Origin of the sequence: Streptosporangium sp. NPDC000509, assembly GCF_042898365.1 — a bacterium.
Lineage (GTDB): Bacteria > Actinomycetota > Actinomycetes > Streptosporangiales > Streptosporangiaceae > Streptosporangium.
Window position 1 is genome coordinate 283114 of the sequence record NZ_JBIAYX010000002.1, and the last position, 55000, is coordinate 338113.

Here is a 55000-nt window from a genome sequence, read left to right on the forward strand (position 1 = left end):
TGCGCGGAGAGGACGTCTTGACGGCCGAACGGCCGGCAGGCGAGTCCCCGCGCGTCTGACGACTTAGGACGTCACACCATCGGTGATCCTGCGCGCCTTACCCGGAAGCCGCAGGGTCACCGTGGAGTCGTGTGAGCCACGACACGGACGATGACCTCCCCCGTCACCGGCCCACCCGCTCCACGACCTTCCTCCACCCGAACCCGCCCGGCCTCGAACGACGCCCCGCGCGGCCCCCGAGCCTCTAGGTCTCCTGCTCGGCCTTGAACGCCAGGAACTCCCGCTCCAGCTCGTCGTTCTCCTCCAGCCATCGACGCCGCCGCTCGGACAGCTCCTCCTCGGTGAGCGACTCGGCGAGCCATCGGTCGTAGTCGGGATCTCCCGGAGAGACCTCCACATAGGCGTTGCCGATCAGACGCCCGTCATCGCCGACCAGGGTCTGCGGCACCCGCAGGGTCCCGTCGGCGAGCCTGACGACGTACATCCCAGATCACCTAGATTCCGTAGCGCCGGTTGAAGAACAACATGACGTTGAGCGCCATCCGTGTGTCGCCGCCCAGCATGTCGACCAGCGCGGGGCGCTGCCGGGAGACGATCGCGGCGAAGGCGTCGGCGAAGAACTCCTTGCGGCCCAGGTCTCCCGGCTGGAGATGGAACGCCGAGGCGAGCGCGGGAACGCACTGGTCGTAGAGGGCGGCGAACTCCGGGGAGTCGGACACCCAGCCGCCGCCGGGGGCGTCCACGTCGTCCAGGGCGTGCCCGACCTCGTGCATCATCACGTCGGGGGTGGGCGAGGGCCGGTCTCCCACCACGATCTTGCGGTCGCCGTACGCCCCCGCGCAGATGTCCCACGTCGCCCGGCCCGAGGGGAGCGGCGCGCCGCGCAGGTATCCCATGTCGTCCAGCTCCGGCACCCCGCCCGCGCCGACGTAGATGCCGTCGAGCCCGTCGGCCAGCTTGTCCTTCAACACGTCGGGCAGCCTCGCGAGGCTCTCCACCGCCCGTACGGCCTCGGGGGGCGGCGCCTCCCACCGCGAGTCCCACTGGCGGTGCAGAATGCGCTCCAGACGCCCGCAGTGGCGCAGGCCGTCCCCCAGGTCGGGGGTGTCGGGAGAGTTGGGCTGGGCCCGGGGACTCTCGTCGAGCTCGAAGTCTCTCCAGGTGTACTGCGGGCGGTCGGCCACCGGGGCCGTGACCGTCCCGACCCGGCGCTCCGCCCCGCGGGGAACCTCACGCGGAGCCTCCCGCACGGCACTCTCCGCACGCGTGGCCGGACCTCGCTGCCACCACCGCCGTCGATGGCGGCCCTTGTCGCCCGAATGTGCCATCACACCCCCTGGGGAAGTGGCAACGGCTCCTACGGTAAGGGGTGGGAGCCTTGCCAGTCATCCGTAACGTGGTGCCGGACCGCAGCAGGTCTCATGATGGCTTACAGTTCGGGCATGCCCCTGCTTGGTCTGGCGATACTCGCCTTCTGGCTTTACTGCCTGTTCGACGTCATCACCACGCCGGACAAGGAATCCAGGAACCTCCCCAAGCTCCTCTGGGTGCTCATCGTGGTGCTGATGCCGGTGGCGGGGGGTGTCTTCTGGCTGTTGCTCGGTCGGCCGACCGGCCCCAGACCGCCTCGCTTCCTCCATGTCGAGGACAGGCCGTCGCGCCCCGAGGCCCCGAAGGGCCCCGACGACGACCCCGACTTCCTCAAGGATCTCGACCGCCGCCTGCGCGACGACGACTGAGAGCGCGCCGGAATCGACCTTTATGCGTGACCGATACGGTCGTTAAGGTTGGCCGAATTCCCGCGCGAACCTCGGTGCGAGGATCGGCGGGAAATTCGGCGTGGGAATTCGGCCGGAAATCCCAATGGAAGAATTCAGCCCGAGGAAATCTCGGTGTCGAGAATCAGCCGGGCATCTCGGCGTAGGAGTGCAGCCCTCCGATGAAAATGTTCACCCCGACCAGGTTGAACAGCAGGCAGGCGAAGGCGATGAGCTGCACGATCGTGGCCGCCTTTCCCTTCCAGCCCGCGGTGGCCCTGGCGTGCAGGTAGGCGGCGTAGACGATCCAGGTGATGAACGCCCAGATCTCCTTGGGGTCCCAGCCCCAGTAACGGCCCCACGCCTTGTCGGCCCAGAGCGCCCCGGCGATGACGGCGAAGGTCCAGATCGGGAAGCCGATCACGATGGCCCGGTGCGCGACCCGCTCCAGGTCCTGCCGGGACGGCAGCCGGACCGAGGTGTCCTTCCTGACCAGATAGAGGATGCCGCAGACTCCCGCCACGATGAACAGCCCGCTCGCGACGATCGCCGCCGACACATGGATCACGAGCCAGTACGAGTTCAGCGCGGGCACCACGGGACCGGCCTGCACGTGCAGGTACCGTACGGCGAAACCGAGCCCCAGCGCGGCCGCGACCGTGACGAACGCACCGAGGAAGCGGATCGGGTAGCGGAGCTGCATGAACAGGAACGCGCTCACCGCCGCGAAGCACATCGCGACGACGAACTCGTACATGTTGCCCCACGGCCACCGGTCCACGGCCAGGCCACGGGTGAGAATGGAGGCGAGGTTGGCGGCCCAGCCGAGCCAGCTCAGCCCGACGCCCACCGACCCTGCCCACACCACCCAGGCGGGCGGCGCCTTGACCGCGGGATCGCCCTCGGCGGGGGCCGCGTCGGCCGGCTCGCTCCCGCCGACACCCGCCAGGACGGGCCGGTCCACGCGGGCCGACGCCCTCGCCGGTCGGCCGAAGGCCAGGTCGAAGGCATAAGCGATCATTGCGAAGACGTAGAACAGCACCGTCGCCAAGATGAGCTGGTCGCTCAGCGTGGCGAGGCCGACGTCGACCTCAGCGGACATCCTTCACTCCTGAATCGGGAACTCCTGGGTTCAAAACGGAGACGATCTCGGTGAACTCCTCGCTGAAATCGCCGCCCTCGGTGCGCGTGAGGCCGCCCGCCTCGACCTTGCGGTCCCCGTGGATCCGCACCCATATCCTGCGGCGGCGGACGGTCAGGGTCAGCACGAGGCCGGCGACACAGAGGATCGAGGCCACGAGCGCGGGCATCCGGCCCGGGTCGTGGGTGATCTGCAGGGCGATCCACTCCCGCACGCCGGTGAACTCGATCGAGCCCGCGCCGTTCGGCAATGTGAGCTTCTCGCCGAGCGCCAGCGGGTCTGCCTTCATGACCAGCGGCTTCATCTTCTTCAGGCTCGCCGGGTCGAGCTCGTAGACCGACTGCGGCCGGCCGTCCTTCAGCCCCAGGTCACCGGCGAACGCGCCGTACACCTGGGCGGTGGGGTTCGCGGCGCCGGGGAAGACCGAGATCCACTCCGAGCCCATCGGGACGGTCGTCGGCAGGAAGCCGACGAGGACGCCGAGCTGCTCCGGCCGCGCGTCCGGGACCTTGATCACGCATTCGGAGGTGAAGGTGGCGGGCTGGACCACCAGGCAGGGCACCGGTCCGTCGAAGGCGACCTCGCCCTCACCGTCGGTGATCTTGAAGGTCGGCGCGTAGCCGTGGTCGATCAGGTAGCTCAGCGTGCCGTTGACGTCCAGCGGCTCGTTCACCTTCAGCACGTAGTCGCGCGGAGCCGCGCCCGGGGCGTCCTCGACCTTGAGCCTGGCCTCGTAGTCGAGGGCCTGCCCCCTCTTCTCGCCCTGCGCGATGTAGGTCGCCTGGAAGTCGTCGACGGTGAAGGAGAACGGCTCCAGCGACTCGGCGTTCACCTGGGTGCCCGGCATGTAGCGGTCGTAGGCCGCGACCGTGTTCGCGAACCCCTCGCCCTCCACGACCAGCACGTTGCCCCGGTAGCCGTACAGCGACCCCATCCCGACCGCGACCAGCAGGCCGAGCAGGGCCACGTGGAACAGCAGGTTGCCGGTCTCGCGCAGGTAGCCCTTCTCCCCGGCGACCCAGCCGGGCCCGGTGGTCACCCGGAACCGCCTGGCGCGCAGCCTCGCGGCGGCCTCCTCGACGGTGAGATCCGCCTCGAAGGAGGCGTGCTGGGGCAGCCTGCCCAGGTTGCGCGGCGCCGCGGGCGGCTTCCTGCGCAGCTCCCGCAGGTGGGTCGCGGTGCGGGGGAGCACGCAGCCGATCAGGGACACGAACAGCAGAAGGTAGATCGCGGCGAACCAGGGCGCCCTGAAGACGTCGAACAGCCAGAACCTGTCCAGCCACTCGGCGAGCCCGGGGCTGTCGTCGAAGTACTGGGCGACCATGGCGTCGGAGACCCCGCGCTGCGGCCAGATCGAGCCGGGAATGGTGCCCAGGGCGAACAGGAACAGCAGGATCAGCGCGGTCCGCATCGAGGTGAGCGTCCGCCAGAACCAGCGCGCCCACCCCACGACCCCGAGACCCGCGGGCCGCCGCGCCTCGTTCACCGTTCGCTCCCCCGTCTTCGGGTCGACCGACACCATCAGATCACCGGCTCGAATCCGCCGACCCAGCCCTGCGTCATCGCGACGAGCTGCCCCCACAAGCCGGTGACGAGCAGCACGCCGACGACGACCAGCATGACGCCGCCCGCCCGCGTGATCAGCCGCGAGTGCCGCCGTACCGCCTTGAACGTCCTCAACGCCCTGCTGTACGCCAGTCCGGCCGCCACGAACGGCAGGCCGAGGCCGAGCGCGTACGCGAAGGCGAGCAGCGCGCCGCGACCGGCGCTGCCCTCGTTCAGGCCGAGGGTGAGCACGACCCCGAGGGTGGGGCCGATGCAGGGGGTCCAGCCCAGCCCGAACACCAGGCCGAGCAGAGGCGCCCCGGCCAGCCCCGCGGCCGGGACCCGGTGGATGCGGAAATCGCGCTGCAGACCCGGGATCACCCCCATGAAGGCGAGACCGAGCACGATCGTGAAGACGCCGAGCACCCGCGTGATGATCCCCGCGTTGGTGAACAGGACCGCGCCGAGGCCGCCGAAGAGCGCTCCCCCGGCCACGAACACGACCGCGAAACCCAGGACGAACAGCACGATGCCCGCCACCATGCGCCCCCGCCTGGGGTCGGCGCTCATGCCCGTCACGTACGACAGGTAGCCGGGAACCAGCGGCAGCACGCACGGCGACATGAACGACACCAGCCCGGCCGCGACCGCGATCGGCAGCGCCAGCGCCAGCGAGCCACCGGCGACGGTGCCCACGAGGTCGGCGCTCACGACGACCCCGAGCGGTTATCTCTCATCGCCGACCTTGGTCACCGCGTCGAGAAGGTCGTTGTACTTCACCGCGCCGAGTGCCCTGGCGGCGATCCGGCCCTGCCGGTCGATGATCAGGGTCGACGGGATGGCCGCGGGCGGCACCGTCCCCTGGAAGGAGAGGGCGACCTTGCCCGGCTGGTCGAAGATGCTCGGGTAACCCGGCTCGTGGCTGCGTTCGAAAGCCAGGGCGTCGGCCTTGCGGTCCTTGAAGTCGACGCCGAGGAACTCCACACCCTCGGCCTTCTTCTTGGCGTGGATGTCCTTGAGCACCGGCGCCTCGGCCCGGCAGGGCGCGCACCAGGAGGCCCAGAAGTTGAGCACCACGACCTTGCCCTTGTGCGCCGCGAGGCTCGCGGTGCCCCCGTCGAGGGTCTCCCCCTCCACCTGCGGGGCGACCTTGCGGTCCTCGGCCTGGAACAGAGTGATCTTTCCGTCACCGGCCACGAAACGGGTGTCACCGCTCTGCGGCTGCGCCCCCTGGTTTCCGGCGCATCCGGCCACGGCGATCAGCAGCGCGACGGCGGCGAAGGATTGTGCGCGCATGGGTGACGGAGACTCCCTGTACTACAACCGGTAGAGCAATCACTGTACCGGCGGAGTCAGGCGCCCGGCACAGTGGGGCGTTTGACGAGCGCCGCCGCGGGCTCGCTGTATCCGACGCTGATCAGACGGTTTCCCTCGAAGGAGAAGCTCGTGAGGCTGGCGAGGCCGCACTGCCTGCGACGCGGGTCGTGCGGCAGGCGCCTGCCCTCGGCCGCGAGCCTGATCGTCCAGATCGGGAGCTGGTGGCTGACCATGATCGCCTCATGGCCGCGGGCCGCGTCACGGGCGGTGTCGATCGCGGCCCTCATCCGGCTGACCATATGGATGTAGCGCTCCCCCCAGGAGGGGCGGAGCGGGTTCCACAGGTAGCGGTAGAAGCGCGGATTACGGAAGCTGCCGACGGAGAGGCCCTCGAAGATGTTCTCGGCCTCGATGAGCCGCTCGTCGATCGTGACATCCAGGTGGAAGGTCGCGGCGAGCGGGGCCGCCGTCTCCTGCGCGCGCTCCAGCGGCGAGGAGAACAGCGCGGTGACGTCACGTCCGGCGACCGCCTTCGCCACCGTCTCGGCCATCTGGATGCCGTTGTCGGAGAGGTGGTAGTCGGGAAGCCTGCCGTACAGGACGTTCGCGGGATTGTGCACCTCACCGTGGCGCAGGAGGTGAACGACGGTGGTCTCAGCCATGGTGTTCGCCAGCCTACCGACAGGTACGGGGTAGTGGCCTGGCAGGTGGGTCACTCGGGTCGGACGAGGCAGGATAAGGTCCCCCCGTGAGCCCCCTCGCGCTCGCCCTCGTCCTCTCCTCCGCCGTCGCCCACGCCTGCTGGAACCTCATGAGCAAGCAGGCGGCCGACGCCGACGGTGTCGTCTTCGTCTGGATGGTCGCCGCCGCCTCCACCCTCCTCTGGACCCCGGTCGCGGCGGGCTACCTGCTCCTCGGCGGCACCGGCCCCTCCTGGGCCGATCTCGCGGTGATCGCCGCCAGCACCACGCTGCACCTGGGCTACTTCATGCTGCTCCAGCGCGGCTACCGGCACGGCGACCTCTCCATGGTCTACCCGATCGCCCGGGGCACCGGGCCGATGCTGGCCAGCCTGGTCGCCGTCCTCTTCCTGGGCGAACGGCCGGGCCCGGTCGGCGTCGCGGGAATCCTGCTGGTCGGGGTGGGCGTCTTCCTGCTCGGCGCGGCGCACGGACCCAGCCGCCAGGACCTGGGCGGGATCGGGTACGGACTCGCCACGGGACTGTTCATCGCGGCGTACACCGTCTGGGACAAGCAGGTCGTCAGCGCCTTCGCGGTCGCGCCGATCCTGCTCAACTACGGCGGCGACCTCGGCCGCGCCCTGGTCCTCACCTCGCCGGTGCTCGCCCCCCGCCGCAGGGGCCTGATCCTGCCCGTCTGGCGAGAGCACAAGACGCGGGTGCTGGGCGCGGCGGTGCTGATGCCGCTCTCCTACCTCCTCGCGCTGACCGCGTACACGTTCTCGCCGATCAGCGCGGTGGCCCCGGTACGCGAGGTCAGCGTGCTCGTGGCGGTGCTGCTCGGCGGCAGGCTGCTCGCCGAGGGCGACCTGACCCGGCGGCTGCTCGCGGCCTGCGTCATCGTCGGCGGCGTGGTGACGATCGCCCTCGGCTGACAGTGAGGATGGAAGTGAACGCCCCGATCGACCTGGCGTCGCTCACCCACCGGCCGGAATCGTCGCCGACTCGACGGGCTCGGACACAGGCCCGCGAAATTCGACCGAGACGGCCTTCAGCGCCTCCACCGCGGCGCGGATGGCCGGCCTGCGGGCGGCGTCACTGCGCCAGAGCGCGTAGATCCTGCGCGTCGGACGCGACCGGATCGGGACGACCCGCACCCCCTCCGGGACGAAGTCGCGGCCCAGCCGGGGGATGATCGCGCACCCCTGCTCCGCCGCGACCAGGGCCATCTGGGTCGGATACTCGTCAGCCATGCAGGCGATGTCCGGCTCCAGCTCGGCCGAGCGCAGCGTGTAGACCAGCCAGTCGTGGCAGACCGTACCGGGTGAGGAGCTGATCCACTGCTCCCCCGACATCTCGGCGAGCTCGATCTCGGGACGCCCCGCCAGCGGATGCGACGCGGGCAGGATCACGTCGGCGATGTCGTCGAAGAGCGTGGCCCGGGACAACCCCTCGGGGATCGCCATCGGACGGTTCATCCAGTCCTGGACCACCGCGAGGTCGAGCTCGCCCCTCGCCACCTCACGGATCTGCCGCGCCGGCTCGCGTTCCATGAGCTGCAGGCGCAGGTCGGGGTGGCGCGAGTGCAACAGCGCGAGCGCGGCGGGCATCAGGCCCCTCGCCGCCGTGGGGAAGGCGCCGATGCCCAGCCGCCCCACGACCTCGCCGCGCAGCGCCTCGAAATCGGCCTCCGCCATCTCGACCAGCGCGAGGATGCGCTCGGCGTGGTCGGCGAGCAACCCGGCCGCGTCGGTCAGCCGCACCCCGCGCCCGTGACGCTCCAGCAGGGGCGCCCCCGTCTCCCGCTCCAGCTTGGCCAGCTGCTGGGAGACCGCCGACGGAGTCACCATGAGCGCCTCGGCCGCGGCCCCCACCGAACCGTAGACGGAAACCGCGTGCAGCGCCTTGAGCCGGTTGAGATCCAACACGTAAGCAACTCTAAACGACACAAGCAAGAAGGTCTCGCTTGTGCTGAAATGTCGGTGGAAACGACGATTGCTGCATGCGTACCCGGCACCTCCTGCTCGCCATCACCCTCACCGCCCTGTGGGGCTTCAACTTCGTGGTCATGGAGGCCGGGCTCCGCCACTTCCCCCCGCTGCTCTACGTGGCGCTGCGCTTCCTGCTCGCCGCTTTCCCCGCCGTACTGCTCGTCGGCGGACCCGGAGTGCCCTGGCGGAAGGTGCTCGTGGCCGGGGCCACGCTCGGCATCGGCCAGTACGCCCTGCTGCTGACCGGCATGCGGGCGGGCATGCCCGCCGGGCTCACCTCACTCGTCGTCCAGGTCCAGGCGATCTTCACCGCGATCCTGGCGGTCGCCCTACTGGGCGAACGGCTCACCCGGCGACGGATCATCGGCATGGCGGTCGCGTTCGCCGGTCTGGCGCTGATCGCCACCGACCTGGGCACCGGCGGCCCCATCGGCGCGTTCCTGCTGGTCGTCGGCGCGGCGTTCTTCTGGGGCATCGGCAACATCGCGGTCAGGAACGCCGCACCCCCCAACTCGTTCCGCTTCATGGTCTGGATCAGCGCGGTCGCGGCCCTGCCCATGACGGCCCTGTCCCTGCTGGTCGAGGGCGTCCCCCACCTGGAGTTCTCCGTGGAGGGCAGCCTCTCCCTCCTCTACGTCTCGCTGATCTCCACCCTCGGCGGCTTCGGCATCTGGGGCTTCCTGCTCCAGCGCTACGACGCCTCGGTGGTCGCCCCCTCCGCCCTGCTCGTCCCGGTCTTCGGCATGTCCTCCGCCGCCCTGTTCACCGGCGAGTCGATCTCCCTCACCAAACTCCTCGCCGCCACCCTGATCATCTCCGGCGTCCTCTACTCCAGCACCCGCACCCGTAGTACCCCCGCCCTGACCGAGACGACACCGGAGGCGGAAAGAGTCTGACGTCCCACAGGGCCAAAAGCTACGGTGCCCCCCATGGACACCGACCTCGACCGCCCGCCCTCCCCGCCCCCGGGAGGCTGGACCGCCGACGACCTCGACCGTCTCACCAGGTAGGCGTCCGCCTCACCCCAACCTGTCGAACACACCCTCTTTGACCCCACCGATAAAGGCCCGCCACCCACCAGGGGAGAAGACCAGCACCGGCCCACCGATGTCCTTACTGTCCCGAACAGCCACGACCCCGACCAGATTGCGCGCCACCTCGACACACGCTCCACCATTGCCATTACTACGCGAACTCTTGCGCCACTCTGCGTGAGACAAGTCCACAGGCTGGTTCTCCACCGTCCCGCACTCCGTTTTCTCTCGAATCGGTTGTCACTTCCCAAGTTCGCCCGCCACCTGCGTGATGAGCTCTTTCGAGGAGTCGGCGGACAGGGCAGCAGCACGCAAGTAGTCAAACATCAGCGTATACCGCTCCACTTCAGATTGCTTTTCCAGATAAATCGTTCCGGTTGGGTATTCGATGTAGACCACATCAGGGTCATTTGGGCCGAACCGGAGCACATGGAACCCTCCACCCATCGCCGGATGCGCGCCAGCCGAAAACGGTAGGACTTGGAGAGTCACATGCGGCAGCGTGGCCACTTGGACCAGGTGTTCGAGTTGGGTGCGCATGACCTGGGCACCGCCGACCGGACGCCGGATGGCTGCTTCGTTAACGATCGCCCACAGGTGCGGCGGTTCGTCGTTTGCCAGCAGTTTCTGGCGTGCGACGCGCACCACCACTCGTTGATCCACTTCTTCTTCCGAGGCTCTGATCTGTGCGGCACGATGCACTGCACGTATGTAGTCCTCGGTCTGCAGCAGCCCCGGCACGAACTCGGACTCATAAAGGTGCAGGGCTGAGGCTTCCGACTCCAGGCCGACGTAGACCTCGAACCATTCGGGGACAGCTTGCCCGTAGGCATGCCACCAGCCACGTTGCCGAGCTTCCCGAGCCAAGGTGAGTAGCGCATCGCGCTCCCCGGGCTCGATCTCGTAGACGGCGAGCAAGGCGCGCACATCACTGGGTTGCACCGCCCGCCGTCCGGTCTCGAAACGGCTCAACTTGGTGGCGTGCCAGTCAAGCTGTTCGGCTACTTGATCGATGGTTAGCCCCTTTTCCTCTCGAATGCGGCGTAGTTCGGCGGCAAGTCGCCGCCGCCTGACTGTGGGGCTGTATGCCTGACGAGCCACTACTGAATCCTCACCATCAATACAAAACGGTCATTTCTGCACAACAATCTCTTTTGCGATAGTTGCTCGATGGCAGTTGCCAAAAAGCAACTACGGGAACACACTTGCAATGGTTCCACGGCCCGACGTTTCTGGCGTCGAACTTCGACCACTTAGAGCAACGATTTGATGACGGACTGCGAATCAGGACGTCACCCCTTGCCCACAAGCAGTCCACGACACCGAAGCTCGCACGGCGCCCACAAGCCGTACGACCGAAAGGACGGATAGTGAAATGAAGCAATGTGGTTCACAAGAGCAGTTCGTTCATCTGGTGCGGCTGGGCTGGGACCTGCGGGGTCTGGGCCTGGGCACCTCGCTGGTGCTGCCCCACAGGGGACAGCCGATCCTGGAGGTCATGTCCGAAAACGAGACCCGCGTCCGCATCACCGCCGTACGCCGTGCCCGCGGCTGGGTGTTCGTCTGGCGGCCCTGGTGGGCCAGGGCGTGGCGGCCCGGCGAAGCGATCTGCGCCGAGGCCGACAACGCGGCCGACGTCATCGTCTCGGCGGCGATCGCGTGATCGCGCCCTACCAGGCCCCCTGCCGATACGAACGCCAGCGAACGGCCTCGCAGCGCTGGTCTGTCCTCCGCCCCCTGGGCCACGCCGAGTTCGCCGCGACCCCCCACTCGGTCGCGACCGTCCGCGCCTGGGCACGACACCTCCTGTACGCAAGGATCACCGACGCCGCCCTCGACGACGTGGTGTTGCTGCTCAGCGAGGTCGTGACCAACTCCGTCGTCCACTCCGACTCCGGACACACCCCCACAGGATCGGTGACCGTCTGCCTCGGCCTGGGAGGCAACATGGTGCACGCCGAGGTGATCGACGACGGCTCGGCGACCAGCCTGCCCTTCGTCCGCGCGACCGACCTCGACAGCGACGGCGGACGCGGCCTGCTCCTGGTCGAGGCCATGGCCACCGCCTGGGGCACCCACCACGACCCCGAAGCGGGCACCGCCGTCTGGTTCCGCCTTCCCTCCCACGAAACCAACAGCCCTAACGAAGCCGGCAACGCCGGCACCCCCGGCTCCTCATCCAACTAACCCACCCGGCCGAAGCCCTCTCGTACGAGACCTACCCCTCCCTTCGGTCACAGTGGCCGTCCGTCACGATGTGGCCCATCAAAGGGCCACACCTATCCCTGCGCGAAGCCGTGATGTCCGTGACCAGCAACGACAACGCGCAGCACGCCAACCGTCAGCGAACCACGCCGAGCCCGATGGAGTCACGGCGAGCCCTCTGCGCTCCTTTCCGCACCGGCGCTTCAGCTACGGCGACGCCCCCCGTACGCCCCCGTACGGATTGCTTCAGCGTCCCAGCGCACACTGGGCGGCCCGTAAGAAAGCGACTACGGCCCGCACCACCTACGGCGAGACGGGCCGTGTGCGGAGGTGGGCGGGTGCTCCGGGCGGCTTATAAAAATCCGCAACCAACGCGCCCGCCAGGCCGGAGGCCTGACCCACCAGACGACCACCAACGACGGCCGCCCGGAGCACCCGCCCACCGGAGCGCGCACGCACCGAAGCAGCACGCACCGAAGCGCGAACACACCGAAGCCTTCACCAGAACACGAGCACACCGAACACACCCGGCTTGATACTCAGCACCCTGCCCAACTGCTCGCGCGAACCCCCAAGCCTCAGACCCCCCAGGCGTCAGCGGTGCAAGCGGAAGAAGGCGCGAATGTCCTCGGTGAGCAGGTCGGGAGTCTCCATCGCCGGGAAGTGGCCACCCCTCCCGAACTCCGACCAGTGCTCGATCAACCCCCCAGGGTCCATCACGCTCCGGATCGTCGTATCAGCGGCGAACACCGCGACACCCGTAGGCGGTCCCTGCCGCCCACCGGCGTGATCGCCCCCCTGCTGAGCGGCCATTTCGCGATACACCTGCATCCCCTCGTAAACGGCGTGCGCCGAGGAGGCGCCCGCGCCCGTGAACCAGAAGAGGCTGACGCAGGTGAGCAGCTGGTCGCGGCCGACCGCGTCCTCCGGAAGTTTCGCCGCCGGGTCGGTCCACTCGGCGAACTTCTCCGCGATCCAGGCGAGCTGCCCCACCGGCGAGTCATTCAGGGAGTAGGCGAGCGTCTGCGGGCGGGTCGCCTGCATGTGCAGATAGCCGAACCCGTCGGCCTGGGACGCGTTGAACCGCTCGGCACGTGCCCTGTCGGCCTCCGACAGGCCGCCGAGTTCGATCGGAGGGCCGAACGGCATCGCCGCCGTCGTCCCGGTCAGGTGTGTGCCGACCACCCGCCCCGCGTCGATCATGGCGAGTATCCCCGCCACCCCCGAGCCCGCGTCGGTCCCCTGGACCGCGTAGCGGCCGTAGTCCAGGCGGCTCATCAGCTCCGCCCATGCCTGGGCGACGCGGAAGAGGTTCCCCCATCCCTGCTCTTTCACGGGCGTCGAGAACCCGTACCCCGGCAACGAGGGGATCACGACGTGGAAGGCGTCGGCCGGGTCACCGCCGTGCGTGCGAGGGTCGGTCAGCGGGCCGATCACCTCCAGGAACTCGTACGGCGAGCTGGGCCAGCCGTGAGTGAGGATCAGCGGCAGCGCGTCCGGCTCGGGGGAACGGACGTGCAGGAAGTGGATGTCCTGGCCGCTGATGTCGGTGACGAACTGCGGGAACGCGTTCAGCCTCTCCTCCTGGACGCGCCAGTCGAAACCATCACCCCAATAAGCGACGAGGCCCTTCAGGTAATCCAGCGGAACGCCCCGGCTCCAGCCGGTGCCGGGCACCTCCCGAGGCCAGCGGGTTCGAGCGAGCCGGTCACCGAGGTCGTCGAGGTCGGCCTGGGGGATGTCGATGCGGAACGGGCGGATCCCCGTGTCGTTGCTCATGCCAGAACCGTAGGCGCCAATGCGGAAAGGTTCGTTCCGCATTGTCGGGCAGGATGAGAAACATGTTGGAGACGTCGGCCCGCCTGCTCCGCCTGCTCTCACTGCTGCAGAGTCCACGGGACTGGACCGGCCCGCAGCTCGCGGAACGCCTCGGAGTGACCACCCGCACCGTACGCAACGACGTCGAGCGATTACGCCACCTGGGCTATCCCGTGCACGCCACCCCAGGCGCGGCGGGTGGCTACCGGCTCGGAGCCGGGGCCGCCCTGCCGCCGCTGCTGCTCGACGACGAGGAGGCGGTCGCCGTCGCGGTGGGCCTGCGTACGGCTGCCGGAGGCACGGTCGCCGGGATCGAGGAGACGTCGCTGCGTGCCCTCGCCAAGCTGGAACAGGTCCTGCCCTCCCGGTTGCGACGTCGCGTGGACGCCCTGCAGACCGCCGTGGTGGCCGTCCAGAACAGTGGCCCCACCGTGGACGCCGAGGTGCTCAGCATCCTGGCGGGGGCGTGCCGCGACCGTGAGAGCCTGCGGTTCGACTACACCGGCCACGACGGCACGGTGACGCGGCGGCTGACCGAGCCGTACCGGCTGGTCCACATGAGCCGCCGCTGGTATCTCGTCGCCTGGGACGTCGAGCGGCGCGACTGGCGCACGTTCCGCGCCGACCGGATCCGGCCGCGCACCCCGACCGGTCCGCGCTTCGCCCCCAGGGAGCCGCCCGGCGGCGACGTCGTCGCCTACGTACAACGCGGTGTGGGGGCGGCACTGTGGCGATACCGGGCACGGGTGCGGCTGCACGCCCCGGCCGAGGCCGTCGCCGAGCGGCTACCGCCCTCCGTGCTGCTGGAGGCCGTCGACGAGAACACGTGCGTGATCGAGGCCGGGGCCGACACCCTCCAGATGCTCACCCTCTATCTGGGCATGCTCGACGTGGACTTCGACGTCCTCGACTCCCCGGAGTTCGCCGCCCACCTCGACACTCTGATCAACCGGTACAGCCGAGCGACACGCGACCTGTAACCAGAACGGCTCAGACGGCCTGCGCTGCGGCCTTAGCGGCAGCGGGAAGCGCCTCGGCGATACGGGAAAGAGCCTCATCATCATGGGCGGAGGACAAAAACCACGCCTCGTACGCCGAAGGCGGCAGGTAGACCCCCTGCTCCAGCATCGAGTGGAAGAACGCCCGGTAGGCGGCGGTGTCCTGCTTCTGGGCGATGTCGAAATCGGTGACCCGCTCGTCGGTGAAGAAGACGGAGAACAGGCTCCCGGCCCGCTGCAGGCGGTGCGGCACCCCGGCCGCCGACAGAGCGTCGGCGGCGGCGCGGCCGATGACCAGCGCGGCGGCGTCGACCCGGTCGTAGACCCCCTCGTCGCAGGCGCGCAGGGTGGCGAGGCCGGCGACGCAGGCGAGCGGGTTTCCCGACAGGGTGCCCGCCTGGTAGACCGGCCCCTCGGGGGCCAGGTGCGCCATCACGTCCGCGCGCCCGCCGAACGCGGCGGCGGGCAGCCCCCCGCCCATGACCTTGCCGAAGGTCATGAGGTCGGCCTCGACCGGGTCGAGTCCGTACCAGCCGGACTCCGACACCCGGAACCCGGTGAGCACCTCGTCGACGATGAGCAGGGCGCCGTACGCGGTGCACAGCTCGCGCAGCGTGGCGTTGAACCCGTCGAGCGGCGGGACGACGCCCATGTTGGCCGGACACGCCTCGGTGATCACGCACGCGATCTCGGCGCCGAAGGTCTGGAACGCCTCGGTGACCGCCTCGACCGAGTTGTACGGCAGCACCACGGTGTCGGCAGCAGAAGCACCGGTCACCCCCGGAGTATCGGGCAAACCGAAGGTCACCACGCCGGAGCCGGCCGAGGCGAGAAGGGCATCTACATGACCGTGGTAGCAACCCGCGAACTTCACGATCTTGGACCGGCCGGTGAACCCGCGGGCCAGCCGCACCGCGGACATGGTGGCCTCGGTACCGGAGCTGACCAGGCGGACCTTCTCCACCGGCTCGACGCGGGCGACGATCTCCTCGGCGAGCTCGACCTCGCCGGGCGTCGCCGTACCGAACGAGGTGCCGTCGCGCAGCGCCTCCTGAAGGGCCTCGATCACGGCGGGGTGCCGGTGGCCGAGGATCATCGGCCCCCACGAGCAGACAAGGTCGACGTAGCGGTTGCCGTCGACGTCGACGATGTAGGGACCCTGCCCCGAGGTTATGAAGCGCGGTGTCCCGCCGACGGCGCCGAAGGCTCGGACCGGGGAGTTGACGCCTCCGGGGACGATCTCACGTGCGCGGGCGAACAGGGCCTCGGAGTTCTCAGTACGGCTCACGCCCTCCAGGGTAGTAGTCACCGAAGGACCCCCGGAAAAAGCGTCACTCGCAGGTGTCGGCGAGCCAGTCGAGGACGCGCAGCGGGTCGGGCAGCGGGCGTCCGTCGGGCGGGCGCAGCCACGAGCCGGACCCACCGGTCGGCAGGAGCGAGGGCGGGGCGAGGACGTAGCTGTCGCGGCAGTGCCAGCGCAGGCCGGGCATCTCCTCGATGGTGGAAGGCCCGAAGTCCAGAGCGCAGGTCCACCACTCGTCCTCGTCGTCGGAGGCGTTCCTGGTGGCCACATAGAACAGGGCCCGGTCGCCGTTGACGGCGACCGGGCCCGAGGCGACTCCGGCGGAGTCCATGTTCGCGAGGGTGGTGCGCCCCGCGGCGAGCGGTACGTCGAAGACGTCGAACACCCGTCCCGTGGGGAGGATCACGTTCGCCTCCGGCTCGTACCGCCACCAGTTGGTGAGCAGGGCCGGGTCGGTGGTGGCCTGCATCTGCCAGGCCCGCGAGAGCGGATGTGCCCCCGGGTCGGGACAGCCGATCCTGTCGCAGGAACAGGAACGCGAACCGCCCTTCAGCGGCTTCGCGCCGGGACAGCTCGCCCAGCCCAGGGCGGCGTACTCCAGCACAAAGTTGATCATCTGCTTCGGATGGCCATGCCGTCTACTTCGACGAACCATCGGTACCCCGACCATCGTGTCCTCCGTCGTCCGCGCATCCCGCGTGCACCCCGGATGCGGTCGACCTGTCCACACTCTGGTCAGTCGGAACGTCGAATATCCAGGGTTTACGCCACCTGGGACACATCCGCACCGGTTATCGCACTCTAACGCACCCGCATCTCCATCAAGCGGCGAACCTCCAGTTCTCGGCACGCGCCGCCGGTCTCACCTCAGCTTCCCCGCCACCTCGGTGGCCCAGTAGGTGAGGATCATGTCGGCCCCCGCCCTGCGGATCGCGACCAGCGACTCCATGATCACCCGGTCCCGGTCGACCCAGCCGTTCGCCGCCGCGGCCTCGACCATCGCGTACTCGCCGCTGACCTGGTACGCCGCCACCGGCACGTCCACGGCGTCGCGCACCTGGCGCAGGATGTCGAGGTAGGCCAGCGCGGGCTTCACCATCACGGCGTCGGCGCCCTCGTCGAGGTCCAGCCTCACCTCGCGCAGCGCCTCACCGACCGGTCCCGCCGCGTCCTGCTGGTAGGCGTTGCGGTCACCGAACTGAGGAGCGCACTCGGCCGCCTCGCGGAACGGGCCGTAGAACGCCGAGGCGTACTTCGCCGAGTACGCCAGGATCGGGACCTGCTCGAAGCCGTCGCCGTCCAGGGCCGCCCTGATCGCCGCGACCTGGCCGTCCATCATGCCGCTCGGCGCGATGACCTGCGATCCGGCCCGCGCCTGGGCCACCGCGGCGGACGCGTAGCGCTCCAGGGTGGCGTCGTTGTCGACCTCACCCTCGGGGGTCAGGATGCCGCAGTGCCCGTGGTCGGTGAACTCGTCCAGGCAGGTGTCGGTCATCACGACCAGCGCGTCGCCCACGTCGGTGAGCAGGTCGGCGACGGCACGCTGGACGATTCCCTCCGGGTCGTCGGCCGCCGAGCCCCGGCCGTCCTTCACCTCGGGGATGCCGAACAGGATCAGCCCGCCGACCCCGGCCTCGGCGGCCTCGTGGGCGGCCTTGCGCAGCGAGTCGCGGGTGTGCTGGAACACCCCGGGCATCGAGCCGATCGGATTCGGCTCGGTGATGCCCTCCTTCACGAACATCGGCAGCACGAGCTCCGCCGGGTGCAGCCGGGTCCCGGCCACCATCCGGCGCATCGACGCCGTACGACGGAGCCTGCGCGGACGCGCGACAGGGAACTGAGCCGTCATGGTGCTTCCCCTCCCCCCGGCCGGTAACGGAATCGCGGGCCGGAGGATCTCGGTTGTGTGTTCCTGACTCACCACTCGACGCGGCACCGATCATGCCGCCGACCACAACGCCGATCATGAGACCGGCCGCAACGCCGATCATGAAACCGATCGCGTTGTCACCGCAACGCCGATCACGGCCCGCGACGCTCGCCAGGGGCCGTCGAACGCGGCCGGCCCGCCCGTCGTGCGCGGGCGGCGACCACTTTCAAGGTTACTTCGCGCGGCGCCGGGCTCCCCGCCGGGTCTGCGAGGGCCTGCGGGGGGTGTCCCCCGCCATGACCGCGGCCTGCCGCTGCTTGGCACCATACTCGGCGAGCGCCGCCGCGAGGGCGGAAGCCGCAGGTTTGTCGGCCATGACGTCGACGCGGAGCCCGAACTCCTCGGCGGTTTTGGCGGTCTGCGGGCCGATCACGGCGATGACCGTGACGTTGTGCGGCTTGCCCGCGATGCCCACGAGGTTGCGGACGGTGCTCGACGAGGTGAACAGCACCGCGTCGAACCCGCCGCCCTTGATGGACTCGCGGGTCGGGGCAGGCGGCGGCGCGGCACGGACGGTCCGGTAGGCGGTCACGTCGTCGCACTCCCAGCCGAGCTCGGTGAGCCCCGCCACGAGCGTCTCGGTCGCGATGTCGGCGCGGGGCAGCAGCACCCGGTTGATCGGGTCGAGCATCGAGTCGTACGGCGGCCACTCGGCGAGCAGGCCCTCCGACGACTGCTCGCCGGTCGGCGTCAGATCCGGTTTGACGCCGAAGCTCACCAGCGCCCGCGCGGTGCTCTCGCCCACGGCCGCGACCTTGAGCCCGGCGAACGCGCGGGCGTCCAGGCCGTACTCCTCGAACTTCTCACGCACGGCCTTGACCGCGTTCGCGCTGGTGAACGCCACCCACTCGTAGCGTCCGGTGACCAGGCCCTTGATCGCGCGGTCCATCTGCTGCGGGGTGCGCGGCGGCTCGACGGAGATCGTGGGGACCTCCTCGGGCACCGCGCCGTACGACTGCAGCTGCTCGACCAGGCCGGCCGACTGCTCCTTGGTCCTGGGGACGAGCACCCGCCAGCCGAACAGCGGCTTGGTCTCGAACCACGACAGCCGGTCGCGCATGCCGACGGCCTCGCCGACCACGATCAGCGCGGGCTCGGCCATCCCGGCGTGCTTGAGATCGGGTGCGAGCCTGCCCAGCGTGGTCACCACGGTGTGCTGCTCGGTCGTGGTGCCCGCGCTGCTCACCGCCACGGGCGTCGAGTCGGGGCGGCCCGCCGCGATCAGCGCCTTTCCGATCGGAACGGCCTCGGCCACGCCGTTGTAGATCACCAGAGTGCTCGATCCGGTGGCGTACGCGGCCCAGTCGTCGATCTGGGTCGCGTCCACGACCCGGAACTCGGGCACCGAGACCGCGGCGGGGATCCCCGCGTAGGTGAGCACCGCCGTCGCCGGCGGCACACCGGGCACGATCTCGAACTCCACGTCCGCCTTGGCGCAGGCCGCGACCTCCTCGGTGATCGAGGAGAAGAACATCGGATCGCCCGCGCACAGCCGTACGACGCAGCTCCCGCCCTTGGCCGCCTTGACGACCTTCAGCGAGACGGCGCCGTCCTCGGCCGCGTCGACGACGTCGACGCCCTCACGGCAGTGGCGCAACAGCGGGCCGTACGCCTCCCGGTCGAGAATGACGACGTCCGCCTTGGAAAGCAGGTCGGCGCCGCGCAGCGTGAGCAGGCCCTCATCACCGGGACCGGCCCCGACGAAGGCGACGAACCCGGACGGGCGCTCGAAGGTGGTACTTCCGGAGCTCAATGTGCTCGCTCCCCTATCAACGTGCCGGCCCCCTCCGCGATCATCTCGGCCGCGAGGTCGCGACCGAGATCCATGGGCGTGGAAGAGCTTCCGGCGGTGGACTTGCGCACCGCTCGCCTGCCGTCGACGGCGACGACAGCGGCGGTCAGGATCAGATCGTGCCCGTTCTCGGCCGCGTACGCGCCCACCGGGGCGGCGCACCCCGCCTCCAGGGCGTTGAGCACCGCGCGCTCGGCGGTGACCGCCGCGCGGGTGCGCGCGTCGTCGAGCACGCTCAGCAACTCGGCCAGGTCGGCCCGGTCGGAGCGGCACTCCACGGCCAGCGCCCCCTGCCCGGGGGCGGGCAGCATCTCCTCGACCTCGAAGATCTGTGAGATCTCGGCGTCGCGGCCCAGCCGGCCGAGCCCGGCGGCGGCGAGCACGACGCCCTGCAGCTCGCCGGAGGTCACCTTGCCGATGCGGGTGTCGGCGTTACCGCGGATGGGCACGTAATCAAGATCAGGACGAATCACCCGAAGCTGGGCGATCCGCCGCGGTGATCCCGTGCCGATCGCCGCGCCGGGCGGCAGGTCGGCCAGTTTGGCGACGCTCACCAGGGCGTCCCTGTGGTCGTCGCGCGGCGGGATCGCCGCGATGACCACGCGCGGGTCGGGCGTGGTGGGCAGGTCCTTCAGGGAGTGCACCGCGAAGTCGATCGCACCCTCGATCAGCTTGTCGCGCAGCGCGCTGACGAAGACCCCGGTACCGCCGAGCTGCGTGAGGTCGCCCCTGGTCACATCGCCGAAGGTGGTGACGCCGACCAGCTCGACGGCCGCGCCGGTCAGCTCGGTGAGGCGGGCGGCGACCAGGCCGGACTGCGTCGTCGCCATGACGCTCCGCCTCGTCCCCAGCCGGAGCGGAGAGGAAACGCTGCTCACAGGCCTGCCTCCTTCTTGCTCGGCTCGGTGTTCCTACCCGGCTCGGCATCGATCGTCTCGACGCGCCTCACCGCTTCTGGCACCTTCGGGTCAAGATTGAACAGCTCCCGCAGCGCCTCCGCGTAATGATCACCCGCCGGGGACTCCGCCAGCTGCTTGACACGCACGGTGGGCTCGTGGAGCAACTTGTCGACCACGCGCCGCACGGTCTGACCCACCTCGTCCCTGACACGCCCCTCAAGATCGGGCACCCGCGCCACGAGCCGTCCGAGCTCCGCCTCGACCACCTGGGCCGCCTTGCTCCGCAGCGCCACCACGGTCGGCGTGACGCGCGCGGCGCGCTCGGCCGACAGGTAGGCGGTGACCTCCTCGGCGACGATCTCGCGCACGGCGACGACCGCCTCGGCGCGACCGCCGTCGTCGGTGCCGGCGTCGGCCTCACCCTCCTGCATGGACTCCAGGTCGACCAGCGTCACACCGGGCAGCCGCCGTACGGCGGGATCGATGTCGTGCGGCAGGGCCAGGTCAAGCAGGAACGTCTCACGGGGAGCCACCATGTCGGCCGTGATCACCACGTCGGTGGCGCCGGTGCAGGAGATGACCAGGTCGGCCCCCGCCAGCTCGGCCGCCAGGTCGCCGAATCCGGCTGCCCTGCCACCGACCGTCCGCGCCAGCCGCACCGCGCGGTCGTGGGTCCGGTTCACCACCACGATGTCGGTGACGCCCGCCCGCTGCAGGGTCGCGGCCGACAGGGCGCTCATCGAGCCCGCGCCGACCACCAGGGCCCGCTTCCCCTCCAGGGGGCCGAGGGCGCGCTCGGCGAGGGTGAGCCCCACCCCGACGAGGGAGGCACCCGCCCGGTCGATGCCGGTCTCGGTGTGGGAGCGCTTGCCCACCCGCAGTGACTGCTGGACGAGCTCGTTGAGCGTCGGGCCGAGCGTGCCCTCCTGCTGGGCGAGCCTGAGCGCCGAACGCACCTGGCCGAGGATCTGTCCCTCTCCCACGACCATCGAGTCGAGGCCGGAACCGACGGAGAACAGGTGCTCGACGGCGCGATCCTCGTAGTGCACGTAGAGGTGGGAGGCCAGCTGCTCCATGGGGACGCCGGAGTGGGTGCTGAGCAACCGGGAGATCGAGGTCACCGCGGCGTGGAACCGGTCGACCTCGACGTAGACCTCGACCCTGTTGCAGGTCGAGACGACCATGGCCTCGGCGACGTGGGCGTCCTGCTGGACGTCCTGGAGCAGCTTCACCAGCGAGTCACCGGAGACGGAGACCCGCTCCAGCAGGGCCACCGGTGCCGTCCGGTGGCTCAGGCCGACGACGAGAACGCTCATCGGCCCCCACCGGCCTTCCAGGAGAGGACGTGATCCGCTCTCGGGCTCGTCCCGCCGGTATACGTCGCGGTCAACACGCCCGTCATGCTCATGCTCGTCCGGAGGAGCCGGGAGATGACGTGCCCGCCGACCCGTGTGCCGTGCCTCTTCACAAGTCCACCGCCTCGGGCCACTCCTCGGCCATCACGGGCCCCCCAGTCATCCGATCCGCCTTGCGTTGCTCGTGGAACGCCAGGATCTGAAGTTCAATCGATAGGTCGACTTTACGGATATCCACGCCTTCTGGCACGGAAAGGACGACAGGGGCGAAGTTCAGGATGCTGGTGACCCCCATGGCGATGACCCGGTCGGCCACCTGCTGGGCCGCCGTGGCCGGAGTCGCAAGCACCACGATCGACACTCCCCGCCGTGTTATCACGGCTTCCAGCTCGTCGATGTGCTCCACATTCAATCCCGCGATGTGGTCGCCCACCACCTCGGGGTCCGCGTCGAGCAGCGCCGCGACCCTGAACCCGCGGGAGACGAACCCGCCGTAATTGGCGAGCGCACGCCCGAGGTTACCCACTCCGACGATGGCGACGGCCCAGTCCTGGGTGAGGCCCAGCTCGCGGGAGATCTGGTAGATGAGATATTCGACGTCGTAACCGACCCCGCGGGTGCCGTACGACCCCAGGTGGGAGAGATCCTTGCGCAGCTTGGCCGAGTTGACGCCCGCCGCGACGGCGAGGTCCTCCGAGCTCACGGTCGCCAGGCCACGCTCGGCCATGCCGTTCAGCGCTCGCAGATAGAGCGGCAGCCGGGCGACGGTCGCCTCGGGGATGCCGCGGTCGCGGGCTTGGGACAGACGGCGGATCACGTGCCGGAGCTCCAGGGGGACAGGCGGCCGGCGCGGCCCGGACGCGACGGATGACGAGGTGAAACCACTGTCATTCAGGTTAGTCCTTTTGTGAACCGATGCACAAAGTGAGTGTTCACAATCTTGGCCGCACCCCCCGCCGGTCCTCTCCCCGCCCCCTCGTCAGGCCCCGAACCTGTGCGTCTTCACCCGCTCGCCAGGTCCAGGACCCGCGCCTCCCACGGGCACGCGCCCCCGTTCCGCCGGGCCTTTCCCCGCCCCGGCCCGGATCTTCACCGCTCGCCACGAGAGTCGGCGCGGCGCCGCGATTCGGCTACCGTGACGGTCATGTCACCGCGAGACCATCGCATCACCCTGCTCGGCAAACCCGGTTGCCACCTGTGCGACGACGCACGGGCGGTGATCGAGCGGGTCGCCACCGAACTCGGCGTCCCGTGGGAGGAGCGCGACATCACGGCCTCCGCCGAGGATGAGGCCCGCTACTGGGAGATGATCCCGGTCACCCTCGTCGACGGGGTGCAGCACGACTTCTGGCGCGTCGACGAGAGCCGTCTCCGCGCCGCCCTCGGCGCCTGAGGGCCTCGGCACCTGAGGACAAGGACGCTCTTCGTCCCTGAACGGCGCCGCTCGTCCCCAAGGTCGTTTCCCGCGTCTCCCGCGATGCGCGACACGACCGCAGCGCCCCGGCGGGTGGGCGGCCGACGTGGTCGCCCCCGGCCGTCGCCGGAAAAACGTGATCACCCCGGCCCGGTGGAGGGTCGGCCCGATCACCACCATCGGACGCCCGCCGGCCGACCCCACGCGGCCGGCCCGCGCTCACGGCCTGAAGGCCATCGGAAGCGGCATCACCTTCGCGGCGTTCACCGTGAGTTCGATCACATTGGTGGCGAGCACCATCGTCTGACGCTCGGTGACGAAACGTTGCGTGTGGGACTGGCGCTGGTGGTCGGCGTAGGCGACCTCGTCACGGTAGAGCTCGTAGACGATGCGCTGAAGGGGCGCCGACTTCACCGAGTGACAGGTGTAGACGAGCGTGTCCGGCTCGGAGCGGCGTACCGAATCGACGGTCTCCTCGGCGAGCCGGTCGAACCTCTCGCCCGTGCCGTCGAGCAGCGTGAAGACGGTGAGCAGGCCGAAGATGCTCGGTGATGGACGGTTCGAGCCGCCCGGCAGGTCACCGGCGCCCCCCGGCGTTCCCGGTCCGCCCGCTCCACCCGGATACAGGGCACCGGTCGAGGGAGCGGCGCCGCCGAACGCCTGGTCGTAACCGGGGGAGCCTCCCCGGTCATAACCCCTGGACCCTCCGCGTCCCCGCTCGGAGCCCGGGGAGGGCGCGCCGCCGAACGCCTGGTCGGCGGGCATGGGCTGGAGGCTGCCCTGCCTGCCGGCGCCCGGTACGCCCGGCATCCCGAACTCCCCGGTGCCGGGACCCGCGGACCTGCCGAACTCCCCGGTGCCCCCGGGCCTGCCGAACTCCCCGGTGCCCCCGGGCCTGCCGAACTCCCCCGTACCCCCGGGGCTGCCGAACTCCCCGGTGCCAGGGCCCGCGGACCTGCCGGGTCCCGGGGCACCGTGCCTGCCGAACTCATTGGCGGGGATGTTGTACTCCCCTGTCGCGGGACCGGGGCTCGACATGCCGAACTGACCGGTCACCGGCGGCGGTGACTGCCTTCCGGGATCACCGCCGCGCCTGCCCGGGTCGGCGGCGGGCGGCTGGTCGGCGGGCGGCATTCCGTACTCGCCCGCCATGAACATCCCCGTGGCCGGACCACCGAACCTGTCGTCGCCCTGGGAGGGCTGCTGCCGCATGCGCGCAGCGTAGTCGACGTCCTGCTCGCCCGCCCGATACTCGGCCACAAGGTCGCCGAGACCGGAGCGGCGCGGCGTCTCCTCGGCCAGAGTCCGGGCGGGAGGGGTTTCCGGGGTCACGCGGCGGCCGGCGACCTGCACGTCACGGGGCTGGTACTCGGGGCGACGGGGCGCAGGGCGGTCCTCCCACTCGTCGCCCTCCTCCTCGTCGTCGTCCTCGTAGGGCGCGAGCGGGCGCAGCACGACGTACCAGACCGCGGCGGCGGTGACGAAGAGCAGAAGCGCGGTGAACATCCCGGGCACCGCGAAGCTGACAGCACCGACGAGGGCGAGGCCGGTGGGAGCGAGCACCAGGAGCGCGTGCATGTTGTCGGCGTCGTAGTCGTCACCGCCGCGCCAGCGGACGACCGCGAAGACCAGCCCGCCCAGCAGCACGAGCGCGACGATCACATGGACGGCGAGGAGCAGGGAGGCCGGGGGCAGGCCCCAGTGGCGACCACCCAGCGGGAGGGCCTTGGTGAAGTCCTTCTCCTGCAGGACGGGGTCGACCGCGAGGATCACCGTTGCGATGACGGTGAGGGCGATCCCCAGGAGCCAGGAGGAGAATCTGACCGCACTCTTACGGGCCAGTAACTGGATGACCCCGACGATCAGCCACAGGGGCGCCAGCATGGATCCGGTCAGTTGATAAATCCGGAACGTGCCCGTCCCAAACCCGATCAAATAGCCGGTGGCGATTACTCCCAGTGAGACGGCGAGAGACGCCGTCGTGATGCTCCAGGCGATCAGCCAGCCCTTGGGCTCACTGCGGAGACGGCTGATGAGAGCGCCGGTGGCGATGGCTGCGAGCAATGCACCGGCGAAGGCGATGACAGCGACGAGGACTTCCATGGTGTCTCCAATGCTGCCGGACATTACCCCCCAACCGGTAGCCGAACCCTGAGTCGGCTCCCGGAGCCGGTCCGAAACGACCGACCCAACACCGTATACGGCGGTTACCCCCAGTCACGACATTCCAAAGTGGATTGTGGAATTACTAGATGATTTCTAGAGTGAGCGAGCACGCCGTACCCCCTCCCCTCAGGGATACCGGATGCCTGAAACGTGGCCGCTCGCCGGGCACCTCCCTACGACGACCGGGGTGACCCGACCCGTCCGCAGCAGCGACCTCACCGTGCGTGAGGATGCCTCCGAAGAACTCCGGAGGCTCGTTTTGCGTGCCAAGACCGGAGACTCGGATGCTTTTGGCACGCTCTATGATCGTTACCTCACCCTGGTGTACCGCTACATCTACTTCCGGGTCGGCTCACATCCGCTGGCCGAGGATCTCACGAGCGAGACCTTTCTCCGCGCGCTCCGCAGGATCACGGACTTCACCTGGCAGGGGCGTGATTTCGGCGCCTGGCTCGTGACCATCGCGAGAAACCTGATCACCGATCACTTCAAGTCCGGCAGATACCGTCTTGAGGTCACGACGGCCGAGGTGATCGACACCCCGCTCGACGGCCCGCACATCCCGGAGAACGCCGTCGTCACCGCGATGATCAGCGACCGGGTGCTCACCGCCGTCCGCGATCTCGGCCCCGAGCAGCAGGAGTGCGTGGTGCTGCGCTTCCTGCACGGCATGTCACTGGCGGAGACCGCGCTCATCATGGGCAAGAAGAGCGGCGCCATCAAGGCACTCCAGTTCCGCGCGATCCGCGCCCTGGCCCGCGCGCTGCCCCCGGACCTCAGCTGACACCTGCACGCCGGCGTCGCCCCCGGTCGGCTCCAGCCCTCCGGTGCGGCCGCCATGCCGGGGACGAGGTTCCCATGCCGATACGGCGCAGCGCGTAACCTGCCGTGCAGAGTCGTCGTTAGGCAAGTGACACCGATGGATCATGAGCTGGGGGCGGCAGGGAGCGTTCATGGGGAAGTGGCTGCCTGGATTCTCACGGAGGTCGCAGGCACGCATCCAAAACCGTGTTTCACGGCTGGGAGCCCGCATGACGGCCGGCCCCCGGCCCGAGTTCAACGCCAGGCTCCGTGAGCAGCTCACCCGCCCCCCTCAGGCAGAGGACACCGCCGAGCGACGCCCGGCGGGCCCCCGCCACTCCCGGCGGAGATCCCGTGCGGGACTTTTCCCGCAACTGCTCAGCACCGCCCTGGTGGTCGCGATGGTCGCGTCCGTGATGGGGACCTACCGGTCGATGCCCGGTGACACCTTCTATCCGCTCAAGCGCGCCGCCGAGAACACACTGTTCCACCTGAGCAGCGACGACGCCGAGCGGGCCGACCGCTCCTTCGGCTACGCCGAGACCCGCGCCCGTGAGGTCAAGGAGCTCCTGGGCTCCGGCGAGGGCGAGAAGGTGATCGGGGAGACCCTTCAGGCCATGGAGGACACCACCCGCTCCGCGGTGACCTCCCTGCGGCAGATACGGCGCCGCGACTCCACGCGCACCAGGGAGCTCAAGCGCTTCGTCCAGAAACAGCGCACCCAGATCACCGGGATGATCCCCAAGATGGGCGCGGAGAACCAGCGCAAGGCCCACGTCTATCTCAACTACATCGAGGGCCTCGCCCCACCCGATTAAGGTTCCCCGGGAACGGGCATTCACCGAGATCTCCGGCACGTGCGAGGGTTCGCGGCAGCCTCGAAAACGGTTCCCGGGCCGCCCCTCACGCGGGGAGAGCCGGACAGAGGTCTCGCCTTGGGCGTCCACGACCGCGCGACCGTCCCGTCCGACGCGTCCCCCACCGGGCCGGAAAACCCGACTCCACCGGGCTCGCGCGATGCCGCATGACCGTCGTACGACGCCAAGACGTCACATCCGGCTAACACGGACGCTACCGATCTCACCACCTTGTCGCGGTTAAGCTGAGTGGCTATGAGGCGGCTACTACGACGGCGGGACCAGGCGGGAACAGCCGGTCGGGCGACGGTGGGGGAGATCGCGGCCGGCGAGGTCGCGGCCGCGGCCGCCGTCGCGATGCCGATGGCCGAGCCCGACCCGGTGTCCGCGGCCTTCTTCGACGTCGACAACACCATGATGCGCGGCGCCTCCATCTACCACTTCGCCCGCGGTCTCGCCTCCCGGGGCCTGTTCACCAGCAGGGATCTGTTCAGGTTCGCGCTCGGTCAGTTGATCTTCCGGGTCCGTGGCGACGAGAACCCCGCGCACATCGAGGAGGCCAGGGAGACCGCGCTCGCGTTCGTGGCGGGCAACAAGGTCGAGGAGATCGTCCGGCTCGGCGAGGAGATCTACGACGAGGTGATGGCCGACCGTATCTGGGCGGGCACCCGCGCCATCGCGCAGGCGCACCTCGACGCCGGCCAGCGGGTCTGGCTGGTCACCGCGACCCCGGTGGAACTGGCCCGTGTGATCGCCCAGCGTCTCGGGCTGACCGGCGCGCTCGGCACCGTCGCGGAGACCGAGAACGGCGTCTACACCGGCCGCCTCGTCGGTGACCTGCTTCACGGTCCCGCCAAGGCGGAGGCCGTGCGGGCCCTGGCCCGCAGGGAGGGTCTCGACCTGTCCCGCTGTTCCGCCTACAGCGACTCGGCCAACGACCTGCCCCTGCTCTCCCTGGTCGGCCACGCCACCGCGATCAACCCCGATGCCGAGCTGCGCGAGTTCGCCCGGCAGAACAGCTGGGACATCAAGGACTTCCGTACGGGACGCAAGGCGACCATGGTCGGCCTGCCCATCGCGGCGGGCGCGGGTGCCCTCGCGGGCGGTATCGCCGCCGCCGTCGCCCTGCGTCGCCTCTACCGCTCCGGCCGCTGAGGACTGCTCCCTTCGCGGTACAGCCACGGTGCCGTAGGAGTGCCGTGAGACCTCGGAAGGGCTCAGAAGAAGGGCGGGAAGGCGTGGCCGCGCCTGAGCCTGAGCTCGTCGAGCCGCTGCTGGACGGACTCCCTCACCTGGTCGGTGAGGTTGAAGACAAGCATGGGGTCGTCGGCGTCGGTGGGGTCGAGTTCGTCGGTGCGGATCGGCTCGCCAAAGCCGATCATCCATTTGGACGGGAGCGGGACCAGCCCGAGAGGACCGAACCAGGGGAACAGCGGCGTGATCGGCAGGTAGGGCAGGCCGAAGGCCCTGGCGAGGAAGCGCAGGTCGCCGATCTTGGGGTAGATCTCCTCCGCGCCCACGATGGCGCAGGGAACGATCGGCACACCCGCGCGGATGGCGGAGGCGACGAACCCACCCCGGCCGAAGCGCTGTAGCCGATAGCGATCGGAGAACGGCTTGCCGACCCCCTTGAACCCCTCGGGGAAGACACCGACGATCTGGCCCTTGCGGAGCAACCGGTCGGCGTCGTCGCGGCAGGCGAGGGTGTGGCCGGTCTTGCGGGAGAGGTGGCCGAGCATCGGGAGCCGGTAGACCAGGTCGGCCCCCAGGAGACGGAGCGCGCGACGCTCGGGGTGGTCGTCGTACAGGGCCACCTGGAGCATGAGCCCGTCGAGGGGGAGGGTGCCCGAGTGGTTGGCCACGATCAGGGCTCCGGAGTCACCGGGTACGTTGCGCATGCCGAAGGTCTCGGTGCGGAACCAGTGGCGATACAGCGGGCGGATCAGTTCCAGGAGCACCTTGTCGGTGAGCTCGGCGTCGAACCCGAACTCGTCGACCTCGTACTCTCCGGTCAGGCGACGGCGCAGGAAGGCGAGCGTCTCGGCCAGCCGGTGGTCGCCGTCCCCGCTGCCGTTCGCCGTATCGCTCACCCCGGCACCGGCCGGGACACCATGTCCGCCAGGGCGGAGGGCAGGCCCCCTGACAGGTCACGCGCGCGGATGAAGTCCTCGAAGGCGGCGGCGGTGGAGAATTTCGGCTTCCAGCCGAGAGCCGTGCACAGCGCGGTGGTGTCGACCACGCGTCCGTGGCACATCAGGCGGAGTTGCTCGGGAGAGAAACCGACCAGTCCCGCGCTCCGGGCGAGCTCGCCCATGAAACGGAAGACGGGGGAGGGGACGGGCATCGAGAGCAGGTCCGCCCTGCGCGCGCACTGCGACAGCAGCAGCACGCCGTCTCCGGCCACGTTGAACGTGCCCGGGTGGTCTTCCATCGCCATCCGCCTCAGCACCTCGACCGCGTCGTCCTCGTGGACGAACTGCAGCCGCGGGTCGAACCCGAACACGGTCGGCAGGACGGGCTGGGTGAAGTAACGCGTCAGCGGTGAGTCGACGCCGGGTCCCATGAAGTTGGCGAACCTGAGCGTCGACACCGCCACATCGCGCCGCCGTCTGGCGAAACCGCGGACGTAGCCCTCCACCTCCGAGGCGTCCTTGGCGTAGCCACGGCTCGGAGGCTCTCCCGGCTCGGCGTCCTCGGTGAAGACCGCGGGGTCGTGCGGGGAGGAACCGTAGACGGCGGTGGTCGATCGCACGACGACACGACGAACCGTCGCGGACCGCTGACAGGCACCGAGCAACTGCATGGTGCCGATGACGTTGTGTTCCTTCATGAGCGCTCGGCCACCACTCCGGGGAGGGGCGCTCACCAGACTCATGTGAACGACGGTGTCGATGTCGGCGGCCGCGATCACCTGGGCGATGTCGGGGCTGCGCAGATCGACGCGGACGAACTCCGTCCGGCCGAGAGGTACGCCGCCATCACGTGAGAGCGAGGGCGGCGGCACCGTATCCACTCCGATGACCCGGTCGATGTCCGGGTCATCCGCGAGAACGCTCGCCACTCGGGCGCCGATGTGGCGCGAGACCCCGGTGACAAGCACGGTGTGGGTCATCGGCGCCTCGCAGATCCGCGCTACTTCTTGTTACGCCGCTGGATGCGGGTCTTCTTCAGAAGCTTGCGGTGCTTCTTCTTCGCCATGCGCTTACGGCGCTTCTTGATCACAGAGCCCACGGGACCCCCAGGTAGCTGGTAGCCGAGATTGTCGAACCGGTGCGCGATAGCACACCGGCACAACAGACTACCGGCGATCCACGGTAGATCGCCCCTGGGGGGACCCCGGGCGCATGAACTCACGACGTGACGACCACGTCGCTACCCCGATGAGGCCAGGCCCGGCTCTCGCGCGGCCGTACCGGAGATCGTGCCCCGACAGACCGGAAAAGAGCAGGACCGTGAGCGGCCTGGCGCCTTCACCTCACGACCGGAACACTCCCCCCGGCCGCTCGGCTCGACGCGTCGAGCTCACCCTGCCTCAACCTGCCTCGATGTAGGCATCCCTGAGATAATCGTGTACCGCCTGCTCCGGCACTCGGAAGGATCGACCGACCCGGATGGCCGGCAGCTCGCCCGAATGCACGAGTCGGTACACAGTCATCTTGGACACCCTCATGACAGTGGCCACTTCTGCCACCGTCAGGAACTTCACCTCGCTGAGAGGTCTTTCGCCTGCACCCATCGGACGCCTCTTCCGCACGTGTATCCGGGTTATCCCCACTGGTGCCATTGCTCACGCACGTGTACTGCCGTCAGCGTAAATCGGGACCCCTGCCACGCAAACCCCCTATTTTCTCAGCCCTCGGAGTCCCACGTCAGCGAAACGCATGAAAACGCTGGCCAGCAGCCTGATCGTGCCTCTCACATTGATCTTGGAACGGACCAACTGTCTCCCATTAGAGTCGCCCACAATCCCCAAAAAGTTGGCAAACGGGCGGCGAGCTAGGTGGAATGCAGGCGCGAAATGCCCGTATAGGGATGACCTAATTTGCGCATCCCCCGTCTCAGAGGGCTCGCACGACCCTCTCGACCAGGTGGTGCGTCAGCGGTTCGTAATACCTCGGTAGCACGTTGTCATCGAGCGGGACGGTGACCGCGATCTTGCCCTCGGCCTCACCGACGAAGAGGGCGGGATCGTTGCTGTCGGCGAATCCGACCGTGAGGATGCCCGCCTCGCCCGCGGCCCCGGCCCAGCCGTGGTCGGCGATCACCAGATCGGGACGGTCGGCACCCAGCTCGGCGATCATGGCGCGCATCGGGGCGGGGTCGTGCGTGTGCACGAAGGCGCCCTTGTCGTCGAGCATCGCGACGTCGTCCATGTAACGGATCTTGCGCCTGCGCCCGAAACCGCTGCCCCAGTACGACCAGCCCTCGGCCGGTGCCATCAGGGTCGCGCCGCGCGCCCTGAGCATCCGGCCCAGGGCCATGTGAACGGTGAGCAGGCCGGTGGGGTGCCCGGTGGCGATCAGGATCCTGGGGTTCTCCCCCTGGAGCACACCGGCGATCGTGTCGCCCATCTTCTCCGTCGCCTCGATCGTGCGATCGGGGTCGATGGTGTCCTGCCCCTCCCGGTGCCCGGGATCGGCCACGACCCCGGCCGACTTCGCCATCAGCTCCAGCACGTCCCGGTAGGACCACGCGCCGTCCATCGTCAGCCCGAACATGTAGTGCGGATCACGGTTGGAAAGCGACCGGTAGTGGTCCAGGTTGTTCTCCCGGCTGGTCGCCACATCACCGGCGATCCGGGTACGGATCAGGTGCTCACGAAGCTCGGCTCGCGTTGTCGGCGACGCTTCGCGTCGCGGCTCGGGTGCTGGGAGGGGCACTTCGTCCTCGGTTTCGATCATCGGGGGCCATGGGTCACGGGAGGGGATCGAGCCCGTGGAAGGGGAAGACGGAGTTCCTCGTCGCCATGATGGCCCGGTCGATCGGGTCTGCTGGGTCATAACCAGCGGAGAAATCCGGAAATTCCGGATTTCGGCCATCGGTGAGCGTCAACGGCGCCGTCTGGCCGGTCCGCTCCTTGACGAACTTGCGCCACGCCTCGGGGGTGGCCGTCCGGGGATCGAGGGGATGGCCCGCCACCTCGGCGATCAGGTGGGTCCACGCCCGGGGCACCACCTGCACCAGCTCGTATCCCCCGCCACCCGTCACGATCCACCGCCCGCCCGCGGTCTCGTGGGCCAGCTCGTGCAGCGCCGCGTACGTGGCCCGCTGGCCGTCCAGGCTGAGCATGAGGTTGGCCAGCGGGTCGAGGGCGTGGCTGTCGCAGCCGTGCTGGGTGACCAGGATCTCGGGGGCGAACTCCCGCAGCAGCGGCGGGACCACCGCGTGGAAGGCCCTGAGCCAGCCGCTGTCGCCGCATCCGGCCGGCAGGGCCACATTGACCGCGCTGCCCTCCGCGCCACGCTCCTCGGGAAAACCGGTGCCGGGGAAGAGGGTGCGAGGGCTCTCGTGCAGGCTGATGGTGAGAACCCTGGGGTCGTCGTAGAACAGCGCCTGCACGCCGTCGCCGTGGTGCACGTCCACGTCCACGTAGGCGATCTTGGAAGCGCCCTGGGAGAGCAGCCATGCGATCGCCACGCCCGGGTCGTTGTAGACGCAGAAACCGCTTGCCACGGCGGCCATCGCATGGTGCAGGCCCCCCGCGACGTTGACCGCGTGCTCGGCCTCACCGCTCCACACCGCGCGGGCCGCCGCCAGGCTGGCACCGGTGATCAGCGCGGACGCCTCGTGGACCCCGGCGAAGGCGGGGTTGTCCGTGGTGCCGAGCCCGTAGGCCACGTCGGGCCGCCCGGTGGCGGAGACCCGCTTGACGGCCTCGATGTAGTCGCGCCGGTGAACGAGGGCCAGCTCGTCGTCGGTGGCGGGCGCGCAACCGCTCATCTCCACCTGGTCCAGCACGCCGAGCTCCCCGGCCAGCGCCATGGTCAGCTCCACCCGTACGGGCGCGAGCGGGTGTTCGGGGCCGAAGTCGTACGAGGTGAGCGCATCGTCCCAGACAACCCGCACGGACCGGCTCATGGGCACTCCCTGTCTGGTCGCGACGCCACACGTCACGGCCCGATCTTCCTGCTCCCGGCTCGACGTTACCGCACGTGTACGGAATGGCGTTTACGCAGCCGTCTTGGAGGACGTGCCTGTTTTCATCTGAGCGAAATATCTTGATTTATTGCTTTAACAGGCACGTTGAGCAGGTCCCTCCTGAACGGCGGGCGTTCCTGGGATCGCCATACCTCCTGACGAGGAGGTCGGGTGGAGGAGACCCGCGCGGTCCTCTGACCGCGGGAAGCGCGTGGGAGGAGACGGGGTCGCCGCCGAGACGACCAGGCGGTCGGCCGGCCGCGGGAAGCGCGCGGGAGGAGGCGGGCTCAGCCCTCGGCGAGCTGGCGCCCCCGGTCCCTGGCGGCCTCGATGGCGGCGAGGAAGGCGGCACGAACGCTGTGCCGCTCCAGCTCGGCGATGGCCGCGATCGTCGTACCGCCCGGGGAGGTGACCGCCTCGCGGAGGATCACGGGGTGCTCCCCCGAGTCACGAAGCATGATCGCCGCTCCGACGATCGACTGGGTGACCATGTCGAGGGCGGCGGCACGGGGCATGCCGAGCAGGATGCCGGCGTCGACCATCGCCTCGACCAGGTAGAAGAAGTAGGCGGGGCCGCTGCCGGAAAGGGCAGTGGCGGCGTCCTGCTGCGACTCGGGGATGCGCAGCACCTTGCCGACCGGGCTGAACAGGTCCTCGGCACGCCTGAGGTGCTCCTCGGAGGCGTGGGCGCCCGCCGAGATCACGCTCATCGCCTCGTCGACCAGCACCGGTGTGTTGGACATGACCCGGACCACCGGGATGTCGGCGCCGAGCCTCGACTCGACGAACGAGGTCGTGATCCCCGCCGCCGCCGAGACGACCAGGCGGTCGGCCGGGATGTGTCCCGCGATCTCGGCGAGCAGGGACCCCATGTCCTGCGGCTTGACCGCGAGGATGATCGTGTCCGCGTCCTTCGCCGCCTCGGCGTTGGAGGCGACCCGCACGCCGTACCGCTCCGCGAGGGCCTGGCCGCGCTCGGCACGCCGTGCCGTCGCGATCACGTCGCCCGGCTTGAACCCGGCTCTGAGCAGCCCGGACAGCAGGGCCTCTCCCATCTTGCCGGTGCCAAGAATCGCGATCATGTGAGCACCTCGAAATCGTGGATCGGAACTCCCCGCAGCCTATCGGCCCCGCCACCGGTGGGAATCATCCTGTGTATGAGTCGAAGGCGACGGGTGACCATCCGTCCCGGCGGTCTTGCCGGGACGACATCGGGGTGTCCTGAACCGCCCGGGAGCCCGGTCCGTCTTAGGGGTATGCGTATGATCGCGACCTCTATCCTGGCCGGAAGCCTTCTGCTGGCACTGGGCTGCGGCACCGAACCCAGCGCCACCGTCACCGCCTCCCCTTCGCGTCCGGCGAGTCAGACCACCTCCGTCCCGGGCAGCCCCTCCGAGCCGGCGGCCCACACCGTGGCTCCCCGGGAGGAGCCCACGACGAGCGGCACCCCGAAACCGACGAAACCCGAGGGCCACACCGACAATCCCCGCAAGGTGCGGTGGCTGACGGCCAAGCCGTCCAAGGACGGCCGTAGCCTGCGGATCGTCTGGTGGTCCGGAGTGGAGCCGTGCAACGTGCTTGACCGGGTCACCGTGCGCGAGACCTCCAAGCGGGTGACCGTCACCCTCTGGGAGGGCCCGAGCAGCAAGGCGCAGAACGTCGCCTGCATCGAGATCGCCATCCAGAAGGTGACGACCGTCAAGCTCAAGAAGCCCCTCGGCGCGCGCAAGGTGGTCGACGGCGCCCGCTGACACACCTTCGCCCTCCTCCCGAAATCGGGAATGCCGCCGCGCGTCAGAAGGTTGAGCCCAGTAGACTCAAGTCGTTTGACAAACCTCACACGAGGTTCCACTATGAGTCCCATCGACTCAACTTTGACTACAAGGACGTACTCATGGCACGTGCGGTAGGTATCGACCTGGGGACGACCAACTCCGTCGTCTCGATTCTCGAGGGCGGTGAGCCCACCGTCATCGCCAACTCTCAGGGTTCGCGGACCACGCCGTCCGTGGTCGCGTTCGCGAAGAACGGCGAGGTCCTCGTCGGCGAGGTCGCCAAGCGGCAGGCCGTCACCAACGTGGACCGGACGATTCGCTCGGTCAAGCGCGAGATGGGCACCAACTGGTCCGTCGAGATCGACGGCAAGAAGTCCAACCCGCAGCAGATCAGCGCGTTCGTCCTGCAGAAGCTGAAGCAGGACGCGGAAGCCTACCTGGGCGAGAAGATCACCGACGCGGTGATCACCGTTCCCGCCTACTTCAACGACGCCCAGCGCCAGGCCACCCAGGAAGCCGGCACCATCGCCGGCCTGAACGTGCTGCGCATCATCAACGAGCCCACCGCGGCCGCGCTGGCGTACGGCCTGGACAAGGAGAAGGACGAGACCATCCTCGTCTTCGACCTCGGCGGCGGCACCTTCGACGTGTCCCTGCTCGACGTCGGCCAGGAGGACGGCCACGGCTTCGTCGAGGTCAAGGCCACCAGCGGCGACAACCACCTCGGTGGTGACGACTGGGACCAGCGCGTCGTGGACGAGCTGGCCAACCGGTTCAAGAACGCGCACGGTGTCGACCTGACCAAGGACAAGATGGCCCTGCAGCGCCTGCGCGAGGCAGCGGAGAAGGCCAAGATCGAGCTCTCCAGCCAGTCGGAGACCTCCATCAACCTTCCCTACATCACCGCCTCGGCCGAGGGTCCCCTCCACCTGGAGGAGAAGCTCACCCGCGCCGAGTTCCAGCGGATCACCGCCGACCTCCTCGAGCGGTGCAAGGGCCCGTTCAACCAGGTCGTCAAGGACGCCGGGATCAAGGTCTCCGACATCGCCCACGTGGTGCTCGTCGGCGGCTCGACCCGCATGCCCGCCGTGGCCGAGCTCGTCAAGGAGCTGACCGCGGGCCGGGAGCCCAACAAGGGCGTCAACCCGGACGAGGTCGTGGCCATCGGCGCCGCCCTGCAGGCCGGTGTGCTCAAGGGCGAGGTCAAGGACGTCCTGCTGCTCGACGTGACCCCGCTGAGCCTGGGCATCGAGACCAAGGGCGGGATCTTCACCAAGATCATCGAGCGTAACACCACGATCCCGACCAAGCGCTCCGAGGTCTTCACCACGGCCGAGGACAACCAGCCGTCGGTGCAGATCCAGGTCTACCAGGGCGAGCGCGAGATCGCCGCGTACAACAAGAAGCTGGCCACCTTCGAGCTGACCGGCATCGCCCCGGCGCCGCGCGGCATCCCGCAGATCGAGGTCACCTTCGACATCGACGCCAACGGCATCGTCAACGTCTCCGCCAAGGACCTCGGCACCGGCAAGGAGCAGACGATGACGATCACCGGCGGCTCCGCGCTGCCGAAGGACGACATCGAGCGCATGATGCGCGAGGCCGAGTCCTACGCCGAGGAGGACAAGAAGCGTCGCGAAGAGGCCGAGGTCCGCAACAACGCCGACTCGCTCGTCTACCAGACCGAGAAGTTCCTCGGCGAGAACGCCGAGAAGGTCCCGGACGACATCAAGACCGAGGTCAACGAGGCCGTCGCCGAGCTCAAGAAGGCTCTGGAGGGCACCGACTCGTCCGTGATCCGCACCTCCGCGGAGAAGCTCGCCACGGTCAGCCAGAAGATGGGATCCGCCATCTACGCCCAGGCGCAGGGGTCCGAGACCCCGGCCGGCGCTCCCGGCGCGGACGCCACCGACGGGCAGAAGGCCGACGAGGACGTGGTCGAGGCCGAGATCGTGGACGACGAGCCGAAGCGCGACAACGGCGCCAAGTGACGGCCGGAACGCCGAGGGGAGCACCAGCGTGAGCACGCGCGAGAACGGTTCCGAGGAGGAGCCGGTGATCCGCGACAACCGGAAGATAGACCCGGAGACGGGGCAGATACGCGAGACGAAGCCGGCCGAGACCACGGGCCAGAACGACAGGGAGCAGACGACCGACAAGTCGTCGTCCTCCCTGGCGTCCGACCTGGCCTCGATCGAGCTGGCCACCCAGCTCGCCGAGCGCACCGCGGACCTGCAGCGTCTTCAGGCCGAGTATTCCAACTATCGCAAGCGGGTCGAGCGAGACCGCGTGGCCGTCAAGGAGCAGGCGGTGGCCGGCGTGCTGGCCGAGTTGCTGCCGGTCCTCGACGACATCGGCCGGGCCCGTGACCACGGGGAGCTGACCGGCGGTTTCGCCAAGGTGAGCGAATCACTGGAGGCGGCCACCGGGAAGCTGGGGCTGAGCACCTACGGCACCAAGGGCGAGCCGTTCGACCCGACGGTGCACGAGGCCCTGATGCACAGCTACTCCCCCGACGTCACGGAGCCGACGTGCGTGGAGATCCTGCAGCCCGGTTACCGGATCGGCGAGCGAGTGCTCCGCCCCGCGCGCGTCGCGGTCGCGGAGCCAGAAGAGCCCGCCGCGGACGACAACTGACACCCCCACATCTGATCTCTGAGAAGGAACGTAGATGAGCACCAAGGACTACCTGGAGAAGGACTACTACGCCGTCCTTGGTGTGCCCAAGACCGCTACGGCCGATGAGATCAAGAAGGCGTACCGGAAGCTGGCCAGGCAGTATCACCCGGACGCCAACCCCGGAAGCTCGGCGACCTCCGAGAGCACCGCGAAGTTCAAGGAGGTCTCCGAGGCGTACGACATCCTTTCCGACACCAAGCGCCGCAAGGAGTACGACGAGGCGCGGACGCTGTTCGGATCGGGTCTCGGCGGTTACTCCGGTGGTGGGGGGGCTCCGCGCTCGGGTGGCTTCCCGTTCGACCTGGGAGACCTGTTCGGGGGGACCGGCCAGCAGCAACAGCAGGGCGGCACCGGAGAGCGCATCGGCGACATCTTCGGTGGGCTCTTCAACCGGGGCGGCGCGAGCCGCCCCGGGGGGACGACGAGCAGGGCGCGGCGCGGCCAGGACATCGAGTCCGAGGTCACGCTCTCCTTCTCCGAGGCGGTGGAGGGCACCACGGTGTCGCTCCGCCTGACCAGTTCCTCCGCGTGCACCGGATGCGGAGGAACCGGCGCCAAGGCCGGAACCACCCCGCGGGTCTGCCCGACCTGCGAGGGCACCGGGGCGGCCAGCCGCAACCTCGGCAACTTCGCCTTCTCCGAGCCGTGCCGCGACTGCAAGGGCCGCGGCCTGCTGGTGGACGACCCGTGCCCGGTGTGCGACGGGAGCGGGCGGGGTAAGAGCACCCGCACGATCCAGGCCCGCATCCCGGCGGGGGTCGGCGACAACCAGCGCATCAAGATCAAAGCCAAGGGCGCACCCGGCGAGAACGGTGGTCCTGCCGGTGATCTCTACGTCCAGATCCACGTCAAGCCGCACCCCGTGTTCGGCAGGACGGGAGAGAACCTGACGGTCACCGTCCCGGTCACCTTCACCGAGGCCGCACTGGGCGCCGAGATCAAGGTGCCGATCCTCAAGGGGCTGCCGGTCACCCTGCGCATCCCCGAGGGCACCCCGAACGGCCGCACCTTCCGGGTGCGCGGCAGGGGCGTGGCGCGCAAGGACGGCACCAAGGGCGACCTGCTCGCCACGATCGAGGTTCTGGTGCCGCAGCAGCTGGAAGACAAGGCGAGAGGCGCCCTTGAGGACTTCCGCGACGCCACCTCGGGTGGTGACCCGCGGGCGGACCTGATCGAACAGGCCAGAAGCGAGTAGCCATGGAAGCCAACTACTTCGATCTGTCGGACGACACACCCGTCTACGTGATCTCGGTGGCCGCCCAGCTGTCGGGTCTGCACCCGCAGACCCTGCGCCAGTACGACCGTCTCGGCCTGGTCAGTCCAGGCCGTACGGCCGGTCGCGGACGCCTGTACTCCACCCGCGACATCATGATGCTCCGCGAGGTCCAGCGGCTCTCCCAGGAGGAGGGCATCAACCTCGCGGGCATCAAGCGAATCCTCGTCCTCGAAACGGAGGCCATGCGCCTGCGTGACGAGAACCACCGCCTGCGCGCGGAGATGAACACGATCCGCGCGCTCATCCAGTATCAGCTGCCCCCCGCCTGAGACTCCGTCCCACACCTTGAGGACGCGTCTGTGACCGGCCGTGAGAACGCGCCGGGGGCACACGCCCCGTGAGGATCCGCCGGGCCGGCGTCGCCCTATGACACAGCACTTTCGAGTGAGGCCTGACAAGCATGGACTACAAGCTCACCCAGAAGAGCCAGGCGGCGGTCTCCTCCGCCATCAGGCGGGCGGCCGCCGAAGGCAATCCCGAGGTCGCCCCGGCCCATCTGTTCACCGCGCTGCTCACCCAGACCGGTGGCACCGCCGTGCCCCTGCTCGAAGCGGTGGGCGCCGACTGGAAGCAACTGCGCGTCGAGGCCGAGAAGCAGCTCGCGGCCCTGCCGAAGGCGCAGGGCTCCACCGTCAGCGCCCCGTCGAGCTCCCGGCAGCTCCTCACCGTGATGAACACCGCGGCCCAGCGGGCCCGCGGGCTTGAGGACGACTACGTCTCGACCGAGCACCTGCTGGTCGGTCTCGCCACCGACGGCGGCTCCGTCGCCACCCTGCTCAAGTCCAACGGCGCGAGCCCGAACGCGCTGCTCGACGCCTTCGAGAAGGTGCGCGGGCACGCCAGGGTGACCAGCGAGACGCCGGAGGACACCTACCAGGCGCTGGAGAAGTACGGGATCGACCTGACCGAGCGGGCCAGGGCGGGCAAGCTCGACCCGGTGATCGGCCGCGACTCGGAGATCCGGCGCGTCGTCCAGGTGCTCAGCCGCCGTACCAAGAACAACCCGGTGCTCATCGGCGAGCCCGGCGTCGGCAAGACCGCCGTGGTGGAAGGGCTGGCCCAGCGGATCGTCGCGGGCGACGTCCCCTCCAGCCTGCGCGACAAGCGCCTGATCGCCCTCGACCTCAGCGCGATGGTCGCCGGCGCCAAATACCGCGGCGAGTTCGAGGAGCGCCTCAAGGCGGTGCTCGGGGAGATCAAGGAAAGTGACGGCCAGGTCGTCACCTTCATCGACGAGCTGCACACCATGGTCGGCGCGGGCGCCGCCGAGGGCGCGATGGACGCGGGCAACATGCTCAAGCCCATGCTGGCCCGCGGCGAGCTGCGGATGATCGGCGCGACCACCCTGGATGAATACCGCGAGCGCATCGAGAAGGACCCCGCGCTGGAGCGGCGGTTCCAGCAGGTCTACGTGGGCGAGCCCACCGTCGAGGACACCATCGCCATCCTGCGCGGCCTCAAGGGCCGCTACGAGGCGCACCACCAGGTCCAGATCTCCGACGGCGCGCTCGTGGCCGCCGCCGCGCTCTCCGACCGTTACATCACCTCCCGCTTCCTGCCCGACAAGGCGATCGACCTCGTCGACGAGGCGGCCTCCCGGCTCCGCATGGAGATCGACTCTCGCCCCGTGGAGATCGACCAGCTCCAGCGGAACGTCGACCGGATGAAGATGGAGGAGCTGGCGCTCGCCAAGGAGACCGACGAGAGCAGCCTGCAGAGGCTGGAACGGCTCCGCGGGGAGCTCGCCGACCGCCAGGAGGACCTCAACGCCCTCGTCGGCCGCTGGGAGCAGGAGAAGGCGGGGCTGAACCGGGTCGGCGACCTGAAGAAGCAGATCGACGAGGTGCGCAGCTCCGCCGAACGCGCGCAGCGCGACGGTGACTTCGAGGCCGCCTCGCGGCTGATGTACGCCGAGGTGCCCAAGCTGGAGGCCGAGCTCGCCGAGGCGAGCAAGGCCGCCCAGCCCGAGGACCCCATGGTCAAGGAGGAGGTCGGCTCCGACGACATCGCCCAGGTGATCTCCTCCTGGACCGGTATCCCCGCCGGCCGGCTGCTTGAGGGCGAGACCAGCAAGCTGCTCCGTATGGAAGAGGAGCTCGGCAGGCGGCTGATCGGCCAGCGACAGGCGGTCGAGGCGGTCTCCGACGCCGTACGGCGGGCGCGGGCGGGCATCTCCGACCCGGACCGGCCCACCGGCAGCTTCCTGTTCCTCGGCCCGACGGGCGTCGGCAAGACCGAGCTGGCCAAGGCGCTGGCGGACTTCCTGTTCGACGACGAGCGGGCGATGGTCCGCATCGACATGAGCGAGTACGGCGAGAAGCACAGCGTCGCGCGCCTGGTGGGAGCACCTCCCGGCTACGTGGGTTACGAGGAGGGCGGCCAGCTCACCGAGGCCGTGCGGCGCAGGCCCTACGGCGTGGTGCTGCTGGACGAGGTCGAGAAGGCCCACCCCGAGGTCTTCGACATCCTGCTCCAGGTGCTCGACGACGGGCGGCTCACCGACGGACAGGGCCGGACGGTCGACTTCCGCAACGTGATCCTGATCCTCACCTCCAACATCGGCTCGCAGTTCCTCGTGGACCCGGGCCTGGAGAAGGAGGCACAGCGGGCCGCCGTGATGACGGCGGTCAGAAGCTCGTTCAAGCCGGAGTTCCTCAACCGGCTCGACGACGTGATCCAGTTCGACGCGCTCGGCACCGAGGAGCTGTCCAGGATCGTGGACCTGCAGGTGGCCCACCTGGCGAGGCGCCTGACGGACCGGCGGCTCACGCTGACCGTGACCCCGGCGGCGCGCGACTGGCTGGCGCTGACGGGTTACGACCCCCTGTACGGCGCGCGTCCGCTGCGCCGCCTCGTCCAGTCCGCGATCGGCGACAAACTGGCCAAGGAGGTCCTCTCCGGCGAGGTCCAGGACGGCGACGAGGTGCTGGTCGACCTCGACGAGGCGAGGGACTCCCTGTCCATCGGCCCGGTGAGGGCCTGACGGCGACCGCGCGATGAAATCGGCAGGCCGGGTGGAGGTCGGTGGGCGGCTGGAGGCCGGTGAGGACCTGACCACCTCCGACGCGGCCCGGTAATGGCTTGACCACCATTGAGCTAAGCCCGCCCCTGAGCGAGACCCCCCTGTTACGTTCGGTTTTCGTCGGATTACCGAACGCAACAGGGGGATGCGAATGTCGAATTCATCACGGAACATCCGGGGAATCCTTGCGATGGCGGTGCTCACGGTCGGCGCCGGCCTCACGATGGCCTCCCCGGCGTCGGCGGAGCTCGTGCCCTGCCAGGAGCAGGGCACGGCGACGGCTCTGGGAACGCCCGGACCGGTGGAGCCCGCGTGCGAGGAGACCGGCGCCGCCGGAACCGCCGCGACACCCGAGGGGGCTCCCACCACGGACAGCGCCGTCACAGCGTCGACGACGGACAGCACCGTGACACCTCCGATCACGGACAACAGCGCGAGCCTGTCGACGACGGACAGCACCGTCACCCCGCCGACCACGGACGGCACCGCGAACCTCTCGACGGACAGCACCGTCACCTCACCGACCACGGACAGCGCCGCGAACCTCTCGACGGACAGCACCGTCACCTCACCGACCACGGACAGCGCCGCGAACCTCTCGACGGACAGCACCGTGACGCCACAGGCCGCGACCAGCGGCGAGGCGCCGGTGACGGTGAGCGACACGGAGCTGCCTCCTCCGGGGACGCCGGTGACGGTGAACAGCGAGCAGGCGCCGGCGGCCGTGGCCGGTGCTGAGGCGCCGGTGACCGCGACCATCGGGGAGACGTCCGTCACCGCGGACCGGCTCGCACGCGTCACCGGTCTGCCCCAGTTCTCCCAGCCCTCCGCCGTGGTCGACTTCGCGGACGCCGGGGCCTTCGGGCTGTCGAGCCTTCCCGGTCACGAGTGGACGAACTCGTGGGTGAGCATCATGGCCGAGGCACCGGAACTGCCGGGCACGCCGGGTGCTCCCGGCGACGGCATCAGCTGGCTGCGGGCCCCGGCCCCGCCGGCACCCGGTGAGCTCGTCGAGGTGCCGGTCACCTCGGGCACCTCGGACGCACCGGTCAACGTGCCCGCGCCTCCGATGCCCGACCTCGTCCCGGCGGAGGCCGTCACCGAGAGCCTGCCGACCGCGGACGCGCCCGCCGCCGACGCACCCACCGCTGACGCGATCGCTGCCGAGGCACCCACTACGGACATGCCGGCCGCGAACGCGCCCTCCACCGAGGCGTCCACTGCCGACGCACCCGCCGCCGACGCGATCGCTGCCGAGGCACCCACTACGGACATGCCGGCCGCGAACGCGCCCTCCACCGAGGCGTCCACTGCCGACGCACCCGCCGCCGACGCGATCGCTGCCGAGGCACCCACTACGGACATGCCGGCCGCGAACGCGCCCTCCACCGAGGCGTCCACTGCCGAGACGCCCACCGCCACCGAGGCACCCGCCGCTGACGCGATCGCTGCCGAGGCGCCCGCCGCCAACGCAACCACCGCCGACGCGCCCGCCACCACCGAGGCACCCACCACGGACGCGGCCGCTGCCGACGCACCCACTACGGACATGCCGGCCGCGAACGCGCCCTCCACCGAGGCGTCCACTGCCGACGCACCCGCCGCCGACGCACCCACCGCTGACGCGATCGCTGCCGACGCACCCGCCGCCAACGCAACCACCGCCGACGCGCCCACCACGAACATGCCCACCACGAACATGCCCACCGCGGACACGCCCGCCACCGAGGCACCCACCGCGGACACCCACACTGCGGACATGCCCACCGCGAACGTGCCCGCCGACGTACCCACCGCGGACATGCCAACCGCGAACGCACCCACCGCCGACGCACCCACCGCGAACATGCCCACGGTGGAGCCGCCGTCCGCCGCGCGCCCGGAGGCCCCCGTGCCGCCGGACGCTCCCGCGGCCGGCGAGGCCACGACGGAAGGCGGCACGAGCGGCACCACGGTGCAGAGCGCCGCAGCGGTTCCCGTTCTTCCCGCGCCCGAGGGAACGCTCCCGAACCTCAACGTGGAGTAAATGCGGAGCCGGCAGGTGGACCGGCCGCCGATCCGCGGATCAGCCCGCGGGTCGGCATAGATCCACCGCCGAACCATCGCGGGGGAGGGCCGTGCCTCACGAGGCACGGCCCTCCCCCGCCGCATGTCAGGTCGGCGGGACCGGGGCGCCGTCAGTGCGAGGCGTCCAGGAGGGCGTCGAGGTCGTCCTCCGGGAGACCGAGGTCCACGCGAATCCGGTAGCGGGTTCTGAGCAGGGCGATGTGCTCGCCGCTGCCCTCCACCGCCCGGTGCGCCCCCTCGGTCGCCCACTGATGGGCCTCTCCGAGGTCGCCGTAGGCGACGAGGGTCTCGGCGACCGTGAGGGCGGTGGCCGCGGTGACGTCACCGACGGCGCGGATCGCCGCGATCACCTCCCTCGCCTCGTCAGGCCGTTCGAGCTCGAAGAGGGTGTCGGCGATCCCCGCCCGGGGATCGACGCTCACCTCGCCGCCGTCGTCCACCGCCCGCTGGAAGCAGTCGAAGGCCCGGGCGGGCTGTCCGGCCTGCCGCCACTCCTCGGCGGCGAGCACGAGGATCGCCGCCCGTGATATGTCGCCGGACGCGTACGTCTCGACCAGGTCTTCGAGTCGCCGGGCCAGGTCTTCGTGATCGTCGGCCAGAAGTGCCTGCTCAAGCAATCGATCAAGTTGCTCACGTGTCACATGCGCCACATCGCGAGAGTACCGAGCGACGCTCGACCGCGTACGGCCAACGGCAGGTATTGGCCACGTTACCTTGGGCAAACGAACGACTACGCTGCGCGTTTTTTCCCAGCAAAACGGGCATATGACCAACGACTACTGACAGAGGAGCGGGTCACGGGAAGGGGTCGCGATGGGCATGTCCAAGCAGACATCGTTCACGTTGATGCTCCTTCTGGCCTTCTCCGTGGTCGTTCCCGGGTCCGCCGGATACCTCTCGGTCAAGATGGAGGCGATCGGGCAGGCACACCGGGAGCTGGTCACCCTGGAGAACCGCATCCGTGGCGAGAGGCTCGCCGCCCGGATCAGGAAAGTCGAACGAAACCACCGGGAGAGGCGGCTCCAGCCGATCATCTCGTCCCGCCGTGAGTCGTGCGATTCCTCGGGGAGGTCTCGCGCGGAGCCGAGGACGCGGCCACCCGGACTGTCCGCGGTCGTTCCCGTTCCGGTGGCGGGCACGGAACGGCGGCAGGACGAGCGGCCGCGTGCGCGCGGACACGTTGTCAGGAAACGCGTCCCGCAGGGACAGGGGCCGAGTACTCGGGAACGGGGCACGCGAGGGCGGGAAACGCCGGGGCAGGGCGTACCGGAGCCCGCGCGGCAGGGGCTGACGGCGCAGGGGCGCCCCGAGGCCGGGATGCCCGGTGAGGCCGCCTTCCCCGAGCGGCGGTCCCAGCTCGAACGCCGGGGCGGACGACACCGGGAGGGGGAGGACGTGCCTGCCGCGCCGGACGCGCTCACCGCACCGGACGCGCTCGGCGTCGAGAGCCTGCCGGAGGGCACCGGCACATCCCCCGTCGGGGCTTCCCCTTCCGTATCCCCTCAGCCCGTATTCCCTCAGCCCGGAACACGGGCGCGGTGACGGCTCGCCCCTTCGCGCGGCTCGCGCTTCGTCAGGGGGGCGATGGCTCTCAGACCGAGACGCGGGCGAACTGGCGGTTCAGATAGCCCCGGATGAGGCGTTTCGCCTCGGCCACGACCTCCGGAGCGCCGTTCGGATCGCGCCGGAAGGCCAGCTTGAGCACGGCGTCCCCGGCCTCGACCGCGACGAGGATCGCCAGGTCGAACTCCTCGCTGTCGGCCAGCCCGTACTCCTGCAGGAGGAGACCGCGCAACCGTCCGGCGATCACCGTGTTGTTCTCCGACGAGGCGTCGAGCAGGTTGAGGTCGACCACGTCGCCGAAGTGCAGGGACCGGAAACCCGGCACGGTCCTGTGCATCTCCACGTACTCGTCGATGATCGCGTCGACCGCGTCCCACCAGCCCTCGTAGTCTTCCAGCAGGAAGCGCCTGCCGATACGGGAGACGAACCCCTCCACGTGGCGCCGGGTCACCGCCTGGGTGATGGCTCGCTTGTCGGGAAAGAACTGGTAGACCGAACCGATCGCGACCCCCGCGCGCTCGGCGATCCTCGTGGTGGAGAGCGCGTCGTAGCCGATCTCGTCCAGCAGGTCGGCGCATGCATCGAGCATCCGCTCGACACGTCGCGCGCTCCGTCGCTGGGTGGGTTGGCGCCGCAGTGGAGCCTCTCCGTGCTCCTCGCAGGACATGGTGGACACCACACCATCTTGCCCCTCTGACACGTCAGGGTCAGTAGTTATTCACCAATCACGAGTTTTCTCCACCCCGGGGTGGACCGGACGAACCGCGCAACGCCGCATGTGAGGCGGTGTGTGAGTGCCGGTGGGACGTCACCTGGCTCCTCCACCGGCGTCACGCCCTCCTGCCACACGAGACGCCCGGAACCTGTTCCGCGCCTCCTCCGGAATATCGGGAGATGTCCGGAACCTCCGCCGGGCCCGCTCCGAGTCACTCTGAGCGGGTGGGCCTGGCGGCGAGGCCGGTGCAGCCGCGCAGCGCCTTCCAGTCCGCGACCGCCTGCTGCCGCCCGGTCCCGGTGATCGGGACCGGCACCCCGCCCTGGATGGTGGCCGGGGTCCACTGGTCCTTGAGCACCTTGCGGCCGTTGATCGTCAAGGTGAGCACACCGGTCCTGCCGGTCTCCGGTCCCCAGTTGTAGAAGACGAAGTTGCCCAGACCGTAACTGACGTAGCTGTTCTTCAGGTATCCGGCACCGAGCAGGATGTGCGCGTGGCCGCCGACGACGACGTCCGCGCCGGCCGCGACCAGCTTGGGCGCCAGGCCGCGCTGCGCCTCGTTGGGGCATTTCTGCAGCTCGGTACCCCAGTGCAGATGGACGATCACGGTGTCCGAGTTCTTGCGCGCCCTGCGCACCTCCTGGAGCAGTCTCGCCTCGTTCTTCGCCGAGGCGAGGCCGCCCTGGTCGCCCGAGGCCGTCCACGCCTGGATGAACTCCGCGTCCAGCACCTGGGTAGCGCCGATGATGGCGACGCGGTTGCCGTTCACGGTCGTCCGCCACGGCTTGTACGCCTCGGCCTCGTTCCTGCCCACACCCACGACCGGGAACCTGGACCGTTTGATGGCGGCGAGAGAGTCCGTCAGCCCGCTTTGCATGTAGTCCATGCCGTGGTTGTTCGCGAGGGAGGCGACGTCCACCCCGGCCGCCTTCAGCGCGGTGAGCGCCGTCGCCGGGGCACGGAAGGTGTACTGCTTGCCGGGGGCCGGGGTGCCGCCGGTGGTGATCGCCGTCTCCAGATTGATCATCGCCAGGTCGGAGCTTCTCAGCACCTTGGCGATCGGGCCGAGCGCGGTCTTCGGATCGGCGTTCAGCCGGTTTCGCAGCACGCCCTCGAAGTGCACATCCCCGCCGAAGGAGATGGTGTACGGCTTGCGCTCGGGCGTGGGGGTGGCCTCGGCCGGTTCGGTGGGTTTCTTCACGGCGTCGGAGGACGGTTCGGGGGCGGCCGACTCGGCCGCGGAGCAGGCCGCGAGAAGCACGGCTGAGGTGGTGACCGCGGCGACCAGGGCGAGGCGGCGAGCTGTGTACGTGTCCATCGGTATCCGAGGATGCCATCTCGTCCATCCCCGTGTCACAACTCGCGCCGCCGGATTCGTTTCCGCGAAAAGCCGGAGCCGGTCGCCGATGCCCGGCGTCGCGAGCCGCAGCCGGACAGGGTGTTCCGGGGCCGCCTGTCCTCGCACGGCTCGTTTCTCCCGGAGACCGCGGGCCCTACGACCTCACGTGACCGTTCCGGACTGTTCCCTGGAACACGAAAGGGGGCTGTCCCGCCGTTGGGCAAGCCCCCGGTCCTGAAAGGACGGTCATTCAGAGATCGAAGTCTCCGCTCTTCACCGCCGCGACGAACTCGCTCCACTCGGTCCCGCCGAAGAGCAGCACCGGTCCACGCCTGTCCTTGCTGTCCCTGACCGCGAACCCCTCGCCGGCCAGGCGAGCCACCTCAACACAGTTGCCACTCGCGGCACTGAGCCTGCTCTTTCGCCAGATCACTCCATATTGGTCAATATCGGACACATCTCACCTCCTCTCCCATAGGTGGTCATAGGGCACCTTAAGAATGAAGGCGTGATGGAAAACGTGCAAGGTATTGGACGTGTCCAGATAGGACACCATGTCCGACGCGCTTCCCCGGTGTGCGATGATTCTCCCCTGCTCCACCGGCGGGCGGTCAATCCATCCGGTGAGCAGAGACAATGAAACGCGGTAATCGCAGCGGAGCGGCTCTTTTTCTCCAGGTGAGCACTGGAGCCGCTTCTGCTATATGTCGAACTCTCCGTCCTTCACTCCGCCGACGAATGCCTTCCACTCATCGGGAGTGAAGACCAGCACGGGCCCGGATCCGTTCTTGCTGTCCCGGACCCCTACGCCGCCTCCGCTCAGCGTCGCCACTTCGACGCAATTGCCGTTCGGAGAGCTGTGCGCGCTCTTCTTCCACATCGCACCGCTGAAATCAGTCGCGTTCATTTTTCTTTCCATAAAAATGACGGTAGTCGCCGGTTGGCAGACCGGTCGCTACCTGCCCCAATGCTCGCTTACCTCTTTGATCAGCTCCTGCGAGCCGGCCTCTGGAAGAGCTCGTTCCATCAAATGCTCAAAGGCACGCTCATACCCGTACACTTTTTCCACATCATCCACGTACCGTCCACCGAAAAGCGATTCAAGGTAGACTATGTCCGGAAAATCGGAAAAGGTGAGGTGCACGAACGGTCCCGTGGACACCGGTGGCGGAACATCCTTGGAAAGAATTCTCATATCTACGTGTTCCAGCTCCGAAACCTCGATCAGGTGTCGCAGCTGATCTCGCATGACGCGAGCGTCACCGTACTGACTTTTCAACACGGATTCGTTGAACACCGCCAGCAGGGTCAGCGGCCTGGAGTCGTACAGCAACGTACGCTGACGCGCCATCCGCACCTCGACCCGATCCTGGAACCAACTCGACGGCACCTGGCTCGCATGCTGCCCCACCGAGATGACCGCACGAGCGTATTCCTCTGTCTGGAGAAGCCCCGGCACGATCTGGGGTTCCCAGTTACGCATCTCAGTGGCCTCCGCCTCCATCCCGATGAGCGTGATGTAGTCATCGGGAACGGAATTTCGATATCTCTCCCACCAGCCCTTCCTGGAGGCTTCACGCCGTAGCGCGACCAGGGTCTCCCTGAGCCGCTCGTCGACGCCGTAAAGGTCGGCGAGCGCCTCGACGTCCGCCTCCTTGGCCAGCGTCTTGGCGGTCTCTATCCGGCTGACCTTCGCGGTCGACCACCCCAGGCGACCGGACACCTCGTCACCCGTCATGTTCAGGCCTTCGCGGAGCCGGCGCAGCTCCATGCCCAGCCAACGCTGGCGGAGTGCTGGACTGCCACGTTCCGACATCACGACCTCCCCACCATGACGGGCGAGCGGCTGTCACGGCCTCAACAGGAACTCGATGAATAGTAGTGCAAATTACACTGATGGTTGCAGTGCATCTGTGGAAGTTTATTGCTTTTTTCCTTACGGCAAGTCTTGCAGCCAAATCTATGCTGAGCGACTATCAGAACAGGAAGGTCCTCGCAAGATCGGGGGAGCCACCGGCGATCATCCGGAGGGCGTCTTCGAGGGCATTCGTGAGCCGCGGGTGTGAAACAGACACGCGGCTCTTCGGCAACGGCGCCGTCTTCGAAGAAACGGAGTTGACACGGGGAGGCCGACAGGGGGAGCAGCGGTAATCGGCCGGCGACGGCCCAAAGTCGCACGCACTCACGAGAGTGTCCTGATCGGACACAAAAAACACCGGGTCGGCGGCCACCGACCCGGTTGGCACAAGAACTCCGCGTCAAAGCCACGAAGGGAGTCTCCTATGTCCTTCCACCGTACCAACAGAACCCACGGAATCAAGACCTTCATTCTCGACCTGATCTATGTGACCGACCGAGAGCTCTGCATGGACCAGGACGAGTGGGCCTACCGGCTCGGCTGGAGCGTGACCCGGACCGGTTTCGGGGCCAGGCACTACCGCGAGCCGCGGTTCGACCTCCTCAAGGCCGAGCGGACGGCCGCTCCCGCCCTCACCCTGGCTCCCGTCCACGACAAGGGGGCGGGCGGCGATGTCGCGGCGTGATCTCCGCGGCAGCCGCTACGGCCACCCCGGCGGCCGGCCGCCCAGCCGTGCGGGCCTCGTCGTCCGGCTGTGGCGCTGGCGGACGGAGGTCGCGCTGCTCGCCGCCGCCTCGTTCCTCACGGTCACCGTGGCCCTCTCGCTCCGCGAGGGCGACTGGTGGCCGTTTCTCGTCGTGGTCTGCGCCGCCGTCACCCCCGTGGCCTCCGGCTTCGGGAGAAAGTGGGTGACGGCACACGTGTGGTGCCTGGTCTCCCGGCACCGCCTCCAGCGGGCGTGCGCGGAGACCGGGATACACACCCGCTTCGGCCGGTTGCCGCTGATCCTGTGGATCACCCCCACCGTCGCCGGGGAGAAGGCGCTCGTCCTCGCCAGGGCGGGAACCTGCGCCGAGGACTTCGACGCCTTCTCCGCCGAGATCGCGGCGGCGTGCTACGCCCGCGACGCCGTGGTGTCCCGGCACCTCAGGTGGGGGAACCTGCTGACGGTCGAGATCGTCCGTGGGGGCGAGGTCTTCGGTCCCCCGGTGGGTCTCGACCGGCTCTACGGGCGGACGAACTGGGTGTGCCTGCGGGCCGGCCACGCCACGGAGACCGACCGTGCCACAGAGGCCCTCCACGCGGCAGAAGTCCTCCGTGCCGTGGAGGCCGGCCAGGCCCCGGAGGCCGGCCGGACCACGGAGACCGGCCACCCCCGACAGGCCCGCCGCACCACAGAGGAGGAGCCCGACATCCACCGCGCCACCGTCCCGTTCTCCGGACCCGGCGAGCTTCCCGGGAGGCGCCGACAGGCCGCGTGAACCTCCACCCGGCCGCGAAGGAAAGCCCCGGAGCACAGGTGGTTTCAAGGGGTCCTCGCGACTTCTCGGATCGAGATGTCGCGACGACCACGTGAATCCAAGCCACGCTCCGGGGCTTTCCCCGTGCCGGACCGACGGCCATGATGAGTTCATTCGCCGAACTCAGGAGCGCCGATGAGAACAGCTCACAGGACCTGCCCTCTCTGCGAGGCCGTCTGCGGCCTCCGGCTCGCCCTCGACGACGCCGGACACGTCACCTCGGTCAAGGGCGACCCGGACGACCCCTTCTCCAGGGGGTTCGTCTGTCCCAAGGGGGCGAGCCTGGGCCGCCTCGACGAGGACCCCGACCGGCTCGGCGTCCCGATGATCCGTACGGGTGAGGAGTGGCGCGAGGCGTCCTGGGAGGAGGCGTTCCGCGCGGTCGAGGAGGGCCTCGGCAGGGTGATCGACGCCCACGGCCGCGGTTCGCTCGCCGTCTACCTCGGCAATCCGAACGCCCACTCCATGGCGGGAGCCCTGTACGGCGGGCCGCTGATCCGCGCCCTCGGCACCCGTAACGTCTTCTCCGCGAGCACCGTCGACCAGATGCCCAAGCACGTCTCCTGCGGTCTGATGCTCGGCGACCCGATGGCGATCGCGGTGCCCGACCTGGACCGTACCGACCACCTGCTGATGCTCGGCGCCAACCCGCTGGAGTCCAACGGCTCGCTCTGCACCGCCCCCGACTTCCCCGGCCGTCTCAAGGCGCTGCGCGGGCGCGGCGGCAAACTCGTGGTCGTCGACCCGCGCCGCACCCGCACCGCCGCCCTCGCCGACGAGCACCTGTTCGTACGCCCGGGCACGGACGCCTACCTGCTGTTCGGCATCGTCCACACCCTCCTCGCCGAGGACCTCACCTCGGTCGGCGCCGACATCGGCGGCATCGGGATCGACGGGCTGGAGGAGGTGCGGCGGCTGGCGAGGGACTTCGCCCCCGAGGTCGTGGCCCCGATGTGCGGGATACCGGCCGGGGAGATCGTACGGCTGGCACGTGAGCTGGCGGCGGCCCCGACGGCCGCCGTCTACGCCCGCATCGGCACCTGCACCGCCGAGTTCGGCACCGTCGCGCAGTGGCTGGTCGACGTCGTCAACATCCTGACCGGCAACTTCGACCGTCCCGGCGGGGTGATGTTCGCGAAGACCGCCGTGGAGAACGGCCGCCGGAGCAGGCCGTACGTCACGGGACGCTGGCACAGCCGCGTCCGGGGGCTGCCGGAGGCGAACGGCGAGATCCCGGTGGCCACCCTCGCCGACGAGATCGAGACGCCGGGAGAGGGGCAGGTCAGGGCGCTGGTCGTGGTGGCCGGCAACCCGGTGCTGTCGGCGCCGGGCGGACCACGGCTGGACCGGGCCTTCCGCGACCTGGAGTTCATGGTCTGCGTGGACCCGTACCTGAACGAGACCACCCGGCACGCGAACGTGATCCTGCCGCCGCCGCGCGTGACGCAGTCGCCGCACTACGACCTGACGCTGCTCGCCTTCGCGGTCCGCAACTACGCGAGGTTCTCCCCGCCGGTCCTGCCGCTGGAGCCGGGACGTCCGTCGGAGGCCGAGATCATGGCACGGCTGGCGATGATCGCCTCGGGTCAGGGTGCGGACGCCGATCCGGCCCTGCTCGACGAGCTGATCCTCGACCGGATGCTCCGAAGGGCCGTCGAGACGCCCGGATCTCCGGTGGAGGGCGCGGACCCCGCCGAGCTGCGCGCCTCCCTGGACGGTGGCAGCGGGGCGGAGAGGCGGCTGGACGCCATGCTCAGGCTCGGACCGTACGGACTCTCCCTGGCCACTCTCCTGGCGAACCCGCACGGCATCGACCTGGGAGCGCTGGAGCCCCGGCTGGCGGAGATCGTCCGTACGGCCTCGGGACGGGTGGAGCTCGCCCCGCCGCAGCTGGTCGAGGACGCCGCGCGGCTGCGCGAGCGGCTCGCCGTCCCGCCCGCGGAGATCGTGCTGATCGGGCGGCGCCATCTGCGTTCCAACAACAGCTGGCTGCACAACGTGGGGCCGCTGGTCGGCGGGACCAACCGGTGCACCCTGCAGATCAACCCGGACGACGTGAGCAGGCTCGGGCTGGGCGAGCACGCCGTGGTGCGCTCGGCCGCCGGAGAGCTGGTCGTGCCGCTTGAGCCGACCGACACGATCATGCCGGGGGTGGTGAGCCTGCCCCACGGATGGGGGCACTCCGGCACCTCGCAACCGGTGGCGGCCAAGCACGCGGGAGTGAACGCGAACACGCTGACAGATGATTCCGTCGTGGACATACCCTCGGGAAACGCCGTGTTCAACGGGGTTCCCGTCACCCTCGGCCGGGCGTGATCCCATGATCGCTCGGAAAAGCGGGATCGACGCGCATTAGGCTTGCGCGCGTGACCACCCCTCCAGCACCGGACCGTCTGCACGCTCAGCTCACCTTCGCCATGGAGATCGACAAGCTCAGACGCATCGTCCGCCGCAACACCCTCATGGACGGGTCGCGGCGTGAGAACGACGCCGAGCATTCCTGGTACGTGGGCATGCTGGCGATGGTCTTGGCCGAGCACGCGCCACCGGGCACCGACCTCGACAGGGTCGTCGCGATGCTGCTCGTCCACGACATCGTCGAGATCGACGCGGGAGACACGTTCATCTACGACGCCTCGGCCGTCGAGGCCCAGCTGGACATCGAGCGCAAAGCCGCCGACCGGATCTTCGGGCTGCTCCCCTGCGACCAGGCCGCGCGGTTGCGCGAGCTCTGGGACGAGTTCGAGGAACGCAGGACGCCGGAGGCCAAATTCGCCAAGGCCCTCGACCGGATCGCCCCCATCATGGCGAACCACCACAACGAGGGCGGCACCTGGTCGCTGTACAAGGTGACGGCCGAGCAGGTGCTGGAGAAGGTGAAAATCATCGAGGAGGGATCGGCCACACTGGGCGCCTACGCCACCGAGATCATCGCCCTCTCCGTCAGCCGAGGGCATTTGGCGCGTGCATAACGCCGTTCTCGGGTAGGTCCCTATGGTCAAGGAGGGGGCAATGGTGAAGGAAACTGTCAAAACAGGGCGTCGGACCAGGCGTCTGGTGTCCGGGGTCGAGCTCACCGATCGGATCGAGCGCTCGCCCAAGGCCGACAGACCGATCCGCGTGCTCGCCAAGGCCGTGCGCCGGCGGATCGGTCCAGGACCGCTGCGTGACCTGCTGCACGGGGTGCCGATCGGCAAACCGCTGCATCCACCGCTCGCCAACGTCAGCCTGGGTCTCTGGACGGCGACGGCGGTGCTCGACGTGACCCGCGCCGATCCACGAGCGTCGCGGATGCTGGTCGCAGGCGGGCTCGCGACCGCGATGCCCGCGATGGCGGCGGGCATCACCGACTGGTCGGCGCTCCACCGTGAGCAGCAACGGGTGGGGTTCGTGCACGCGATCGCCAACCTGACCGCTTTCGGGCTCTACGCGGGTTCGCTGGTGTTGCGGATGGCCGGGCGTGACCGGACCGGGCGGGTGCTGTCGTTCGCCGGGCTGGGTGCCGCGAGCGTGGGCGGCTACCTCGGCGGCCACCTCGCCTACCGGCAGGCGGCCGGGGCGAACCACGCCGAGTCCGTCGCCCACCTGGTCCCGCTGGGCTGGCACGACCTGTGCGACGTCGGCGACCTGCCGGACGGGCGCCCGGTGACGCGGAGGCTGGGTTACATCGATCTGTTCGTGCTGCGCGTCGGCGCGAACGTCACGGTGCTCGCCGACCAGTGCGCGCACCTGGCGGGCCCGCTCCACCAGGGGCGTCTGATCTCGGAGGAGGGGACCGCCTGCGTGGTCTGCCCGTGGCACGGGAGCACCTTCAGGCTCTCCGACGGAGCCGTCGTACACGGCCCGGCCACCGCTCCCCAGCCGTCCTTCGAGACCCGGATCCGCCGCGACGGGGTGCTCCAGGTCCGTCCCGCGCAGACCTGACCGGGCACCCGCGGGGACGAACCCGCGCCCGGCCGCGCGGACTCGACCGGGAACCCGAGGGGACACCCGCGTCCGGTCGCGCGGATCTGACCGGGAAACCGAAAGGACACCCGCGTCCGTC

55 protein-coding genes and 1 pseudogene (1 of these 56 cut by a window edge) are annotated in these 55000 nt (G+C 69.3%); 24 read left to right on the forward strand and 32 right to left on the reverse strand.

What is annotated here, in order from left to right; all coding sequences use genetic code 11:
• Positions 1-59, forward strand: the 3' portion of a protein-coding gene (locus tag ACFY3D_RS04790) for a BldC family transcriptional regulator (RefSeq protein ID WP_012887349.1). The gene continues 181 nt to the left of window position 1, outside the view; 59 of the gene's 240 nt are visible here — the last part of the coding sequence; its start codon lies beyond the left edge, outside the window; the stop codon is at positions 57-59.
• Between the two features lie 185 nt (positions 60-244).
• Here ACFY3D_RS04790 and ACFY3D_RS04795 read toward each other — a convergent pair whose 3' ends face one another.
• Positions 245-484, reverse strand: coding sequence for a hypothetical protein (locus ACFY3D_RS04795; protein ID WP_350942618.1), 240 nt, complete (start codon positions 482-484; stop codon positions 245-247).
• Positions 485-494: 10 nt separating this feature from the next.
• Positions 495-1250, reverse strand: coding sequence for a hypothetical protein (locus tag ACFY3D_RS04800; protein WP_389974962.1), 756 nt, complete (start codon positions 1248-1250; stop codon positions 495-497).
• A 192-nt stretch (positions 1251-1442) separates the two neighbouring features.
• Between ACFY3D_RS04800 and ACFY3D_RS04805 the strand changes: the two genes are divergently transcribed.
• Positions 1443-1739, forward strand: a complete 297-nt coding sequence (locus ACFY3D_RS04805; RefSeq protein WP_389974965.1) for a PLD nuclease N-terminal domain-containing protein — start codon at positions 1443-1445, stop codon at positions 1737-1739.
• Between the two features lie 163 nt (positions 1740-1902).
• Here ACFY3D_RS04805 and ccsA read toward each other — a convergent pair whose 3' ends face one another.
• From ccsA to ACFY3D_RS04830, 5 genes are read right to left on the reverse strand one after another with little or no spacing between them, the layout of a single operon-like run.
• Positions 1903-2859 carry a cytochrome c biogenesis protein CcsA gene (gene ccsA, locus ACFY3D_RS04810; RefSeq protein WP_389974968.1) on the reverse strand — a complete coding sequence of 319 codons (957 nt, stop codon included), beginning with the start codon at positions 2857-2859 and terminating at the stop codon, positions 1903-1905.
• Entirely contained in the window at positions 2849-4420 is a 1572-nt protein-coding gene (locus tag ACFY3D_RS04815; RefSeq protein WP_389974971.1) for a cytochrome c biogenesis protein ResB, read from the reverse strand. The genes ccsA and ACFY3D_RS04815 overlap by 11 nt, the downstream gene beginning before the upstream one ends.
• Positions 4420-5154: a cytochrome c biogenesis CcdA family protein gene (locus ACFY3D_RS04820; protein ID WP_389974974.1), complete on the reverse strand. Its 735-nt coding sequence runs from the start codon at positions 5152-5154 to the stop codon at positions 4420-4422. Before ACFY3D_RS04820 ends, ACFY3D_RS04815 begins: the two co-directional genes overlap by 1 nt.
• A 15-nt stretch (positions 5155-5169) precedes the next feature.
• Positions 5170-5739, reverse strand: a complete 570-nt coding sequence (locus ACFY3D_RS04825) for a TlpA family protein disulfide reductase (RefSeq protein WP_389974977.1) — start codon at positions 5737-5739, stop codon at positions 5170-5172.
• Positions 5740-5795: 56 nt separating this feature from the next.
• The gene (locus ACFY3D_RS04830; RefSeq protein WP_362515332.1) at positions 5796-6422 is read right to left on the reverse strand and encodes a histidine phosphatase family protein; all 627 of its coding nucleotides are present in this window, start codon (positions 6420-6422) and stop codon (positions 5796-5798) included.
• Between the two features lie 86 nt (positions 6423-6508).
• On the opposite strand from ACFY3D_RS04830, the gene ACFY3D_RS04835 reads away from it, so the two are divergent.
• Positions 6509-7375 carry an EamA family transporter gene (locus tag ACFY3D_RS04835; RefSeq protein ID WP_389974980.1) on the forward strand — a complete coding sequence of 289 codons (867 nt, stop codon included), beginning with the start codon at positions 6509-6511 and terminating at the stop codon, positions 7373-7375.
• A 42-nt stretch (positions 7376-7417) separates the two neighbouring features.
• Here ACFY3D_RS04835 and ACFY3D_RS04840 read toward each other — a convergent pair whose 3' ends face one another.
• Entirely contained in the window at positions 7418-8368 is a 951-nt protein-coding gene (locus ACFY3D_RS04840; protein ID WP_389974983.1) for a LysR family transcriptional regulator, read from the reverse strand.
• Between the two features lie 74 nt (positions 8369-8442).
• Between ACFY3D_RS04840 and ACFY3D_RS04845 the strand changes: the two genes are divergently transcribed.
• The gene (locus ACFY3D_RS04845) at positions 8443-9327 is read left to right on the forward strand and encodes an EamA family transporter (RefSeq protein WP_389974986.1); all 885 of its coding nucleotides are present in this window, start codon (positions 8443-8445) and stop codon (positions 9325-9327) included.
• Between the two features lie 123 nt (positions 9328-9450).
• Here the strand turns inward: ACFY3D_RS04845 and ACFY3D_RS04850 are convergent, their stop codons facing one another.
• Positions 9451-9672, reverse strand: coding sequence for a DUF397 domain-containing protein (locus ACFY3D_RS04850; RefSeq protein ID WP_389974989.1), 222 nt, complete (start codon positions 9670-9672; stop codon positions 9451-9453).
• A gap of 33 nt (positions 9673-9705) precedes the next feature.
• Positions 9706-10566 carry a helix-turn-helix domain-containing protein gene (locus ACFY3D_RS04855; RefSeq protein WP_389974992.1) on the reverse strand — a complete coding sequence of 287 codons (861 nt, stop codon included), beginning with the start codon at positions 10564-10566 and terminating at the stop codon, positions 9706-9708.
• A gap of 274 nt (positions 10567-10840) precedes the next feature.
• Between ACFY3D_RS04855 and ACFY3D_RS04860 the strand changes: the two genes are divergently transcribed.
• Entirely contained in the window at positions 10841-11128 is a 288-nt protein-coding gene (locus ACFY3D_RS04860) for a hypothetical protein (RefSeq protein WP_389974995.1), read from the forward strand.
• A complete protein-coding gene (locus tag ACFY3D_RS04865; RefSeq protein WP_389974998.1) occupies positions 11125-11652 on the forward strand; it encodes an ATP-binding protein in 528 nt (175 codons plus the stop codon). Before ACFY3D_RS04860 ends, ACFY3D_RS04865 begins: the two co-directional genes overlap by 4 nt.
• A 612-nt stretch (positions 11653-12264) precedes the next feature.
• Here ACFY3D_RS04865 and ACFY3D_RS04870 read toward each other — a convergent pair.
• A complete protein-coding gene (locus tag ACFY3D_RS04870; protein ID WP_389975001.1) occupies positions 12265-13449 on the reverse strand; it encodes an epoxide hydrolase family protein in 1185 nt (394 codons plus the stop codon).
• A gap of 62 nt (positions 13450-13511) precedes the next feature.
• Here ACFY3D_RS04870 and ACFY3D_RS04875 point away from each other — a divergent pair, with 62 nt between their 5' ends.
• Positions 13512-14468 (forward strand): helix-turn-helix transcriptional regulator, encoded by a 957-nt coding sequence (locus ACFY3D_RS04875; RefSeq protein WP_389975004.1) that lies wholly within the window; start codon positions 13512-13514, stop codon positions 14466-14468.
• 10 nt (positions 14469-14478) lie between these two features.
• On the opposite strand, the gene hemL is transcribed toward ACFY3D_RS04875, so the two are convergent.
• The 7 genes from hemL to ACFY3D_RS04910 all read right to left on the reverse strand — a co-directional run bounded on the left by hemL (position 14479) and on the right by ACFY3D_RS04910 (position 22582).
• Positions 14479-15774, reverse strand: a complete 1296-nt coding sequence (hemL, locus tag ACFY3D_RS04880) for a glutamate-1-semialdehyde 2,1-aminomutase (RefSeq protein WP_389975007.1) — start codon at positions 15772-15774, stop codon at positions 14479-14481.
• A 43-nt stretch (positions 15775-15817) separates the two neighbouring features.
• Positions 15818-16459 carry a bifunctional DNA primase/polymerase gene (locus ACFY3D_RS04885; RefSeq protein ID WP_350942598.1) on the reverse strand — a complete coding sequence of 214 codons (642 nt, stop codon included), beginning with the start codon at positions 16457-16459 and terminating at the stop codon, positions 15818-15820.
• Positions 16460-16651: 192 nt separating this feature from the next.
• Positions 16652-17638: a porphobilinogen synthase gene (gene hemB / locus ACFY3D_RS04890; RefSeq protein ID WP_389975010.1), complete on the reverse strand. Its 987-nt coding sequence runs from the start codon at positions 17636-17638 to the stop codon at positions 16652-16654.
• 253 nt (positions 17639-17891) lie between these two features.
• Positions 17892-19472 (reverse strand): uroporphyrinogen-III synthase, encoded by a 1581-nt coding sequence (locus tag ACFY3D_RS04895; protein ID WP_389975013.1) that lies wholly within the window; start codon positions 19470-19472, stop codon positions 17892-17894.
• Positions 19469-20341: a hydroxymethylbilane synthase gene (gene hemC / locus ACFY3D_RS04900; protein WP_389975016.1), complete on the reverse strand. Its 873-nt coding sequence runs from the start codon at positions 20339-20341 to the stop codon at positions 19469-19471. Before hemC ends, ACFY3D_RS04895 begins: the two co-directional genes overlap by 4 nt.
• Before the next feature lie 44 nt (positions 20342-20385).
• Positions 20386-21726, reverse strand: coding sequence for a glutamyl-tRNA reductase (locus ACFY3D_RS04905; RefSeq protein WP_389975020.1), 1341 nt, complete (start codon positions 21724-21726; stop codon positions 20386-20388).
• A 148-nt stretch (positions 21727-21874) separates the two neighbouring features.
• Complete coding sequence (locus ACFY3D_RS04910; RefSeq protein WP_350942591.1) at positions 21875-22582, reverse strand: redox-sensing transcriptional repressor Rex; 708 nt, start codon at positions 22580-22582, stop codon at positions 21875-21877.
• A 327-nt stretch (positions 22583-22909) separates the two neighbouring features.
• Here ACFY3D_RS04910 and ACFY3D_RS04915 point away from each other — a divergent pair, with 327 nt between their 5' ends.
• Positions 22910-23158 (forward strand): glutaredoxin family protein, encoded by a 249-nt coding sequence (locus tag ACFY3D_RS04915; protein ID WP_350942589.1) that lies wholly within the window; start codon positions 22910-22912, stop codon positions 23156-23158.
• A 240-nt stretch (positions 23159-23398) separates the two neighbouring features.
• On the opposite strand, the gene ACFY3D_RS04920 is transcribed toward ACFY3D_RS04915, so the two are convergent.
• The gene (locus ACFY3D_RS04920; RefSeq protein WP_389975025.1) at positions 23399-25282 is read right to left on the reverse strand and encodes a hypothetical protein; all 1884 of its coding nucleotides are present in this window, start codon (positions 25280-25282) and stop codon (positions 23399-23401) included.
• A 202-nt stretch (positions 25283-25484) separates the two neighbouring features.
• Between ACFY3D_RS04920 and ACFY3D_RS04925 the strand changes: the two genes are divergently transcribed.
• From ACFY3D_RS04925 to ACFY3D_RS04935, 3 genes are all read left to right on the forward strand, one after another.
• Positions 25485-26129, forward strand: a complete 645-nt coding sequence (locus ACFY3D_RS04925) for a sigma-70 family RNA polymerase sigma factor (RefSeq protein ID WP_362896847.1) — start codon at positions 25485-25487, stop codon at positions 26127-26129.
• A gap of 247 nt (positions 26130-26376) precedes the next feature.
• Positions 26377-26964 (forward strand): DUF5667 domain-containing protein, encoded by a 588-nt coding sequence (locus ACFY3D_RS04930; protein WP_350942586.1) that lies wholly within the window; start codon positions 26377-26379, stop codon positions 26962-26964.
• A 396-nt stretch (positions 26965-27360) separates the two neighbouring features.
• On the forward strand, positions 27361-28158 hold the full coding sequence (locus tag ACFY3D_RS04935; protein WP_350943544.1) for an HAD-IB family hydrolase: 798 nt from the start codon (positions 27361-27363) through the stop codon (positions 28156-28158).
• A 62-nt stretch (positions 28159-28220) separates the two neighbouring features.
• Here ACFY3D_RS04935 and ACFY3D_RS04940 read toward each other — a convergent pair whose 3' ends face one another.
• From ACFY3D_RS04940 to proC, 7 genes are all read right to left on the reverse strand, one after another.
• Entirely contained in the window at positions 28221-29093 is an 873-nt protein-coding gene (locus ACFY3D_RS04940; RefSeq protein WP_389975029.1) for a lysophospholipid acyltransferase family protein, read from the reverse strand.
• Positions 29090-30115, reverse strand: a complete 1026-nt coding sequence (locus tag ACFY3D_RS04945; RefSeq protein ID WP_350942584.1) for an NAD-dependent epimerase/dehydratase family protein — start codon at positions 30113-30115, stop codon at positions 29090-29092. The genes ACFY3D_RS04940 and ACFY3D_RS04945 overlap by 4 nt, the downstream gene beginning before the upstream one ends.
• A gap of 20 nt (positions 30116-30135) precedes the next feature.
• Entirely contained in the window at positions 30136-30234 is a 99-nt protein-coding gene (locus ACFY3D_RS04950; RefSeq protein WP_018654693.1) for a 30S ribosomal protein bS22, read from the reverse strand.
• A 301-nt stretch (positions 30235-30535) separates the two neighbouring features.
• The gene (locus ACFY3D_RS04955) at positions 30536-30739 is read right to left on the reverse strand and encodes a helix-turn-helix domain-containing protein (protein ID WP_012887307.1); all 204 of its coding nucleotides are present in this window, start codon (positions 30737-30739) and stop codon (positions 30536-30538) included.
• A gap of 322 nt (positions 30740-31061) precedes the next feature.
• Entirely contained in the window at positions 31062-31883 is an 822-nt protein-coding gene (locus ACFY3D_RS04960; protein ID WP_389975033.1) for a phosphatase, read from the reverse strand.
• A gap of 34 nt (positions 31884-31917) precedes the next feature.
• A complete protein-coding gene (locus ACFY3D_RS04965) occupies positions 31918-33081 on the reverse strand; it encodes an acetoin utilization protein AcuC (RefSeq protein ID WP_389975036.1) in 1164 nt (387 codons plus the stop codon).
• A gap of 347 nt (positions 33082-33428) precedes the next feature.
• Complete coding sequence (gene proC, locus ACFY3D_RS04970; protein WP_350942581.1) at positions 33429-34223, reverse strand: pyrroline-5-carboxylate reductase; 795 nt, start codon at positions 34221-34223, stop codon at positions 33429-33431.
• A gap of 180 nt (positions 34224-34403) precedes the next feature.
• Here proC and ACFY3D_RS04975 point away from each other — a divergent pair, with 180 nt between their 5' ends.
• The 7 genes and pseudogenes from ACFY3D_RS04975 to ACFY3D_RS05005 all read left to right on the forward strand — a co-directional run bounded on the left by ACFY3D_RS04975 (position 34404) and on the right by ACFY3D_RS05005 (position 43919).
• Positions 34404-34892 carry a hypothetical protein gene (locus tag ACFY3D_RS04975; RefSeq protein ID WP_386202301.1) on the forward strand — a complete coding sequence of 163 codons (489 nt, stop codon included), beginning with the start codon at positions 34404-34406 and terminating at the stop codon, positions 34890-34892.
• A 143-nt stretch (positions 34893-35035) separates the two neighbouring features.
• Positions 35036-36907, forward strand: coding sequence for a molecular chaperone DnaK (gene dnaK, locus ACFY3D_RS04980; protein ID WP_389975039.1), 1872 nt, complete (start codon positions 35036-35038; stop codon positions 36905-36907).
• 28 nt (positions 36908-36935) lie between these two features.
• Positions 36936-37553, forward strand: a complete 618-nt coding sequence (gene grpE, locus ACFY3D_RS04985) for a nucleotide exchange factor GrpE (protein ID WP_350942577.1) — start codon at positions 36936-36938, stop codon at positions 37551-37553.
• Between the two features lie 34 nt (positions 37554-37587).
• On the forward strand, positions 37588-38790 hold the full coding sequence (gene dnaJ / locus ACFY3D_RS04990; protein WP_389975042.1) for a molecular chaperone DnaJ: 1203 nt from the start codon (positions 37588-37590) through the stop codon (positions 38788-38790).
• Positions 38791-38792: 2 nt separating this feature from the next.
• A pseudogene (locus ACFY3D_RS04995) lies at positions 38793-39045 on the forward strand (heat shock protein transcriptional repressor HspR); the annotation flags it as partial.
• Between the two features lie 226 nt (positions 39046-39271).
• The gene (gene clpB / locus ACFY3D_RS05000) at positions 39272-41854 is read left to right on the forward strand and encodes an ATP-dependent chaperone ClpB (protein WP_389975045.1); all 2583 of its coding nucleotides are present in this window, start codon (positions 39272-39274) and stop codon (positions 41852-41854) included.
• Positions 41855-42083: 229 nt separating this feature from the next.
• Positions 42084-43919: a hypothetical protein gene (locus ACFY3D_RS05005; protein ID WP_389975048.1), complete on the forward strand. Its 1836-nt coding sequence runs from the start codon at positions 42084-42086 to the stop codon at positions 43917-43919.
• 151 nt (positions 43920-44070) lie between these two features.
• Here ACFY3D_RS05005 and ACFY3D_RS05010 read toward each other — a convergent pair whose 3' ends face one another.
• Positions 44071-44610: a hypothetical protein gene (locus ACFY3D_RS05010; protein ID WP_350942572.1), complete on the reverse strand. Its 540-nt coding sequence runs from the start codon at positions 44608-44610 to the stop codon at positions 44071-44073.
• Between the two features lie 169 nt (positions 44611-44779).
• On the opposite strand from ACFY3D_RS05010, the gene ACFY3D_RS05015 reads away from it, so the two are divergent.
• Complete coding sequence (locus ACFY3D_RS05015) at positions 44780-45502, forward strand: hypothetical protein (protein WP_389975051.1); 723 nt, start codon at positions 44780-44782, stop codon at positions 45500-45502.
• A gap of 49 nt (positions 45503-45551) precedes the next feature.
• Here the strand turns inward: ACFY3D_RS05015 and ACFY3D_RS05020 are convergent, their stop codons facing one another.
• The 5 genes from ACFY3D_RS05020 to ACFY3D_RS05040 all read right to left on the reverse strand — a co-directional run bounded on the left by ACFY3D_RS05020 (position 45552) and on the right by ACFY3D_RS05040 (position 49393).
• Positions 45552-46190, reverse strand: coding sequence for a TetR/AcrR family transcriptional regulator (locus tag ACFY3D_RS05020; RefSeq protein ID WP_389975635.1), 639 nt, complete (start codon positions 46188-46190; stop codon positions 45552-45554).
• A 259-nt stretch (positions 46191-46449) separates the two neighbouring features.
• A complete protein-coding gene (locus ACFY3D_RS05025; protein WP_389975053.1) occupies positions 46450-47556 on the reverse strand; it encodes a CapA family protein in 1107 nt (368 codons plus the stop codon).
• A gap of 271 nt (positions 47557-47827) precedes the next feature.
• Positions 47828-48034 (reverse strand): DUF397 domain-containing protein, encoded by a 207-nt coding sequence (locus ACFY3D_RS05030; protein WP_350942567.1) that lies wholly within the window; start codon positions 48032-48034, stop codon positions 47828-47830.
• A 243-nt stretch (positions 48035-48277) separates the two neighbouring features.
• Entirely contained in the window at positions 48278-48496 is a 219-nt protein-coding gene (locus ACFY3D_RS05035; protein ID WP_350942566.1) for a DUF397 domain-containing protein, read from the reverse strand.
• A 36-nt stretch (positions 48497-48532) separates the two neighbouring features.
• The gene (locus ACFY3D_RS05040) at positions 48533-49393 is read right to left on the reverse strand and encodes a helix-turn-helix transcriptional regulator (RefSeq protein ID WP_350942564.1); all 861 of its coding nucleotides are present in this window, start codon (positions 49391-49393) and stop codon (positions 48533-48535) included.
• 466 nt (positions 49394-49859) lie between these two features.
• On the opposite strand from ACFY3D_RS05040, the gene ACFY3D_RS05045 reads away from it, so the two are divergent.
• The 5 genes from ACFY3D_RS05045 to ACFY3D_RS05065 all read left to right on the forward strand — a co-directional run bounded on the left by ACFY3D_RS05045 (position 49860) and on the right by ACFY3D_RS05065 (position 54879).
• A complete protein-coding gene (locus ACFY3D_RS05045; protein WP_350942563.1) occupies positions 49860-50120 on the forward strand; it encodes a hypothetical protein in 261 nt (86 codons plus the stop codon).
• Positions 50107-50916, forward strand: a complete 810-nt coding sequence (locus ACFY3D_RS05050; RefSeq protein ID WP_389975058.1) for a hypothetical protein — start codon at positions 50107-50109, stop codon at positions 50914-50916. The genes ACFY3D_RS05045 and ACFY3D_RS05050 overlap by 14 nt, the downstream gene beginning before the upstream one ends.
• A 174-nt stretch (positions 50917-51090) precedes the next feature.
• Positions 51091-53271 carry a molybdopterin-dependent oxidoreductase gene (locus tag ACFY3D_RS05055; protein WP_389975061.1) on the forward strand — a complete coding sequence of 727 codons (2181 nt, stop codon included), beginning with the start codon at positions 51091-51093 and terminating at the stop codon, positions 53269-53271.
• A 101-nt stretch (positions 53272-53372) separates the two neighbouring features.
• Positions 53373-53927 (forward strand): HD domain-containing protein, encoded by a 555-nt coding sequence (locus tag ACFY3D_RS05060; RefSeq protein WP_350943540.1) that lies wholly within the window; start codon positions 53373-53375, stop codon positions 53925-53927.
• Between the two features lie 40 nt (positions 53928-53967).
• Complete coding sequence (locus tag ACFY3D_RS05065) at positions 53968-54879, forward strand: Rieske 2Fe-2S domain-containing protein (protein WP_389975064.1); 912 nt, start codon at positions 53968-53970, stop codon at positions 54877-54879.
• The last annotated feature ends 121 nt before the right edge of the window (positions 54880-55000 follow it).

Excerpts from the sequence above, each read along its gene's own strand:
- ACFY3D_RS04915 (WP_350942589.1), top strand. The coding sequence starts at position 22,910 with ATGTCACCGCGAGACCATCGCATCACCCTGCTCGGCAAACCCGGTTGC.
- ACFY3D_RS05045 (WP_350942563.1), top strand. The coding sequence starts at position 49,860 with ATGTCCTTCCACCGTACCAACAGAACCCACGGAATCAAGACCTTCATT.
- proC (WP_350942581.1), bottom strand. The coding sequence starts at position 34,223 with ATGATCGCGATTCTTGGCACCGGCAAGATGGGAGAGGCCCTGCTGTCC.
- ACFY3D_RS04845 (WP_389974986.1), top strand. The coding sequence starts at position 8,443 with ATGCGTACCCGGCACCTCCTGCTCGCCATCACCCTCACCGCCCTGTGG.
- ACFY3D_RS04920 (WP_389975025.1), bottom strand. The coding sequence starts at position 25,282 with ATGGAAGTCCTCGTCGCTGTCATCGCCTTCGCCGGTGCATTGCTCGCA.
- ACFY3D_RS04935 (WP_350943544.1), top strand. The coding sequence starts at position 27,361 with ATGCCGATGGCCGAGCCCGACCCGGTGTCCGCGGCCTTCTTCGACGTC.
- ACFY3D_RS04975 (WP_386202301.1), top strand. The coding sequence starts at position 34,404 with ATGATCGCGACCTCTATCCTGGCCGGAAGCCTTCTGCTGGCACTGGGC.
- ACFY3D_RS05065 (WP_389975064.1), top strand. The coding sequence starts at position 53,968 with ATGGTGAAGGAAACTGTCAAAACAGGGCGTCGGACCAGGCGTCTGGTG.
- ACFY3D_RS04965 (WP_389975036.1), bottom strand. The coding sequence starts at position 33,081 with ATGAGCCGGTCCGTGCGGGTTGTCTGGGACGATGCGCTCACCTCGTAC.
- ACFY3D_RS05025 (WP_389975053.1), bottom strand. The coding sequence starts at position 47,556 with ATGGACACGTACACAGCTCGCCGCCTCGCCCTGGTCGCCGCGGTCACC.
- ACFY3D_RS04815 (WP_389974971.1), bottom strand. The coding sequence starts at position 4,420 with ATGGTGTCGGTCGACCCGAAGACGGGGGAGCGAACGGTGAACGAGGCG.
- ACFY3D_RS04905 (WP_389975020.1), bottom strand. The coding sequence starts at position 21,726 with ATGAGCGTTCTCGTCGTCGGCCTGAGCCACCGGACGGCACCGGTGGCC.
- ACFY3D_RS04830 (WP_362515332.1), bottom strand. The coding sequence starts at position 6,422 with ATGGCTGAGACCACCGTCGTTCACCTCCTGCGCCACGGTGAGGTGCAC.
- ccsA (WP_389974968.1), bottom strand. The coding sequence starts at position 2,859 with ATGTCCGCTGAGGTCGACGTCGGCCTCGCCACGCTGAGCGACCAGCTC.
- ACFY3D_RS04945 (WP_350942584.1), bottom strand. The coding sequence starts at position 30,115 with ATGACCCACACCGTGCTTGTCACCGGGGTCTCGCGCCACATCGGCGCC.
- ACFY3D_RS04825 (WP_389974977.1), bottom strand. The coding sequence starts at position 5,739 with ATGCGCGCACAATCCTTCGCCGCCGTCGCGCTGCTGATCGCCGTGGCC.
- ACFY3D_RS05055 (WP_389975061.1), top strand. The coding sequence starts at position 51,091 with ATGAGAACAGCTCACAGGACCTGCCCTCTCTGCGAGGCCGTCTGCGGC.
- ACFY3D_RS05035 (WP_350942566.1), bottom strand. The coding sequence starts at position 48,496 with ATGGAAAGAAAAATGAACGCGACTGATTTCAGCGGTGCGATGTGGAAG.
- ACFY3D_RS05040 (WP_350942564.1), bottom strand. The coding sequence starts at position 49,393 with ATGTCGGAACGTGGCAGTCCAGCACTCCGCCAGCGTTGGCTGGGCATG.
- ACFY3D_RS05005 (WP_389975048.1), top strand. The coding sequence starts at position 42,084 with ATGGCGGTGCTCACGGTCGGCGCCGGCCTCACGATGGCCTCCCCGGCG.
- ACFY3D_RS04930 (WP_350942586.1), top strand. The coding sequence starts at position 26,377 with ATGACGGCCGGCCCCCGGCCCGAGTTCAACGCCAGGCTCCGTGAGCAG.
- ACFY3D_RS04795 (WP_350942618.1), bottom strand. The coding sequence starts at position 484 with ATGTACGTCGTCAGGCTCGCCGACGGGACCCTGCGGGTGCCGCAGACC.
- ACFY3D_RS05060 (WP_350943540.1), top strand. The coding sequence starts at position 53,373 with ATGGAGATCGACAAGCTCAGACGCATCGTCCGCCGCAACACCCTCATG.
- ACFY3D_RS04875 (WP_389975004.1), top strand. The coding sequence starts at position 13,512 with ATGTTGGAGACGTCGGCCCGCCTGCTCCGCCTGCTCTCACTGCTGCAG.
- ACFY3D_RS04885 (WP_350942598.1), bottom strand. The coding sequence starts at position 16,459 with ATGGTCGGGGTACCGATGGTTCGTCGAAGTAGACGGCATGGCCATCCG.
- clpB (WP_389975045.1), top strand. The coding sequence starts at position 39,272 with ATGGACTACAAGCTCACCCAGAAGAGCCAGGCGGCGGTCTCCTCCGCC.
- ACFY3D_RS05050 (WP_389975058.1), top strand. The coding sequence starts at position 50,107 with ATGTCGCGGCGTGATCTCCGCGGCAGCCGCTACGGCCACCCCGGCGGC.
- ACFY3D_RS04955 (WP_012887307.1), bottom strand. The coding sequence starts at position 30,739 with ATGGGTGCAGGCGAAAGACCTCTCAGCGAGGTGAAGTTCCTGACGGTG.
- hemC (WP_389975016.1), bottom strand. The coding sequence starts at position 20,341 with ATGGCGACGACGCAGTCCGGCCTGGTCGCCGCCCGCCTCACCGAGCTG.
- hemB (WP_389975010.1), bottom strand. The coding sequence starts at position 17,638 with ATGACGGCTCAGTTCCCTGTCGCGCGTCCGCGCAGGCTCCGTCGTACG.
- ACFY3D_RS05015 (WP_389975051.1), top strand. The coding sequence starts at position 44,780 with ATGTCCAAGCAGACATCGTTCACGTTGATGCTCCTTCTGGCCTTCTCC.
- dnaK (WP_389975039.1), top strand. The coding sequence starts at position 35,036 with ATGGCACGTGCGGTAGGTATCGACCTGGGGACGACCAACTCCGTCGTC.
- ACFY3D_RS04870 (WP_389975001.1), bottom strand. The coding sequence starts at position 13,449 with ATGAGCAACGACACGGGGATCCGCCCGTTCCGCATCGACATCCCCCAG.
- ACFY3D_RS04925 (WP_362896847.1), top strand. The coding sequence starts at position 25,485 with ATGCCTGAAACGTGGCCGCTCGCCGGGCACCTCCCTACGACGACCGGG.
- ACFY3D_RS05020 (WP_389975635.1), bottom strand. The coding sequence starts at position 46,190 with ATGTCCTGCGAGGAGCACGGAGAGGCTCCACTGCGGCGCCAACCCACC.
- ACFY3D_RS04805 (WP_389974965.1), top strand. The coding sequence starts at position 1,443 with ATGCCCCTGCTTGGTCTGGCGATACTCGCCTTCTGGCTTTACTGCCTG.
- ACFY3D_RS04860 (WP_389974995.1), top strand. The coding sequence starts at position 10,841 with ATGAAGCAATGTGGTTCACAAGAGCAGTTCGTTCATCTGGTGCGGCTG.
- dnaJ (WP_389975042.1), top strand. The coding sequence starts at position 37,588 with ATGAGCACCAAGGACTACCTGGAGAAGGACTACTACGCCGTCCTTGGT.